The organism is Marinobacter sp., assembly GCF_040882185.1.
In the GTDB taxonomy this organism is placed as follows: Bacteria; Pseudomonadota; Gammaproteobacteria; order Pseudomonadales; family Oleiphilaceae; genus Marinobacter.
Genome location: NZ_JBBEBW010000022.1, coordinates 1 through 57,671, shown reverse-complemented (window position 1 = coordinate 57,671; position 57,671 = coordinate 1). Strand labels below are relative to the sequence as shown.

Below are 57,671 nucleotides of genomic sequence, written 5' to 3'. Positions count from 1 at the left end.
GGCCGCCACCAGCCTGAGGAAAATACAGCTTGGCCGGATGGATGAGGATCGCAATGATGCCATGACCCTCATTATGGCGACGACAGCCATTGTTATTGTTCTCGGTGTTTTGCTGTCGTGGCGCCTGACCCGGAGCATTTCTCTTCCGGTTCGAGAGGCCGTCACCGTTGCCCAAAGGGTAGCCGCAGGTGATTTGCGCAAGGATGTCAAAACCGACCGTCATGACGAGTTCGGCCAACTACTAAAAGCACTTGGGCATATGACGACCAATCTGCGGAGCCTGGTCGTGGGCATCAACGGCGGGGCCAATAACATCGCTGCAGCGGCGGAGGAACTTTCAACGGTAACCGAACAAAGCAGCCTGGGCGTTAACCAGCAACGGGATCAGACTGACCAGGTTGCGACTGCGATGAATGAGATGGTTGCTACCGTTGCCGAGGTTGCCCGCAGCGCCGAGAGCGCGTTTTCGGCTGCGGGCCAATCCAGCGAAAAGGCAAAATCCGGGGAGCAGGCCGTCGAGGGCACGTTGTCATTTGTCAATCAACTGGCCGAAGAAGTCGAAACCGCCCGAACCCAAATCGGCAAACTGCAGACGGAAACCCGCAATATTGGCTCCGTGCTCGATGTCATCAAATCCGTCGCTGAACAAACCAATCTGTTGGCTCTGAATGCTGCGATAGAAGCCGCACGTGCTGGTGAGCAGGGTCGTGGGTTTGCCGTCGTGGCGGACGAGGTTCGATCACTGGCCAAACGAACGCAAACCTCTGCTGTTGAGATCGAAGGGTTGGTCACCAGTCTGGTCAGCAGTGCCGAAGCTTCTTTCAGCACCATGGAATCCAGCAGCAAGCTCGCCAGCCACACCCTGGACAGCGCCCGTGCTACAGGTGAAACCATTCTCGCCATTGCGCAGTCTGTCGGGGCTATACGAGACCTGAACAGTCAGATCGCGACGGCGGCGGAGCAACAAACGTCGGTTGCGGACGATATCAACCGGAATATTACGGTTATTCGGGATATCGGTGACCAGTCAGCCGCTTCCGCCAATCAGGTATCTGGCTCGGCGAATCAACTGGCGCGACTGGGTGAGGAGCTTCGCACCCAGGTTGAGCAATTTAACGTCTGAACTCAAACCTATGTTCTCACCAGCTCTTCCTTCAGTCAGCCCAACCGACCCGCCTTGACCAACTGGCGCCGGATGCCAGGCACCGGTCGGATCAAGAACAGATCAGCTTTGCGCCTACGAATACCAGAAGCGGATAAAAATCACCTCCATCGGCAGAGCGCAGTGCGGTGATATAGGCCGCACGACGCTCGTTGTCGGCTTGTAGGTCAAAGCCGCTCGCCCAAACCACGGGTGAATGATCGTAAACTTCCTCTAAAAGGATATCGGTGGCGATACGGGCGTGGCGGCCATTTCCGTTTGGAAAAGGGTGTATCTGGACCATCCGGTGATGAAAGCGCGCGGCGGCCTCAAGCGGCGTAAAAACCTCGTGTTTCGACCAGTAGTGCGCATTCTCCAACAGCATGCGAAGCTGCGCTCCAATCTGGAATGGATCAATGCCGATGTTCTTTTCGGTGAGGCGATACTCGCCCGCCCAACGCCAGACATCGCCAAATAGCCGCTTGTGGAGCGTCCGAATGAAACTATCGTCGAAGATATCGCCTCCGCGCCGCCGCGATACCCACGCAAGCCCTTGCTCGATATTAGCCTGCTCCAGTTCGTCCAGCTCACCACGTGTGGTTACATGACTTAATTTTAGCCCTTGATTCTCGTCAGGATCGAGCGGCGTTGCTCCGTCGGGTTCCTCGAAAATCATTTGATCTCCCAGAAATCCGGCGGCAGGTCACGCGCCAACTCGTCGGCAAGCTCCTCGATCCGCTGTTTTGTCTGGGCGCTCGGCAAGGACTGCTTCTCAAGCGCCATGTGGGCGCTTGCGCGGCGGATACGGGCTTCGGCTTTGCGCCGCGCCTGCGTGCGAATCACCTCATCAACGCTGCCCTCGGGGACGATGGCGTAAACAAAGCGCCCGCCCATGGCTTCGGCGAGCTTCTGCATCTGGTTGATCGTGATCGCGCCGTCACGTTCGTTGCGCTCAGCCTGATAGACCGCGTTGCGGCTGACGTTCATGCGGACGGCAACCTCTGCTCCAGACATGCCGAGCGCCTTGCGCATCGTGACAAGCCATCCTTCAGACGGCATCTGGATAGACTCAAGCTGCTGCGCAGCACGATCCGCGATCCTCACATATTGCTTTCTGACCGTGCTCTTAATACTCATTACCTATCATCTCATGGGCATTAAAATAATTTTGTATATCATATGATAGTTTAAAATCATTCTATGTCAATTTATTGATGTTCAAAATGACACTAATGCCTATCAGATAATTAGCAAAAAACCTTATCACCCTATCTGATGATAGGCATAGAAAAGTTGTCCTTATGTAAACATCCCTTAAAATCGGTGCATGCGTAGTTAGAGTTCTCCGGCCTACAATGAGGCAAACGGAGGACTGGATGAAAAAATCACGGTACAGCGAGTCCCAGATCGTCAATATCCTGAAAGAGGTTGAAGGCGGCAGACTGGTCAAGGAGGTGTGTCGGGAGTACGGCATCTCCGATGCGACCTACTACAACTGGAAGTCCAAGTACGGCGGTATGGAGGCTTCTGATGTGAAACGCCTGAAGGAGCTTGAGGAAGAGAATCGGCGACTGAAGCAGATGTACGCTGCGCTGAGTCTGGATCACAAGCTGCTGAAGGATGTGATCGAAAAAAAGCTGTAAAGCCAGCCGTTCGACGAGAACTGGTGGATTACCTCAAGCAGGCTCATGGCGTCAGTACCCGCCGAGCCTGCCGAATTGCTGGCATCAGTGACTCCGTGTATCGATATAGAGCAGATGCGTCCCGAGATACACCGGTGATTGCGGCGCTTCAGACGGCTACTGAACGCTATCCAGCCTACGGCTTCAGCAAGCTGTTCAAAGTGCTGAGGCGATGGGGACATGGCTGGAATCACAAACGGGTGCACCGGCTGTACTGTGCGCTCAACTTGAATATGCGTCGAAGGGGCAAGAAGCGGCTTCCTACGAGAAATCCTGAGCCTCTGAGCGTGTCAGCGACTGCCAATAAGTGTTGGTCCATGGATTTCATGAGCGACAGCCTGTTCTGTGGTCGCCGATTCCGGACGTTTAACGTAGTGGACGACTTTAATCGGGAAGTGCTGGCCATTGAGATTGACCTGAATTTACCGGCACCGAGAGTTATTCGGGTACTGGAACGCATCATCGCCTGGCGAGGCTACCCGGCCAAACTGCGCATGGATAACGGTCCAGAGTTCATTTCAATTGCTCTGGCGGATTGGGCTGAGCAACACGGCATTGCGCTGGAATTCATCAAGCCGGGAACACCCACCCAGAACTCTTACGTTGAGCCCTTTAATCGAACTTACCGGGACGAGATTCTGAATATGTACGTCTTCCGGAACCTCACAGAAGTCCGACAACGAACAGAATCTTGGATGACGGAATACAACGATGAACGGCCCCACGATTCACTGGAAGACCTGACGCCATGGGAATATCTGGCGAAACACCAACGGGCGGAAAACTCTAATCAGCGGTGCAACTAAAACAGGGATGTTTACACTCAGGCCAGCCGCGCGATTTCTGAAGTTAAAACAGTGATAGACTAAGCCCCGCTTCATACTTCAACCGTGCCGTGACGAACACACTCGCACCGTCATGACGCGTCACAGTTTCAGAGAAATTATAGCGCTGGCGATAGCTGGCCTCAGTGTCAGTAAGCGATGTTTTCAAAGGGGTCAAAAAATTGATAGGAGAAGAAACGCAACCGGAGAGCAAGAGCGGGGGCACCTCGTGAAGGTGTTGACATAAAGGACCATATCCCGCTGTCAATGGCCATTCATTTAAACACTCCTGCAGCATTCAAATGTTAATTCCATCATAGGATAGCCCGTGATGTCGTAACGCCTTGGTCATCTTGCCTTCCAAACTGCGGCTACTCCAAGGCTTGAGCCAAGCCAGCTCGTCCTGATCCAGATCAGCTATAATTCTTCTATGACTTTGTCATAGACATATAGCTTTATTGGACTTTCCTCTCTTCCTAACTCTCGATTGCATATGCAACCGGTCTAGACCCGCGCCAATACGCGGATGGGATTATTCTGCACGTTCAAAAGAGAGGTAGGAGAGGTACGCACACTGGAGCGAGCCTTATTCAAGCGTTTAGGGCTATGAGGTACGCCGAACTAAACAGCCAGTCACGGTTGGCGATACACTTGCAATGGCTTAAGGCCGAATGGCCGAGACCGATGAGGACGGGCTCGATCCACAACGGCCCAACCTATGGTCATGTTAAAAGTAGGCAAGTATTCTAGTGATTTTGAATAGGTATGTCAGCATTCTTCCAGGTCCCCTTGCCACTATCCACTGGAATATGCGGCGCAATTTCGGCAACGGTTCGCACGTACAGCGCAGGTGGGCTTTGATTCATATCCCAGACGTGAAAAATGTAGGACTCACCGGCTTTCTCTGCCTTATTCCATTCATGGCGAGTCACAATGAAACGCATGGGCGAGAGTGTGGTGGACTTAACCTCGATTAGCTGGTTCTCAATGCCGAAGGGACCATGCTCATACGAGAGGACGTCATAGCCTGCAAAATTGTCGTCGAATCCAGGCCATTTAGGCTCCAATGCAATGCCGATATCGCTTAGTCTACGTCGTTCATGTTCTATGGTCAGCAATTCTGCCGCGCGACCCTGCTCCATTTTTTGTTGATCAGAAGCCAGCCTTGCATAACCAGAAACATCGTCCCACCACACCACGACATGCAGCGGCGTCGGATTCAATGTTAATCCTGCCGCTGCAAACACATCTTGATCATTGGCGCTAAGCCTCTTAATAAAACGGGCTCGACCCTGACGCATGAGTTTTGCCCAGATCGGCTGGTGCTTAAGCAATACTCCCTTGATGCATGCCTGATAGAATAAATGTCCGTCTAAAGGACCGTCTTTCTCTACAAGTTCAGAGAGATAAACAGAAGCCTCCATATCCAAAGAATGAGCATCAGCTTCGACGCTGTCTATGAGCGCGAGCAAATCCGATACGATTAAATCTGGATGACCGAATTTATACTTCCTGAAGAGCCTTAAGCCCTCAAGGCACGGCAAAGATAGTAGTCTCTCCGTGGAGATCAGCACGCTCATACCTCCTCCAGCGGAACATCCGCAGCGGCACCCTCCATCTCTGAGATGAGGTCGATGATATCTTTAAGCTCAACATCATAATCGATGGGGTCAGCCGCCTCTTCTTCATCGAACGCGAGCTCGTGCAGGTCGGGATCGTCCAACAACGACTGCATGTTTCGAATTTTCTCGGTCAAGCGCCGACTAACTGACATATCAATACTCCCTATCACAGGCGGAGCTTTCGAGCGATAGATGTGTATGTGGGTCTCCTGGTCAGGCCTGAGCCCTAAACGATGTATTCGGTCGATGGATTGCAGATAATGTGTGGAGACGTAACTGCGATCTGCATAAATAGCATTATGACAAACGGTATGAAGACTTATGCCTTCACCTGCAGCAGCCGGATTAGCAACGAGAACGAAGCAACCGTCATCTTCATGAAAGCGGCGAATTTTCCCTTCACGACTTTCAGGATCACTGGGCGTCCCCGACGGAACCCCTCCGTGAATAAAAACAGGGTTGAGGTCAGCCAAAGATGACACGAAACTGTTAATGGTATCTGTAAAAATTGTCCAGATAACCGATTTCTGACCCTTCTCGGCCAACGCGTATGCATGGTCCATCACAGCTCGCATTTTAGCGGAATGTCCTTCCTCTAAAACTTGATCGACTATTGCGGACTCGACCCGCACATCGTCATTAGCCATTGAGCTTAAGGCCAAAGTAGGGTTTACGGAAAGCTGCAGCAAACGCATAACTGATTTGCGGGCGCGCAAAAACTGAGCAGCGCCCATCCCCTTCGAGAGCTGCCTGGAGTGATCCCGCACAAACTCATTTCGGATTACAGAATACAACGCAAGTTGTCCAGGATCCATACTCACGTCAATAAAGTGGCGTTCAGCACGAGGGAGCCCCAACTCCCTTTTTGTAGTACGAACATAGAGGTTACCAAGTACATCGCGGGGGGACTTGCCATGGGAGATTTCGAGCCCGTAGCCATGTCCTGGCCAAAGAAAGTCGAGTTGAGACTCCATGTCTGATGCGGCTTGCGGCATAGGAGTACCGGTAAGAATGTCACGCCGGACGGGATCGTCGGCAGTCCGTAGAAAGAACGCGCCCCGTTGTGATTGCCATCCCGCTTTCATGCGATGGGACTCATCAAGTACAAGATGAGTTCGTGTGGTGGCGAAATGCGACGCTAACAAGCCTTGCTGACGAATCATCATGTCATAGGAAATAATGAAACGTCTCGCGCCGGAACTCAGGGCTTTGCGTGTCTCGTCTTCCGAACCAACTAATAAAGTGAATGGTTCAGCCCCGCTGTCTGGCGCATTTTCCTCCATGCATTCTTCTACGATGTCAATCCAAGCTTGGAAAGCTGCTTTCGGAGCAACGACAATCAAATGCTGATTTGATTGCTGAGTAAGCATATGTAGTGCGAATGTTACGGTAGTCTTTCCCGCGCCAGGTACAGAGAAGTTTGCGCCGTTATTTAAAGAGAGCAGATGAGAAAGGTCGCGAAGTTGAAAGTCCTTCAAATTCCGTTTTGTAAAACCGATCTCCTTCAGGCGTAAATCAATCTCTTCCGGGGACAGGGCGTTGCTAATCTGGTTACGCTGTTCGCGTGTCTTCCTTAACTGGGCAGAAAATGCGCTCAACTTTTCTTCGGCCACTCCTTCCGGCCTAAACCGAAAGTGAAGACTTTTCTGGTTGGACTTGCTGCCGAGTTCCCTTACAACGCCTAGTGTGTCTGGCCACGAAAGGTTTATCTCGCCCTCCGAGATAGTGTGATCTAGTCGTTTTGTACGAATGGAAAGCTTCAGGCGTGCCCAGATTGCGGTTTCTAGCGCATCGCCCTGGAGGGACAGAGTGCCGCTGTGATCTTCATTGTAGCGAATTATTACGGTGGTCGGTATTTCTCTCACACCACTTACTCCTCGTTCTCATGGCCCGAGGTTGCCTTGTTTTTACGCTCGACTATCACAGCCTCTATCTTATTTAGACCGTTACGTATCGACTCGATTTGCTTGAGCATAGCTGGCAGAGTTTTCGACCCTGCCATGCTCACGTCGATACTCGTAATTCTTGAATTAATTTGTGCAAGTGCTTTAAGCGCTGCCTCATCGTTTTGTTGACCTTTCGCCAGTTCTATAGCTGTCTCGCAAGCATCGATAAGGGTGCTAACTGCCTCATCTTTGGCGGTTTCATCACGCAGAGCTTCAATGATTGCCGTATAGTCTTCAGTCGATTCATTTGAATCAATGTCTATGGCGAAATCTTCATCGTCATCTTTTGCATCGTGGTTGCTTGGTAGCTCCAGTTGGTCTTCGAGAATTTCTAGGACTTTCGGAGCCAGTTTGCCAAATGCGGAATTAAGTCGATACACGCGGCCACTGACCCTTTCCCGGTTCTCGTAAATCGACCATGCAATGGCGCGACTTGCGTTCTGAAGGTTGGCGTCCTTCTTAGCTATGGCCTTTGGAATGTCGCCAAAAATCTGCTGACCCTCCTGGACAAGATCATACTCGCCAGGTTTATCGATCCATTCACTTAGGTACAGATCAGCTTCATCTAGCGCTTGGAGGACATTCTCAATGTCGAGCTTGCTGCGACGTAGGCGGTCTGCGACCTGCTTAGTAGATCTATTCTTGCCAACCTGCCGCCGGATAAGGCGAGCATCTCCAATCCAATCGTAGTCCAGCTTTGTCTGTGGTCTCGCCTGCAGGTCAGCTTCAATATCATCTATTTCATCTCTGGTAACATCCGACGGTAGAACAGAACAACGAACATGCGTGAAGCGCTCATCAACAGAACCATCTTTGCGTGAAAGTAGCTCGCGTATTGCACTAAGTCGGCGGTTTCCATTCACGACAGTGCCGGTACTTGTGATAAGTATCGACTCTCGTTGACCGTCCTCTTGCAGAACAGAGATGATCGGGGTGACAGAATCTGTGCCCTGATTGGCAAGTTTCGCAAGGATGTTATGCTGAGCCTGTTGCGCGGAGGTTAATTCTTGACCTTTCTCGAAAAAATCCTTTTCTCGTCCCTGCCGCGCTATCTCAGTCTGCTGGGCACTAAAGGTTCGACAGTTCTCCATTCGATAAACTGGCACATCAATCGGTAGGGAAATTACTTTTGGGGTATGACTACCGCTTCGAAATTCATAGATTGTTTCACCGAATTCGTCAGAAGCCTCAAGGCGTTTGGCTATCATGGCCTCGCGTTCTGAGCGAGGCTTTATCTTAATGCTGTAAGTCATTCAGCCCCTCACTTTTACTCGAATGCGACCACGAGGATCGGAACGGTGATCACGCGATCAAAGAGCTGGAGCTCGTTGATTACTCGTTCTGCGTTCGCAATGTTGTCTCCGATTACCTTAGCAGCTTCCTTCGTCGGCAATGCTAGCGCCGCCGCATTGATCTTCTGACTTTGAAACAAATACTGTAATTTCAAAAGGTCATATGGGGCCCTACTCATATTTCCCGTTTGAAGCTGAAATGCTAGATCGTCCTTCATCGAAAAAACCTTTATTCCTGAATCCGAATCAAGTCGGACGTCGAGCGCCCAGCCCTCATTCATAAACTCGCCTTCTACGTGCTTGCGTATATCCGAGGTACAACGGGGTTCGATCTTAACTGCAGGAGCTTCAAAAACGTCTGTAAGCCACTCTTTCAGCTCCCGACGTTCCCACTCAGTACCTGCACTATGATGGTTATCGTATGTGTATGCGAGCTTCATGGAGGCCTACTTTTCGTTTGGGTCATAGACGGGCTTGTTCATTGGACGGGTTCTCAATTTGCCGGCTCGCAGTTCATGAACGCGCTCCCAGGCAATATCGACGTATCCTTTATCTAAATCACATCCAAAGGCATGGCGACCATGTTTGAGTGCAGCAATTGCCGACGAGCCTACGCCAAGGTATGGATCTAGAACATTCTCACCTTCGTTAGTTAAAGCCAAGACAAGCCGCTCGACTAATCCCACGGGGAACTGGCATGGGTGGTCTGTCTTTTCCACGTGATTCGACTTAACATTGGGGATATCCCAAACATCAGAAGGATTCTTTCCCAGAGGGTTGCTAGAAAGCTCACCTTTGTTGGGACCCTTAAAGTGCTTCTTGTTTGGGTATTTGGATGGGATGCGAACTGGATCAAGATTGAAGGTATAATCATCAGATTTTGTGAACCACAAAATTGTCTCGTGGCGTCCAGAAAAACGTTTCTGACAATGCAAGCCGTGACCAAAAGTCCATACAATTCGGTTGCGAAGCTGTAACCCATGATTTTTAAAGAGAGGGTACAGGAGAATGTCGAGTGGGAAAACTTCACCACTATCTATGTGATTCCCAACTTGCCAGCAAATTGAGCCATTTGGAGAAAGTAAGCGCACCGCTTCCGCAATGCAGGATGCCTGGTCTTCTATGTATTGGCTTTGAGTTGCGCGCTTTTCGTATTCTTTCCCTATATTATAAGGAGGAGACGTAACAATTAGGCCCATAGATTCATCCGGAAGACGACGCATGAACCTAAGATTATTTTCGCATGATATTTCTGCATCGGTATCGCGCTGAAGTCTTTTAATTTGAGCAGAAGAGTGACTACCGTTTGCCTGAATGCTCCCTAATGATGTGCTCATGTTGCCTCTATGTTTTTTCTTTTCCTGCACCAGTTGATTTTAGCTTGTGCGTCTATCAAACATGGAAGCATTATATAATATATCTTTTTTTAGTGTGGCATAGGATGTGGTGGGCGGCAAGCGCTCTCCGCCTATCGTCTTCGCTGACAGTAGAGCGATACGGGCGATCGCCTAGCCTCAGTCGACGTTGGATACAATACCTTTGGATTACGCGGCAAACAAGGCAAGATAACGACATCAAGCCCAGCCGTGGTCCCAACAATAGTGGGCCGGAATGTTCTCTCAGGTATTCGGCGACTAACCAGGCGTGCGTGGTTCGGCGTACCAGCGATACATCACTTCAACGCCCATATTGAGTATGCTGCTCAGAGCCTCCATACGCTCCTCATTATCTCGGATCGCGCGAGCACCGAAAATAACCCCTATGCTCTCACTAACCCTTCCTTCAGCCAACCCAACCGCCCCACCCCGACCAGTTGGCGCTGAATGCCAGGCACCGGGCGGATCATGAACAGATCACCGTTGCGGGGGAATGCGAGATTACTCGCCGGCGTGGCTGATCACGACTCCGGGCCCGCCTTGCTCAAGCAGCCCTCGGACCTGGTCTGAGATGACCGTTTTCGCCATCTCGGACGGCCGGATCAGCACATAGGTTATATCCGCGTCCAGAACCGGATCGGACTCACCATAGCGGAATAATTCGAGGTGTAAGACAAACGAAGTATTGCCTATCCGACCCGGAATCAGTCGCGCTTCCAGCACATCATCAAATCTCGCCGGGGCCTTCCAGTTCATGGTCAGGCTCACCACCTGAATGTCCAGGTCCTGAGCCAGCATATTCTGATAATCCCCGAATAGGGTCCGGATGTATTCATTGACGGTAATATCCACAAAGTCCGCGTATCGGGCGTTGAAGACCACCCCCTGGGCATCACATTCGCCGTAGCGGACTCGAAAACGGAAAATAAACGGCTGGACCGAGGTTTCTGTCATCGTTTTTTGTCCTGTCAAAGTATTGATGACTCCAAGAGTAACCATCAGAGCGTTCAATAGACAAATCTCCTGCCATCCATCAGGATAACGTCCCTCTGGAAACGATCATGTCTTCACGCCTGAGCCAGGAGACTCTCTGCCATGCCTGCCCCTTTCGATTCTCCCCTGTTCTGGTTGCTGGCCGTTATCGGTGTAATCATCACCGGCATTTCAAAATCGGGGTTTGCGGGTGGTGCCGGGGTACTTGCAGTGCCTTTGATGGCGCTGGTGATTCCTTTGCCAATGGCCACAGTAATCATGCTGCCGGTACTTCTGTTCATGGATGTAAAAACCATCCAAATCTACCGCAAACACGCCTCCGTCGAGACTCTGAAACGTATTGTACCGGCCGCGCTGGTAGGCATTGTGTTGGGTGGCCTGGTGATGGGAATGTTATCCAATTCTGCGCTGGAACTGATCACCGGGGCCATTTCAATAGTGTTCGCCAGTTGGCAGCATGTGTCCGGCGCCCTGCGTCGATTTCAGCAGGCAGGTTGGTTCTGGGGAACGGTTTCCGGAATCACCAGCACTCTGATTCATGCTGGCGGACCACCCATCAATGTCTACTTTCTGGGCCGCGAACTGGCCAAGCTGCAATGGCTAGGCACGGCAGCCGTCCTGTTCGGAGTCATGAATCTGGTCAAGGTTGTGCCCTACAGCCTCAACGGCTTCTGGGAAGTCCGCCTGCTGTGGATTTCGCTCGCGATGGTACCTGCAGCATGGATCGGAGTGCAGTTGGGTCACACTATCCAGAAGCGTTTTGATGGCGAAACCTTCACCCGAATATGCCGGGTGCTTCTGGTGGTGTCCGGTACCGGGCTGGTGGTGAAAGGACTGTTTTTCTGACGCTCCAATAAGATGTCTCAGGTTTCCAACGTGTGTGCCGATAAGCAATTAACTGTTGAAAACATTTTCACTACTAATCCTCTGGTCAGTGAATCAATTTCATCCTAATTGCTTAAGGTGCTCACTATGTCAGTGAACAGGAAGTTTCTTCTGGCGGTCGCCATACTTATCGCCCTGATAGCCGTCATTGGCTCGGCCCTCACCATTTATACCCAGAAAAATGCCATCGTCGAAGCGGCCAACGATCAAGCAAATGAAGCCAGCGACAATGCTATACGCATTCTGACCGTCACCGACGAAATCATGATGGCACGGGTTCGAAGCAGCATGAAAATTCTCGTTGCGCGGGGGCTGCAAATCGGCCAACCCAGTTTGGGAAACCGGGTAGAAGTGGGAAACAAAAATGTCCCGGACCTTTATCTGGGTGGTGAGGCGCAGGCGAACAACTATGAGCTGGTTGACAGTCTCACGGCGGACATGGGGGGCACGGCCACTTTGTTTGTGTTTGACGGTAAGGATTATGTCCGGGTTTCAACCAACGTCCAAAAGGAAGGCAAGCGTGCAACCGGCACGGTGTTGAACCCGGAAGGAGGAGCCTTCAAGGCCATCAAATCGAACCAGGCGTTTTACGGGCAGGTTGATATTCTCGGCAGTCCATATCTCACTGGTTATGCACCTATCAATAACTCGGTAGGAGAAGTCATCGGTATCTGGTACGTAGGCTATTCGGCGGACATGTCGACCATAGCGGACAGCGTCAGCAATGCAGCCGTTCTTGAAAACGGGTTCACTGCCCTGGTGGACAACCTGGGGCGGATCCGTATGCATTCAGACAACCACTCTGCCGAAACCATCGAAGCGGCGCTGGCAAGTCAGGATGCCGATTGGGTAATAACCCGCAAGCCATTCGCGCCCTGGGGCTACGAGGTGGTTTCCGCGTACTCCAATGACGATGTGGCTGGCATGGTTGCTTCTGCCTCAGTGACGGTGGCGTTAATTATTGGCGGTATTGGTGTTTTAATCATTGCAGCCATAAGCGGGCTCATCGCCTCTGTTATCGCACGGCCCATGAAGGCCCTGACCAGCACCGTCAACAACATTGCTGAGGGGGAAGGTGATCTCACTGTGCGCTTTAATTCAACCAGCAAGGATGAGTTCGGCAAGATGGCGCAAGGATTCGACAAGTTGCTGGACAAGATCCAGGCGACCATCCGTGAAGTGGGGGATTCTGCAGCGGAACTGCTCTCATCTTCAAAAGAACTTTCTTCTATCGCTGAAGGCTCCAGCAAGGCCGCCAGTGCGCAGACACGGGACACCGAGCACGTGGCCTCATCTATGCACCAAATGTCTGCAACAGCTCAGAATGTCGCCGAAAGTGCCTCCATTGCAGAGGAAGCGGCCAAGAGTGCAGACACTCAGGCAAAGACCGGCCACCAGTTGTTGCAAGAAACTATCAATGTTATTGAGCAGCAATCAAAAAGTATCAGCGAGTCCGTGGCTGCCGTGACCGAGCTTGATGAGCACAGTAATAATATTAGCGGTGTGCTGGATGTAATCCACTCCATTGCGGAGCAGACCAACCTGCTCGCTCTGAATGCCGCCATTGAGGCCGCCCGCGCCGGTGAACATGGCCGAGGGTTCGCTGTGGTATCCGATGAAGTGAGGTTGCTGGCCAATCGCACCCAGAGTTCGATCGATGATATCCGGACCCAGATTGAACGTCTCCAGGCAGGTTCAAAAGATGCCTCGAGCAAAATGAAGGGTAATCAAAAACTGGCGGAAAGTATTTCGAACAAAGCGCGGGAGTCGGGCGACGCTATCAGTCGGGTGCTTGGAGCGGTAAGCAGTATATCTGAACGCAATACCGATATTGCCAGCGCAGCTGAGGAGCAAAGTCAGGTTTCCGAGGAAATCAACTCAACGCTCGACCGCATCCGCCAGAATGCAGAGGACACCTCAGTGCGGGTCGATGAAACACGAGTTTCCAGCGAAGCTCTGACAGCCCTCGCTGAACGACTGAAAACCCAGTTGGCCCACTATCGAGTTTAAGAATGCCCCGATAGAATTTTATATTCCTCAGTCTCCGATAGCCGCTTGGGCTTCTCAACGCTATTTGAGACGGGTTTTCTGCTACCAAAGGTGGCTTGGTGGCTTGTAAACCCGGTATCACCGCCCCATTTTATTACCCATCACGCTAACTGCATCATTGGTCAACCACCTCTAGGAGTTCACCATCGCCAGCCGATTGAACCGGGCTCTTGCCCTCGCCCGACACTTCATCGCACCCTATAAAAAGGCGGTCGCGGGCGCCTTGGTGGCGCTGGTTTTTACTGCTGGCGTAACTTTGTCACTCGGCCAGGGGCTGCGTATTCTGGTGGACAAGGGCCTGGCTACCAGCTCCCCGGAGATGTTGGCGCAATCAATCGGCTTATTCTTTATTCTGGTTCTGGGGCTGGCCATTGGCTCGTTTGCGCGTTTTTATCTGGTGTCCTGGATTGGCGAACGGGTAGTAGCGGACATTCGTAAGCAGGTATTCAACCATTTGATTGACCTGCATCCGGGGTTCTACGAGCAGAATCGCAGTCTGGAGATTCAGTCCCGGTTCACCGCAGATACCACGGTACTTCAATCAGTGATTGGCTCCACCGTCTCCATTGCCCTACGCAATGCCCTGATGCTGATTGGCGGTGTGATCCTGCTGTTCATCACGAACGCCAAACTGGCAGGTATTATTATCCTTGGTTTTCCGCTGGTGGTGGCACCCATCCTGATTTTCGGGCGCCGGGTGCGCAAGCTATCCCGGCTGAGTCAGGATCGTATCGCCGATGTTGGCAGCTACGTGGGCGAAAGCCTGACCCAGATAAAAACGGTACAGGCCTATAATCACCAGCCCCATGACCGGAGCCGTTTCGCAGCAGTCGCTGAAGAAGCCTTCGCCGTGGCCCGGATACGTATTCGGCAGCGGGCCTGGCTCACGACCATCGCGATCACTCTGGTGATGGGTGCAGTTGGTGTGGTGCTCTGGGTTGGCGGGCTGGATGTGATCTCCGGCCGTATCAGTGCCGGTGAGCTGGCCGCCTTCGTGTTCTACAGCCTGCTTATCGGGTTGTCGGCGGGAGCCCTGAGCGAGGTGATTGGTGAGCTGCAGCGCGCTGCCGGAGCCGCCGCCCGCATATTTGAACTGCTCCGTACCGATAATCAGATCACCCCACCGCAAGACAACCTACAGCAACTGCCGGACCGCATTGCCGGGCGTATTGAGTTACGGAACCTGCAGTTTTTCTATCCGTCCCGGCCCGATATTCCTGCGATCCAAACGTTCAGCCTGAAGATCGAACCCGGTGAAACCCTGGCGCTTGTTGGCCCCTCCGGCGCAGGTAAATCAACATTATTCGATCTGTTACTGCGGTTTTACGATCCGCAAGCGGGCTCTATCCTGATTGACGGTGTCGATAGCCGGCAGCTAGCGCCCGCAGATCTGAGGCGATGTTTTGCCTTGGTTTCCCAGAACCCGGCGCTGTTCTTCGCCAGCATCGCCGACAACATCCGCTACGGCCGGCCTGATGCATCACTCGCGGAGGTCAGGCAGGCGGCCACCGTGGCTCATGCTGATGATTTCATCCGCGCGCTGCCCCAGGGTTATGACACGCCGTTGGGTGATAATGGTCTCGGGCTGTCTGGAGGTCAAAGGCAACGGCTCGCTATTGCCCGGGCGCTGCTCGCGGATGCCCCAATCCTGTTATTGGATGAAGCCACCAGCGCTCTGGACGCCGAGAGTGAACATTTGATACAGCAAGCCATGCCGGAGTTGATGGCTGGCCGGACCACCCTGGTCATCGCCCACCGGCTGGCAACGGTGCGAGACGCGGATCGTATTGCAGTGATCAACCACGGCATATTGGAAGCGGTCGGCACCCACGATGAACTGATACGCGACAACCCGCTCTACGCTCGTCTGGCTGAGCTACAGTTCCGGGTCGTCGCCGAAGACAAGACCTTGTAAGGTCAGACCTTGAACTGTGACACCAGGTCCCGCAGGTTCTCACCCAGACGGGCAAGTTCTTCACTGGCCTCGTTGGTCTGGGTCACCCCGGTATCACTCTGATGTGCGGCTTCCACAATTCGCACCACATTCTTGTTGATTTCCTCCGCTACCTGGCCTTGCTGTTCTGCCGCAGTCGCAATCTGGGTAACCTGCTCGTGAATGGTGCCGACGGACTTTTCGATGGTCCGCAAGGCATCGCTGGCATGGTTGATACGATCAACCGTCTCACCTGAACGCTTACGCGAAGCCTGCATGCGCTCCGTCGCGGCACGACTTTCGGACACGAAGCCATCGATCATGTCCCGAATCTGGGAAGCCGATTCAGCACTGCGCCGAGCCAATTGACGTACCTCATCCGCCACTACAGCGAAACCGCGACCATGCTCGCCGGCCCGGGCCGCCTCAATAGCAGCATTCAGGGCCAGCAAATTCGTCTGATCGGTTACCGCATGGATGACATCGAGTACTTGCTGTATGTCATCGGATTTTTCCGCCAGCTTCTCAATACTGCTGGCGCTCTCGGCAATTTCACTGGACAACTCGTTGACCGAGGCCTGGGCGTTACTGATGGTCTTCCCACCCTCGCGCGCCAGCCGGTCCGCATCCGAGGCTGCGCTTTCAACGTGGTTGGCATTGCCAGCAATCTGTTGAATGGTGGCCGCCATTTCATTGATGGCAGATGCAATCTGGTCAGTCTCGGAACCCTGGGTTTGCACAGAATGCCGGGTTTCAGTGGCCACCCGGCTCAGCTCTTCGGCGGCAGAAGCTACCTGCTCCGTAGTGGTGCCCACTTCCTGGATGGTGGTCTGTATTTTCACCACAAAAGCATTAAAGCGACGCCCCAGCTCTGCCAGTTCATCTTTGCCCTCATCCGGTAAGCGCTGGCGTAAGTCTCCCTCACCATCAGCGATTTCCTGCATCATACTGCTGACTCGCTTTAACGGTACAGTCACCGTCCGACCTACCAATATCCCCAACCCGAGAGCAATCAATACCACAATAGCCGTCACCAACACGATGAAACCCAATGCTGCTGCGACCTGTTCGTCGACTTTCTCACGAGCCGCCGCCACAACCAGCTCAATATCCGTGGTATACACACCAGCACCCAGCATCCAGTCCCATTCAGGAATCAGGACAGAAAAAGAGACTTTTGGCTCCTCCTGACCGGTACCCGGGTTCGGCCAGTTGTAGCCGTAGAACCCGCCCCTGGCGGCAGAATCAAACAAGTCCCGGACCAGCTTCTGCACCGCAGGGTTCGTGGTTGGACCCTCAATGGAAGGTTTTGGGCGGTATGCCAGATTCATCAGATCGCGGTCATACAGGAAGACATAGTTGTCACTTCCAAAACTCATCGAACGAATGCGGTTTCTCGCTTCTGTCTGGGCTTCACTTTCGCTCAGCCCGGGCTTTGCCATGGCCTCCCGAACCACGGACCTTGCTACGTCCACAACGCTTTTGAGGCCCTCCTTACGAGCATCAAGAAGGTTTGCTTCCAATCGCTCCAGTTCCCTTTCCCCATTCTGTTCAACCTGAGCGAGGGCAATCCAGGCGATTGTGCCTGCCGTGATCAGTACCGGAATAATGGTCGCCAGCAATAGGCGTGTGCGAATACGGAAACGGTTCAGCAACTGCATCTCAGTGGGACTCCAGAAGAATAATAGATCGTGGCTATTATCCTGATTAATCCAGTCTGTGCAGTTCTGTTTTGTAAAGGCAGGTTGCGAGAGGAGCAATACAGTTACCTGGCAATGGCACCGATACAGTACAGATTTTAATCAATCTGTACTGACGAGATTGCAGGGCAGCTGCCTCTGTTCAGCTTGCGGGACTCGGCGCAATATTGTGCAGGCATCGAACAGAACAGTGAGGAACAAGCTATGGAATCCGTCAGCAGACACCCGAACAGGAGCATGAAAGAATTCTCAGGCAGCTTTCGCTCGATACAACATCTTGCGGGTGTCTGGTTACGTCGCTCCCGGGAGCGACGTCGTCTGCGGCAGGACGTGGGCTATGATGCGGACCGGATCCAGCGCCTGGAACTGGACATCGGACTGCCCAAAGGGTCCCTTGAGAAGGAAATGACCAAATCCTTCTGGCAGGCGTAATGGACCGGTACAGATAGAACCTTCAGGTGTTTACAACGACTTCACAGAGCACCTGGAGCCGCCCCGATTCACAGCGCGCCTCCAGGGGCGTTGAGCTGACAACTTCGCCATCGGCGGTAATGGTTTTCGGGCGTCGGGTGGTGACGCTGCAATGGCGGCCTTTGAAATGGACTATGGTGGCGTTCTTCCGGGCCTCCCGCCCGAATATTCTGACCATGACATAGGCCAGCAAAAGACGGACAAATGATCGTGGCCGCACGGCCACTACATCAAGCTGGCCGTCATTGGCCGCCGCTTGGGGAATGGGATTACCGCCCCCGTAGAAAGCGCCCGAAGCAACCGCTATGGACAACCATTTACCTTGAGCGGTATCGCCGTCACAGCGAATGGTTGCGGGAAAGCCCCGATAAGCCCACAGCCTGCTGACCAGGACCCGAGCGTAGCCGAGCTGACCCCAACGTTTTTTCACCTCACTGGTCGCACCCCGAACCGGCCAGGTACCTACGCCGACATGGCTGACATTAAGGAATAATTGCTCGTTCATCCAACCGACATCCACCGACTGCTGACTACCGCTTGCAATCAGATCACACAGCGCCTGGGGGTCGTCCGGCAAGTCGAGATTGCGGGAAAAGTCATTGGCAGTGCCAGAAGGCAACACACCCAGCACCGCCTCCTTGTTGACACAGATTTCCGCTGCCCGGCTGACAGTGCCGTCTCCGCCAGCGGCCAATACCCAGTCTCCGGGCTCGATGCGCTCGACCCAGCCATCGTTTTCAAGATCACAGGCGGTGAGTTCAGTGAGTCCCGAAACTTCCAGATGAGAGCGCCAAAACGCTTCACCCCGATCACCAGCGCCTGCTTTTGGATTTGCTATCAGCCAGATCGTCATTGGTTATCCCGTACCTGATCTATGTAGAATCCCTTCGACCTCAATACTGACTCAGTCCTTGAACTCCGACTTGTCGAGGCCGTGCTTTTTCATTTTGTCGTAAAGGGTTTTGCGGGCAAGTCCCAACTGTATCATCGTATTCTTGATGCTTCCCTGACAGGCATTTAATGCAGCGACGACTGCCGACCTCTCAAAGGCGTCCATCATTTCAGAAAGCGTCTGACGGCCGGAGATATCAGAGGATTCAGAACTGTGATCATCAGCGAGCGCCATAGGCCCCAGTAGCACATATCGTTCCGCCTGGTTACGCAATTCCCGGACGTTACCAGGCCAGCTGTGCTGGACCAGTCGAGCGGCCTGGCTGGCGGTGAGGGGAATACTCTCGCGTTCGTATCGGGCAGCTGCAATCAGTACGAAATGATGGAACAGCATGGCGATGTCCTCCTTACGCTCCCTCAAAGCCGGTATCTCCAACTGAACCACATTCAGGCGGTAATAGAGATCTGCCCGGAAGTCGCCCTTATCGCTGAGTTCCTTCAGATCCGCCTTGGTGGCCGCTATTACTCTCACGTCCACATCAATCGCGGCGTTACTACCGAGCCGCTCTACTTTGAGCTCTTCCAGTACCCGGAGCAATTTGACTTGCAGCGGTAACGGCATACTTTCTACTTCGTCGAGAAACAGGGTGCCCTGATGGGCATGCTCGAACTTGCCGATCCGGCGTTTATCGGCCCCCGTAAAAGCACCGGATTCATGACCGAAAAGTTCGCTCTCGATCAAATTCTCCGGCACGGCACCGCAGTTGATGGCGACAAAGTTGTGTTTGCCACGAGGGCTGTTTTCATGGATGTATCGGGCAATAGCATCTTTACCGGCACCCGTTTCCCCCCGCAACAAAATGTTGGCAGAGATATCCAGTAGCGGCTCAATGGTCGACATCAGGCGCTGCATGGGTGGTGATTCCCCCAACAGCCTCGGGCCCGGGCGGGCCAGTAGTCGAAGCTGTGTTTTCAGGCGGCGGTTCTCAAGAGCCAGTTGGCGCTTCTCAAGAGCACGCCGGAGCAGTTCAATTAACTCATCGTGATCAAAAGGCTTCTCGATAAAATCGTAAGCACCCTGCTGCACTGCGGTTACCGCCGTACTTATGTCGCCCTGCCCGGTCAGGATAATGACCGGAATACTGTCATCCACCTGCCGGACCGCCTGCAGCACGTCTAACCCGTCCATGCCAGGCATGTTGTAGTCAGATAGCACCACACCGCCAAAATCCGGTGAGATCGCTTTGAGACACGACGGCCCATCGGCAAAGCACTCCACCCTGATATCTTCCAGATCCATGGTCTGCGCAATGGCCTGGCGGATATCCGGATCATCATCGATAAACATCACGTCTGGTCGGCTCATTCCATTGTCCCTCGTTTGTTCAAAGTCAAAACGAACTCGGCTCCGGGGCCGTCAAAACGGTTACGACCGGTGAGGCGCCCCCCCAATGCATCAACGATCTGCCGTGAAATCGACAGGCCAAGCCCCAGTCCCTGCTTCATGGATTTGGTGGTGAAAAACGGCTCAAAAATCTGCTCTGTATCCGACGGCAGCCCCGAGCCGTTGTCCAGAACCACGCATGACCAACTTTGGCCACTGTCGGTCAGTTCGATCCTGATGATCGGGTTTTCAACCCCTTCAACGGCCTGCATGGCATTGGTAATCAGGTTCACCAGTACCTGTTCAACGCGTATCAGGTCACCATGACACATGACCGGTGCTGAAGGTCGCGACCATTTGAACTGAATTGCTTCACTGTTGTCCTGAGCGGTAATAATTTTCAACGCTGCGTCCACCGCCAGTCGAAGATCAACGCTGCTCGGTGGGCCCTCCGATTTTCGGGCGAACACCTTGAACTGCCGCGTCAGCTCGGCCATTTTGTTACACAAGCTGGTAATTTCGCCAAGGTTGGCATCCACCGTAGCGGTGTCGCCCCGTTCCAGGAAACGTCGGCTATTACGGGCATAGGCCTGAATAGCCGTCAGAGGCTGGTTCATTTCGTGGTTCAGGCCGGCAGACATCTGCCCCAACACCGCAAGTTTGGCGGCCTGTATCAGCTCCCGCTGGGTTTCCTTGAGTTCGTTCTGGGCTTTCTCACGTTGCCGGATTTCATCCACCAACTGACGGTTTGAGGCTTCAAGATCCGCCGTACGCTCAGTCACCCGGCGCTCAAGCTGCTCGCCCCGTTGCGCCAGCTCGGCTTCACGGCGGTAGCGCTCGCGCAGGTAAAGCCAGGTCTGGAAACAACCCAGAAAGATCACCAGTCCTGCGACCAGAAATCGCACCTGGGTCCAGAACACCGACCGGGTACCGATCATGACCTGCAGGCTCCAGTCGAGCTGTGGCAAGGCAGTACGGATGCTCAGGTACTCCCGGCTGACGCCCTCGTCGATAATCCGTATCCGCCTCGATTTCTCAGAGCCACCCAGGGGTTTGCCCAAATCGGTTATATCCATAGCGCTCAGCGTACGTAACGGATAGCGTTGCCGAATGCGAAGGTCGACTGGTTGTTTCCTGATCTCAGGTTCAAAATTCCGATAGAGCCAACTCTCTCTGCTGGCGAGAAAACTAATCCCATCACCGTCGAGCACCACCATTTCGGCCTCATTGAAGTTGGCAGGTCGCTGCCATTGCAACTCCAGTTCATCCACCTGAACCTTGACCGCGATCACGCCCAATACTGAATCCTTCCGACCCCTGATCGGGTGGGAGAAATACAGACCCCGAAGATCAGAGGTGGTACCCAACGCAAAGTACAGGGCGGACTCTCCGGTTTTCAGGGCGTCCTGAAAGTAAGGGCGAAAATCAAAATTGCGACCGATAAAACTGCTTTCCAGATCATAATTGCTAGCTGCAATGGTCAGTCCGGTGGCGTCCATCAGATAGACATCGGAGCTGCCAACAATCGACGCCATACTCTTCATTTCTTCGTTGGCGAGGAAGATCAGTTGATCACTGCCGGGAGATTCCAGCGTCTCCCGCATCAGCGGATGTTCCGCCATCAGTTCGGGAATCGGGCTGTAACGCTTAAGCTCGTTTGCCACCAACTGGCTGTAGCGGAAAGATTCTTCGATGCTTTCCTGCTCTACCAGACGGAATCCAGACCAACCGCCCAGTTGCCAGGACAGAAACGCCGTTATAACAAAGAGGGAGGCCGTCCAGATCCGATAGGTCATGTTGGGTTATTAGCGTTGGGCCAGCGGTTCGCGCTTACCGCGCTGTTTCTGCAGCAAGTAAGCAACAATCGCCGCAGCAATACCCGCCACGTCAGTGATCAATCCACCTTCGATCATCAAAAGCGCAGCAACCAACAGCAACACTCGGGTGATGGCGCCTGCTGGCTGATCAAAAATCCAGGCCTGCACCGCTCCCGACAATAGATACACCCCAAAGGTGGCGGTAATCAGCGCGCGAGCAATTTCCATCACCGAAGCGTCCATTAACAACGCGCTGTTGTAGAAGAACATGAACGGTACGATAAACGCAGCCAGACCGATCCGGAATGACGCCACCGAGGTTTCCATGGCGTTAGCCCCGGAAATACCCGCCGCCGCATAGGACGCCAGTGCGACCGGAGGCGTGATGGCTGACACTACCGCGAAATAGAACACGAAGAAGTGCGCTGTCAGGGGTTCGATACCCAGCTGCACCAGACCCGGCGCGACAACCGAGGCCGCCACAGCGTAGGCGGCCGTGGTCGGCATTCCCATGCCAAGCAGAATCGAGATGCACATGGCAAAGATCAGTGCCAGCAACTGACTGGTTTCCGCGACGCCCAGCAACAGCGAGGAGAATCGCGCGCCAACGCCGGTCAGCGATATAACGCCTACGATAACACCAGCACAGGCACACACGACGATAATCTGAATCGACATCACACTGGCCAGGTTCAACGCCCTGAGGATAGACATGAGACCCATCTTGTGAGGAGATAACCAACTCACCACAATCGCAGAGACGGTCGCCAGCGTACCAGCACGTATCACCGAGTAGCCCATGAACAGGGCCACGATCAGGATGATAATGGGAGCAAACAGATAAACCTGTTTGATCAGAGCTTTGAACAATGGCAGCTCATCCTTACGCATGCCGCGCATGCCGGTGCGCGCCGCCTCAAAATCCACCATGAAATAGACCGACGCGAAGTAGAGAATCGCCGGAATAATCGCCGCAATGGCAATTTCGGTGTAAGGAATGCCGGTTATTTCCGCCATGATGAAGGCGCCAGCACCCATGATCGGGGGCATGATCTGACCACCGGTAGAAGCCGCCGCTTCAACCGCCCCAGCGGATTTTTTGGTATAACCGACTTTCTTCATAAGGGGGATGGTGAGCGAACCGGTAGAAACGACATTGCCGGCACTGGTGCCGTTGATCATGCCCATCAGACCGGAGGCAAAGATCGACACTTTTGCTGGACCACCACGGGAGCGACCGGCAACTGCAAACGCAAAATTTACAAAGTAATCACCCACTTTGGACGCCTGCAGGAAAGCTGCAAAAATGATGAACAGAATAATGTACGTCGAAGACACCGCAGTAGTTGGACCCAGTACCCCTGCGTCGGTGTAAACCTGACTAAAGAAACGCTGGATCGACAGGCCCGGATACCCGAGGAAACCCGGTAGATAGGGTCCTGCAAATACGTAAATCAGGAAGATCAACGAAATGACCACAAGTGCGAGACCGGTCAGGCGCCGGGTCAGTTCCATGATCAGGGCCACGCCCGCAACAGCCGCGAACGAAATGCCCACCGGGGCAAAGGAAGTTCCGGTGCTCATACGCATAGACGTGTTATAAGCCACCAGGAAATACGCTGCCGAGGCTATGGAACATACAATCAGCACCAGGTCCGGCATGCTGAAAGCGGACCTTGCCCGCTGATGGAACCAGCTTACGACAATACCCAGACCCGTCGCAGCGATCAGTGGCCAACCAAAATGCCAGGTCTCGATATCTGTCGGAATTCGCATCGCGCCATCCAGCACCATCTGGTACATGAGGACGGTCTGCACCAATGCATACACACCGGGCACCAGCAACACCCAAGCCGCGATGGTTGTCCAGGTGCGGGGGGAGGAAGGCCCTTCAGAATCGGTAAAACGAGCACCCGCAAACAACAGAAACCCCAGAATGAGCGCACCGCAAACGTGGATAATCCGGAAAGACCAGGTCTCCAGCGGAGCAATATTCAGCGTGTAAAGGTGAAAAACTGCGTACGCAATTCCCAACACCGTCATTGCTGGCAACAACCAACCTTCGAAAAGGCGGCGGTTAGTCTCGACCGGCTCGTCGTCCACACCGTGGGCCAGCACAGGGCCGTCAGCAGGCAGGTCCGATGCCAGGCCCTTTTCCTGATTTTCAGTTGTCATGATGAACTCGAATCCCGTAAGAAAAAACGGCCAGCGGGGTGCTGGCCGCACATCAAAGGCGGGGCTGAAGAAAGCCCCGTATTGCTTACCAGACAATTATTGCCGGGTAACGGTTACTTGATCATGCTTTCTTCGATGGTGTACCCGTTCTCGTTGAACCAACGAGCCGCACCCGGATGCCAGGGAATAAACGTGTTCTTGTCGTAGTTTTTCGGAATGCTGGTGGTGGCAGCTTTATGAATGGACACCATCTTATCGTTGTTTTCCATGGTCAGCTTGGTCATCTCGTAGACAAAGCTTTCTGATACATCGCAGTTTGCAATGGCAAAGTTCCACATGGAGACAGCGCGGGCATCTTCCGTAAGGGTACTGTACGTGCTGGCTGGAATAGTGAACTCAGAGACCGGGAACGCCTCGGTGATCGTGTTCATTTCTTCTTCAGTGAACTCGATGATGTTCACGTCAGTCTGCACCTCCAACTGGCTCACCGCTGGGATCGGGATACCTGCTGCAAACGCAACTACGTCAATCAAGCCATCCTGGAGCTGGCCGCCAAGATCAGACCAACTGCCGTTACGGCGCTCATAGTTGACACCGAGGGTATCCATCATTTTCGGGAAATAGGTGTCAGAGGTAGAGCCCGCCGGTCCAAACCCGATGCTTGCCCCATCAGGAATATCAGAGATGGACTCAATGCCGGAGTCGGACAGCACGGTAACGGAAAACGGTGTCTCGTACATCGGGAACAGCGCACAGACGTTATCCATCTTCATGCCAGGAGCCAGGGAGCTATTGCCATCCATGGATTCCCGGGCCGGGCCCATGGTGGTCAGACCGAAGTTGATATCTCCGGTGTGAACGAGGGCCATATTCTGCATAGGACCACCGGTGATTTCAGCTCCACCGGACACGCCGAGGTTTTCTGCAACAAAGTTGGCCCAGCCTGCGCCATAAGCGAAGTAAGTTCCGCCCTGGCTGGCCGTGCCTACTGTAAAGTTGGAGGGCCAGTCGGATTTATCCTGCGCGACAGCGGTGCCGGATACCATAATGGCGGCTGCCAGGGCAGCTAAAGAAAAGGATTTTGTCATCTTCATTATAAACTCCACAGTCGTTATCTTTATTGTGATGGTTGTCTAGTGCCCCGTCTGGCTAATTCGTTGACCTACTGCGTGACGCTGGGGTTTCTGGCCAAGGCGCCTGACCGAAGATATGGTGGTTCCATATCAAGGGCAGGCAACACTGGCCAGAAGCCCCAGCGTCACGCCCTTCGGGAGCCGCTGAGGGCATTGAGAGCCGCGTTGCAACGTCTCGATTTGGAACCACCAAACCTTCGCCACTGCGCCTAGCTCTCAATGCCCTCAGTGGCTCAGTAGGTTAACGAATTAACCAGACGGGACACTGACACCCACTTGAAACATCTCAGACTTCCGTGCCTGTGCACGCACAGATGCAATGGGTGGGCCAGTTGCTCGAAATACTTCAGGTAGTATTGCAGAAAACACTGTTGAGCAGCCTTGGAACCACCATTGAAGTACGTTGAAAAACTGGCCTGCACCGGGAAGACGATTAAATTTGGGTGGGAAGCTACCCATTCAGGGTAGCAGAGGGTGAATTTACCCCCACCCTATTTAGCAGAATTATCAAGCGACAGGGCACTTCAGATGCCGGATTCTGCCTCTTCAACGACCACTCCGCCGATACGCCATCCCTTATCGGTCTCAGTCAAAGTATATGCGCTATCCCAGAAACGGCCATTCGGTCCTTTAATTCTCAGCATCTGAACCATGAAACCGGGATGGGGGACCAGAGAGAGAAATTCAATCGAGCCCGCACGATAGACTGCAGGATAGCGAGCGCGCACCATCGCCATGAACGCATCGGGTGACACGAATTGCTGCTGGATATCTTCGCTGGCGTACTGCCATGCCGCCTCGGCGTCGTCAGAGGCAAACGCAACGATCTGCGAAATGATGACTGCCCGAATATCAGGCCCTGGGGTTTGATCGGGGCTATCGGCCCAGCTCAAACCCGCGCCAGCGATGAAGCTGAAGGTAATCCAGGCCAACACCAAGTACCGCCGAAGTTTCATGTCGTTCTCCAATCGCTTTGGACTAACTTACGTCATGGAAACAACGGCGGATCGGGTCGCCTTTTCTCCCTTCAGGAAACGAGGGTAATACTCACTCCCCGCCAGGAGAAATGCTATTCAGATACGCCTTATCGGAAATATTCGTCCAGGGCCGGATCGCCTTGATGTAATCGGCCTGGGACTGAATGATTTCCTGGGCGAGCGGATCGCTTTCGGCCGCTTCTGCCAACAACTTATCCGTCGCTTCGCGCAATGCATCAATCACCTCGGGCGGGAAAACCCGGGCCTCCACATTGGGATAGTTTTCCTGCATCGTACTCCAGCTCTGACCATTCATGTGCATGCTCTGAGCATACATGTCATAGGCGGCAGTACGCATGGCAACCCGAAGGATTTCCTGCAAGTCTTCTGGCAGGCTATTCCAGGTCTTGTCGTTAATCAGGAACTGAACTTCAGCACCTGGCTCCTGCCAACCGGAATAGTAGTAATTGGCGATCTGGTGAAAGCCCATCGGCAAATCCAGTGCTGGCCCCACCCACTCAAGCGCATCGAGAGTGCCACGATCAAGAGCGGTGAACAGCTCTCCTGGCGGCACATTGGTAACCGCAACACCCAGTTCGGCCATCACTTCGCCAGCAAAGCCCGGCGTACGCATCTTCAGCCCTTTTAAATCTTCAAGGGACTTGATTTCCTTGCGAAACCAGCCACCCATCTGATTACCGGTGTTACCACCCGGAAAGGACAATAACCCATGGGGTTCATACACTTTGCGCATCAGCTCCATGCCTTCACCGTAGTAGAACCAGGCGTATTGTTCAGGCGCAATCATCCCGAACGGCACGGTCGTAAAATACATGGCGTTGGGGATTTTACCTTTGTAATAATACGAGGCGGTGTGGCCCATATCGTACTGGCCAGCTTTAACCATATCGAAGATACCGAAAGGCGCCTTGTGTTTGTTACCGGAGTCGATGCGGATCTTGAGGCGACCGTTGGACATTTTTTCTGCCATCGCGGCCATGCTGCGAGTGGCATCTCCCAGAATGGGGTAGTTCGGACCCCAGGTTTCTGCGAGGCGAAGCGTGAAGGTTTTGTCCTCAGTCTGTGCCTGAGCACTGGCAAAGGTTAATAGCATAAAAGCGGCAAGTACTGCCGGCAGAAGGCGAAGTTTCATAATAGGCGATCCATTAACGGTTTTATTGTTTGATTCTCCATAACTCTAACATGATAGCTGGCAAAAATGCTCAGGCAAGCACACCGGTAACAGTTAGCAGCCAGGGCAGAAAAACCGAGTACAGGAAAGCCGAGAGTGCCATCGCCAGACCAGAGAATGCGCCCATTTGTGCACTCACCTGAAAAGCCCTGGCGGTGCCAATACCATGGGATGTCATGCCGATGGCAATACCTTTCACACTGTCGTCCCGAATACCTATCAGATCAAACAGTTTAGAGCCAATCACCGCACCAATAATACCGGTGACCACCACGAGAGCGGCGGTCAGCGAGGGTAGGCCTCCGATCTGTTCTGAGATTGCCATCCCCACTGGCGCCGTAACGGATTTGGGAGCGAGCGATAGCTGGGTTTCAAGGCTGGCACCCAGCAAGCGGGCAATTGCCACCGAACTGAACGCCCCGATAACCACGCCGACCACCAGGGCAACCGTGACAGGCAGCCACACCTGTTTCAGCTTATTGAATTGCTGATACAGGGGGATAGCGAGCGCCACCGTAGCAGGCCCCAACAGGAAGTGGACGAACTGGGCGCCATCAAAATAATCAGCGTAAGAGGTGTCGGTGGCCAGCAGAAACAGGATGAGCGCCGTAACCGACGTGACCACGGGGTTAAGCAAAGGGGTGGAGCCAGCACGGAGATAGAGCTTATGCGCGAGGCTGTAGGCAACCAACGTCATTGTGAGTCCCAGCAGGGGCGATGTCGACAGATACACCCAAATCCGGGTCAGATCCGGTTCAATCATGGTTCGGCTCCCGCCTCACGGTGCGCCGACTTACCCACTGCATCACCCATGCTGTGACGGCCATGGTGATAATAGTGCTGAGCAAGAGGGTGACGCCTATCGGCAACCACTCATTACCAAGGCGACTGAAATGGACCATCAGTCCCACTCCGGCAGGCACAAATAATAACGAAAGATGACTCAGGAGGGCGCTCGATGCCGGCTCAACCGATTTGACCAACCGGCCCCGAATCATCAGTGTCAGAAACAGCATCACCATGCCCATCACCGGCCCAGGCACAGGCAGCTCCAGCAAGCGCACACTGACCTCGCCTACCAGTTGGTAAATCAGTAACAGGGTCATTCCATTAATTAACGGCATTGGTTTGCATCCAGAAATAGCAGGGATTTAGCGAAGAGAATGTGGCGCGATGGAAGACCTGATCAGGCCATGCTCTTTTTGTTCAATGGTTCTGAGCGCGTCGCTCACGTGCGCTACGTGAGCCATAGCCGCTTTCTGAGCCCATTTGGCCTGCCGGCTAATGACCGAGTGATAGATCTGGCGGTGATGTTTGTCCATCTGTCGCTTGAATTCATCCCGGTGACTGAGATTGGCAACCGAGGCCTGTACCGAATTCAACATCAAATCCTTCAGACTGTTCAGGACATGAACCAGCACCGGGTTGTGGCAGGCGTTCACAATGGCCCGATGGAAGGCATGGTCAAGCTCCGCGTTAGTGAGCGGGTCCGCTCGCTCCATCGCTTCGAAGGCCTTGGTAATCTGGTACTGATCCTGTTCTGTCGCTCGCTCAGCCGCCAGGTAAGCTGCCTTTCCTTCCAGTTCCTGCCGCACTTCGAACAAGTCATAAAGTGTACGGGAGTGTTCCAGGAACATCTGCATCAGGGGGCCGTTATCCGAGGGCTCGGGCACCATGTGTGACACAAACGAGCCTTTGCCATGCTGGGTCCGGATAACGCCCCGGCCCTGCAATTCATGAAGTGCCTCCCGGACGATAGCACGGGAAACCCCTAAACGGCTTGCCAGCTGCCGTTCCGAAGGAATCATTTGCTCAGGCGCGAGACTGCCGTCGAGAATAAGTTGCTCGAGACGATGGGCGACTGCCCGGGACATAGGTAATGGCTTTTCCTGCATCGCTAAAACCACTGGTCAGACCAGCTCTCCATTAAAAGATTGTTATATTTGGCGAGCGCACTCTCCACAAGAATATGGCTCACCCCTCTTCATCTGTCTATAAAAACTGGTCTGACCAGCAGGCAAAACGCTGGACTTACGAGGGGATCCGAACCAAAACTTACGTTGATTGTCACTTTCAGGTGCACCGGACTTTCGCTCATAGCGACGGAAAAGTGCACGACTAAGTGGTTCCAACAACAACAAAGCACTGGATCTGGAGTTTCTGCGATGATTGATAACAACCAAAAGATTGAGCACCGAGGCGCGGCCCCCCGTCGCGGCTTATTCAAAACCCTTGCTGTCTCTGCCGCCATTGGTGCAACCTTGCTCGCAAGCAGTGTTCATGCGGCCACCACCTGGAAAATACAGTCGGTATGGGACGCTGGCACCGTTGGTTTCGACCTGTTCGAGGAATGGTGTAACGGCATTGAGGAGAAAAGCGACGGCGAACTCAAGTTCACCTGTTTTCCTGCCAAAGCGGTTGCGGCCGACAACAACGGCCTGTTTGATGCAGTGCGCAATGGCGTACTCCAGGGCATGAATCCATTCACTCTGTACTGGTCAGGAAAAATTCCGGCCTCGGTTTTTCTATCGTCTTACCCGGCCGGTCCTGACCAGCCTCACCAGTGGGACACCATGTTCTACGCTCTGGGCATGCTGGAAAAAACCCGCGAAATCTACGAAAAATTCGGTCTGTTCTATGTCGGCCCGATCCAGCACGACGCTAACATCATTCACTCCAAAGAGCCTGTTGACGGTCTTGAGGACCTCAAGGGTCTGAAAATGCGCCTTCCCGGTGGCATGGTGGCAGAAGTGTTCGCTGAATTCGGTGTATCAGCCGTCAGCCTGCCCGGTTCCGACATCTTCCCGGCCCTGGAAAAAGGCACCATTGATGCAGCCGACTACGTCGGTCCTGCTGTTAACTGGGAGCTGGGCTTTTCCCAGGTTACCAATCATATCCTGATGGGCCCTCCGGGCGTCATGTCGGTCTACCAGCCGGTGGACCTGATGGACCTGACCATCAACCTTCGTGCCTGGAATGCGCTAGATCCAAAACTCCAGCAACTGGTTGAAGACGAAGTGCGCAACTACTCCCAGAAGCACTACCTCGCGATTCAGGCCCGCAACATCGAAGCTATGGCGAAGTTCAAAGAAGCTGGCACCAGCGTGTCCCGTCTGAGCCAGGAAGACCTGCAGGAATTCCGTCGTGCGGCAATTCCGGTCTGGTATCGCTGGGCCAACAAGGATGAAGATGCCAAAGCGATCTTCGACATTCAGCTTGAATACATGATGAATGACACCGTTGGCTACATTAACGAAGAAGACATCAAGGGCATGAAGTAACAAGTTCCCCGTAACCAGGGGAGGGCGCCCGCTCTCCCCTTTTCCAATACAAACATCTGGTCACAACCAGAGGTAGTTCATCATGTCTGATCTGGAAGGCTTTGGCTTTGTAATGCCCCACTGGCTCTACTGGGGCTGGCTTGCGGTTATGCCGCTGATCATGATTGCACTGGATCGTTGGCGCAGTGCCGATCCGCAACCGGACACAGAAACCGAGATCCCGGTCGGGGGCGAACTTCAGGAAGAGCCATCTGCCCTTGCCTACCGGCGCTCGGACGAAAACCTGTTTACTCGGGGAGTAGACTGGCTGAGTGACAAAAGCGGTCTGTTCATCTCGTTCTGGACCGTTAACGCGGTGTGTTTCTATTTCTTCGAAGTCATCATGCGTTACATCTTCAATACGCCAACCATCTGGGTGCATGAGGCCAGCTACCTGTTACTGGGTATGCAATACCTGCTAGCCGGCGGTTTCGCACTGCTGCACGGCTCTCATGTTCGAGTAGACGTGGTCTATAACTATCTGCCTGAGCGCGGCCGCGTCGGCATGGATATTTTCACGTCGATGTTCTTCTTTATGTTTGCGTTGGTGTTGGTACTGACCTCCTGGACCTATTTCGTCAATTCCTACTCTATGGGCGAAACCACCGTTGAAACCTGGGGCATTCAACACTGGCCGGTCAAGGCTGTGATGGTGCTGGGCTCGGTGCTGATCCTGCTCGCCGGTATTTCAAAACTGCTGAAAGACATTTCAGTTTTTATTCGTCTTGGCCGGGAGGCATCTGAATGACCACTCAAACTGCCAACGCCAACCCTGCCCCGAAGAATCCGCTTATTGGTAAGCTGGGCACCTGGCTGATGATCCTGGCGACGGTCGGGCTCGCCTTTGTTATCTGTGTTGAAATGATCAACATCCTGTTTTTCGACCCTTACAGTGATGAATATTTTCTGTTCCGGTCTGCCGGAAGCCTGTCCGGTGTTGAAATCGGACCACTGACCTATCTGATGTTCGGCTCTCTCATGGTCGCCTTGATGATGGGCCTGCCACTGGCGTTCGTGACCGGCGGTCTTGGGGTAATGTTCGTCTATCTGGTCGGCGACACCGCGATGCTGAACATCGTGCCAAGTCGCATCTTCCCGATGATGACCAACTCCGATCTGGCGGCGATTCCGCTGTTTATTTTCATGGCCTCGATGCTGGAACGGGCGGGGCTGATCGAGGAAATGTTCAGTGTGGTCTACAAATGGATGGGTGGCCTCAGTGGTGGCCTGGCGGTAGCCACTATTCTGGCTTCCACCATTCTGGCTGCGATGGTCGGCGTTATCGGGGCTGCGGTGGTTACCATGGGCATCATTGCCCTGCCTGCCATGCTCAAACGCGGTTATGACCACCAGATTGCACTTGGCTCAATCATGGCCGGCGGCACTCTTGGCATTCTGATCCCGCCCTCGATTCTGGCGATTCTTTACGCCGTGGTTGCCCAGCAATCCGTAGGTGAGCTGTATCTCGGCTCCATCATTCCTGGTCTGATGCTATCTGTTACCTACGTTTCTTACGTGCTGATAAGAAGCTGGATCAATCCTAAACTGGGACCACCGGTACCGCTGGAAGAACGAGTCTCCATGCGGGAGAAACTGCGGCTTCTGAAAAGCCTGATCGCGCCTCTGATTCTGGTGTTTCTGGTATTGGGCCTGCTGTTCGGCGGCGTTGCTACACCGGTGGAAGCAGCGGGTATCGGGTCATTTGGTGCCATGCTGGTAGCCTGGAAACACGGCGCACTCTCCATTGCGGCGCTGCGGGATGCCTCTGTTACTACCACAAAAGCCTCTGCTATGGTGCTGTGGATCATGTTTGGCGCCTCGGTGTTTGTGGGCTTCTACATCCTGCAAGGTGGCCAGGCCTTCATTACCGAAACCATCCTGGGCATCGGTTTGTCGCCATATGCGGTGTTATTCCTGCTAATGCTGCTGCTGGTGGTTCTGGGTATGTTCCTTGACTGGGTGGGTATCCTGCTGCTGGCAGTGCCGATCTTTATTCCGATTGTTGAGGCATTGAACTTTGATGGCCTGTTCGGCTTCCCCGGTATTGAAACTGCTGACGTAGTGCTGTGGTTCGGGGTGTTGTATCTGGTCAATATGCAGATGTCGTTCCTCAGCCCTCCATTCGGCTATGCACTGTTCTACATTCGTGGGGTTTGCCCGCCGGAAATCTCCATGGCGACCATTTTCCGGTCGGCACTGGTATTTCTGGGTTTGCAGGCATTCGGCCTGTTCCTGTGCATTGTCTTCCCGGCCATCGTCACCTATCTGCCCAACCTCGTATATGGCTGATAGCTTGTAGCGCCCGGGGCGTCTTCTCAGGATGGCCCGGGCGCGGTTTTCACAAACTGTGAGAAACAGATGAACTCTCGAATCACGATCAACGGACTGAAGGTTGCGCGATCGCTCTACGAGCTGGTGGCAAACGAGGCAGCCCCGGGCACAGGTATTGAGCCAGCCGACTTCTGGGTTGCCTTTGAGGCGCTGGTGGCGGACCTGGCCCCTACGAACAGGGCCCTGCTGAAAAAGCGTGATGAGCTTCAAACCCAACTGGACCAATGGCATGATGCCCATAGAGGCGAAACCATCGCCAGGGACCAATACCAGAGCTTCCTCCGGGATATCGGCTATCTGGCTCCCGAAGGTGAGCCTTTCAGGATTTCAACGACCAGCGTCGATGATGAAATTGCCCATATTGCCGGGCCCCAACTGGTGGTACCGGTTAACAATGCCCGCTTCGCACTGAATGCCGCCAACGCCCGCTGGGGCAGCCTGTACGATGCGCTCTACGGCAGCGATGTGATCCCGGAGACAGACGGGTGCGCAAAAACCGCAGACTATAACCCGGCCCGCGGCGCGCAGGTTATCCGCTGGGCGGCGGACTTCCTTGATCAGGCTGCCCCCCTCGTATCGGGCCCGCACCGCGATGTGGTGGAGTACCGCCTGGAGCCGATGAACGGAACCATCGTATTTGAGGTGACGCTGGCCAACGGCGACACCTCCTCGCTCAGGCACCCGGAACAGTTTGTCGGCTTTCGCCGCGAGCACCACGAGCTTACGATACTGCTTTGCCACCATAGCCTGCATATGGAACTGGTGATTGACCGCGAACACCCGATTGGCTCAATGACCTCTTCCGGGGTACGGGATCTGGTGCTCGAATCGGCGGTCAGCACGATCATGGACTGTGAAGATTCTGTAGCGGCGGTCGATGCCGAAGACAAAACCAGTGTCTATCGGCACTGGCTGGGTTTGATGAAAGGCACACTGACCGACACCTTCCTCAAACATGGGCGAAAAGTGACCAGGCAACTCAATAAGGATCGTCAATATGACACTCCTACCGGCAGCGCTCTGACCCTGCCCGGACGTAGCCTGCTGTTATTGCGAAACGTCGGGCACCTGATGACGACTGATGCAGTTCTGGATGACCGTGACCAGCCAGTTCCCGAAGGCTTGCTGGATGCCATGGTCACCGTGCTATGCGCGATGCATGATCTGAACGGTCAGGGGCTGTTTCGTAACAGTCGTGCTGGCAGTATCTACATTGTTAAGCCAAAAATGCATGGGCCGGAAGAAGCGGCTTTTACCAACGAGGTGTTTGTGCGTGTGGAAAAGGCCCTTGGCCTCGCTCCTAACACCATAAAAGTGGGGGTAATGGACGAGGAACGCCGGACCTCCGCCAACCTCAAAGAATGCATTCGCGCTGTTCAAACGCGACTGGCATTCATTAATACCGGCTTCCTCGACCGGACCGGCGATGAGATCCATACCTGCATGGCAGGTGGCCCGGTGATGACCAAGGACGAGATCAAGGCGCAACCGTGGATCAACGCCTATGAGAACCGCAACGTCGATATCGGTCTGGAATGTGGGCTGGGCGGAGTAGCCCAGATCGGTAAAGGTATGTGGCCGATGCCGGACGAGATGCGTAAAATGCTAGAGGCCAAACGCGCTCACCCGGAAGCTGGCGCGAGTTGCGCCTGGGTGCCATCGCCGACCGCTGCGACCCTGCACGCAATTCATTATCACCAGATAGATGTCCGTGCCCGACAGCAAGCACTGAGTCATCGTCCGCGCGCCAGTCTCGATGACCTGCTGACGCCGCCGTTACTGGGGAACGTCCGGCTGACCCCGGAACGTATCCAGTCAGAAATCGATAATGCTGTTCAGGGCATTCTCGGTTATGTGGTGCGCTGGGTCGATCAGGGCGTCGGTTGCTCCAAAGTACCGGACATCAGCCATGTCGGCTTGATGGAAGACCGCGCGACCTTGCGTATCTCGAGTCAGTTGTTGGCAAACTGGCTATGCCACGGCATTTGTACCGACGACCAGGTGCTCGATACCCTGGAGTTCATGGCCGTTGTCGTTGACAGCCAGAACGCGACAGACCCGGCGTATCGCAAAATGGCCAGGGAATTTGACAAAAGCCTGGCCTTTCGGGCCGCCCATGATCTTATTTTCAAGGGCTGTGAGCAGCCGAACGGTTACACCGAACCGCTACTTCACGATTATCGTCGCCAAGCCAAGGCGCTGGCCCATATTCAAGCACACCATGGCCATTAATGGTCAATTCACCCGTTTCAAGGAGCACACATCATGATGACACTGAAAAGACTGGACCAGGAAGACGCCCGCCTGCTTATCGAAGGCGCCGCCGCCAAGGCTCGGGAAATCGGCATTCCGATGTGCATTGCCATCACCGACGAGTCCGGTAACCTGATTGCCTTCGAGCGCATGGACGGTGGCAAGATTACCAGCATTACGGTCGCCCAGGACAAGGCCTACACTGCAGCCGCAGCACGCAAGGCCACCCACGACTATAACGCAGCCTGCGTACCCGGCAATCTGGTGTTCGGCATCCACACCTCTCAGGGTGGCCGGTTGTGCGTGGTCGGCGGTGGCCTGCCCATCATTGTTGATGGGGAAGTGGTCGGCGGCATCGGTCTCAGTTCCGGCACCCCGCAACAGGATATGGATTGCGCCGAGGCTGGCATTGATTTTTTCAATCTTGATCGTGGATAAAACTGCCCCGTAACGGGCCGGAGTCGCGTTATGAACACTGACAGCAAACCGGTCAACACCGCCGTGAGCAAGCCTGGCAAAGCCGAGCTAGCAGACATGTTCCGGCAGTTTATTGATCCACAGTTCGTCATTACTGATGAAGAGACGCTCAAGCCCTATGAGTGTGATGGTCTGTCGATGTACTGCGTCATGCCTTTGCTAGTGGTACTGCCGGAAACTGTGGAGCAGGTGCAGCAGGTGATGCGTGTGTGTCACCGCTACCGGGTTCCAGTGGTCGCCCGGGGTGCAGGCACCGGCCTGAGTGCTGGCGCTATGCCCGACGCAGGCGGTGTAGTGCTGTCGCTGGCTAAGTTCAACCGTATCCTCGATATTGATCCGGTGGCGCGCTCGGCCCGTCTTCAATCCGGCGTGCGCAATCTGGCGATCAGTGAGGCCGCTGCAGATTACGGCCTCTACTACGGCCCGGATCCTTCATCACAGATCGCCTGCACCATTGGCGGCAACGTGGGAGAAAATTCCGGCGGTGTGCATTGCCTCAAATACGGGCTCACCACCCACAACATTCTCAGCGTCGAGATGATCACCGTGGAAGGTGAGCGGGTGGTGATTGGCAGTGATGGTCTGGACAGCTGCGGCATGGATCTGCTGGCGTTAATTACCGGGTCTGAGGGCTTGCTGGGCGTGATCACCGAAGTACAGGTCAAACTGCTGCCGACCCCGGAGATTGCGCGGGTCATCATGGCTGGCTTCGGCACCGTCGATGACGCTGGCGATGCCGTTGGCGGCATCATTGCCCAGGGCATTATTCCGGCGGGGCTGGAAATGATGGACAGTCATGCAATCGTAGCAGTGGAGGCCTTTACGGGCGCGGGCTACCCGGTGGAGGCCGCCGCCCTGCTGCTGTGTGAGGTCGATGGCACCGAGGAAGAGGTCCAGGAACATATCGAGAAAGCCGAAGCCCTGTTCCGGGATTTTGGCGCCACATCGGTCCGCACCTCGAAGGATGATGTCGAACGGGCATTACTGTGGAAAGGCCGTAAGAGTGCCTTTCCGGCCATGGGGCGGATTTCTCCCGATTATTATTGCATGGACGGCACCATTCCCCGCGCTCACCTGGCGCGGGTGCTGAATGAGATGCAGGACATGTCCAAAAGGTTTGGCTTACGGGTCGCTAACGTATTCCATGCTGGTGATGGCAACCTGCACCCGCTGATCCTGTTCGATGCCAACAAAGAGGGTGAACTGGAGAAGGCCGAAGCCTTCGGCAGCGATATCCTCAAACTCTGTGTCGAGGTAGGCGGCTGCATCACCGGCGAGCACGGGGTTGGTGTGGAGAAAATCCGGCAGATGCCCATGCAGTTTACCGATTCCGAAATCGAACAACTCAATGCCGTCAAAAACGCCTTTGATCCCCAGGGTACATTGAACCCCGGCAAGGGCGTGCCCACCCTGCGCAATTGTCAGGAGTATCGAGCCATTCACCTCCAGCCACAGGCCCCGGAAGTAAACCATGCCTGACATCACCGAGCAGCTTCAGCAGCAAATCAATGAGGTCCGCAGCAAGGGTCGTAAACTGGCCATCGTCGGCGGTGGCAGCAAGCAGTTCATGGGCCGCGACATCAGCGCCGATCGGTTGGAGGTTGGCGGGCATAGCGGCATCGTCAATTACCAGCCGGTAGAACTGGTGATGACGGTCCGCGCCGGTACGCTTTTGAGCGAAATCGAAGCAGCGCTGGCGGAGAAAAACCAGATGCTGTCGTTCGAGCCACCCCGCTTTGGCGACAGCTCCACCATCGGCGGCACCCTGGCCTGCAACCAGTCCGGCCCCGGGCGGCCCTGGTGGAACTCGGTGCGGGACCAGGTGCTGGGCGTCAACCTGATCAACGGCAAGGGTGAAAAACTACGTTTTGGCGGCCAGGTGATGAAAAACGTGGCAGGCTATGACGTCTCCCGTACCCAGGCCGGTGCCATGGGCAGCCTGGGCCTGCTGACAGAAATCAGTCTCAAGGTGCTGCCAAAACCTTCAACCACTATGACCCTGGCCAGAGAAATGGAGCACGCCGAAGCCATCCGTTTCATGAACGCCCGGGCCGCCGAACCCAAACCGTTGTCCGGCGCCTGCTGGCTCGACGGCACTCTATACCTGAGGCTTTCCGGCGCACAGTCCGCCGTGGAAGCCACCGCCAAGCACTGGGACATTCCGGTACTGCAGGAAGGCGAGCTTTTCTGGCAACAGTTGCGGGATCAACAGTTGGAATTCTTCGCTGGCGAGCAGCCACTGTGGCGTTTCTCCATCAACTCCTCTGCACCGACCCCGGCCTTGAAGGGGCATTGGCTGTTGGACTGGGCCGGCTCCCAACGCTGGTATCGCGGTGAAGGCGAGATGGCCGCCATGGAAGCCCATGCCGAAAAAGCCGGGGGACAAGTCAGCCTCTATCGCGGCGGCGACCGGACCGGCGAGGTGATGCATCGGCAACAGCCCGCTCTGCAGGCGATCCAGAAACGCCTGAAACATTCATTTGATCCAGATGCCCTGTTTAATCCCGGGCGACTCTATAGCTGGCTGTAACCTAACGGGTGCTCCATGAAGACCAATCTTGTTGCCGAATTCCAGAACACTGCGGAAGGCCAGGAGGCCGAAGAAATACTGCGGGCATGCGTCCACTGCGGTTTTTGCACCGCCACCTGCCCGACTTATCAGGAGCTCAATGACGAACGTGACGGCCCGAGAGGTCGCATTTATCTGATCAAGGAAATGTTGGAAGGCGCCGAAGTCACCAGCAAGACCCGGGACCACCTGGACCGCTGTCTGACCTGCCGCGCTTGCGAAACCACCTGCCCCTCAGGAGTCGAGTACGGCCGTCTGGTGGACATTGGCCGTGGCGTGATAGAGCAGAAGCTGGAACGGCCCCGCCAGCAGCGTCTGATGCGTCTGGCGTTGCGTAAAATACTACCTTACAGCGAACGTTTTGGGCCGCTGCTGTATCTCGGCCAGTTCTTCAAACCGCTATTACCCGGCGCGCTGAAAACCAAGGTGCCCCCCCGCCGCCGAGCCTCACCGTGGCCCACCACCAGCCATTCCCGTGTGATGATGGCACTTGCTGGCTGTGCGCAGTCCTCCGCCGCCCCCACCACCAACGCCGCTACAGCGCGGGTACTGGATAAACTCGGTATTACATTGGTGGAAGCTCCGGAAGCGGGCTGCTGCGGTGCGGTGAGCTATCACCTGTCTGCTCATGAGGAAGGCCTCAACTTCATGCGCCGCAACATCGACGCCTGGTGGCCTGCCATCGAAGCCGGTGCCGAAGCCATCGTCATGACCGCCTCCGGCTGTGGCGCCATGGTGCAGGACTATGGTCACCTGCTGCGCCATGACCCGGTTTATGCCAACAAGGCACAAAGGGTCAGTGAACTGACGAAAGACATCAGCGACGTGCTGCTGGCAGAAGATTTATCAAAACTGGAATTGAAGAACAATCCGGAGAAAGTCGCCTTTCATTGCCCCTGCACCCTGCAACACGCGATGCAGAAAAGCGGCCTGGTAGAGCAGGTGTTGACCCGGGCTGGCGTTAACCTCACTAAAACCAAAGACAAACATCTGTGCTGCGGCTCCGCTGGCACCTATTCCATCATGCAACCGGAAATGAGCCAGCGACTGCTGAAAAACAAACTCGAAGCCCTCACCATCGAGCAACCCGACCGCATCGTCACCGCCAACATCGGGTGCCAGTTACACCTGGAAACCAAGGCTCAAGTGCCAGTGCAGCATTGGGTCGAGTTGCTGGATCGGTAGAGCAGTACAAAACTCATTTTTTATTGACGCTCCCATTCAGAACGAGGTAGCTGACGTATCCGATAACCACTCCCCAGAACGCGGAGGACAAGCCGAACAGGGACATCCCGGAGGCCGTCACAATAAAGGTGATGAGTGCGGCCTCTCGATGGCTGACGTCCTCCAGCGCAGCGGCCAGATTACCGCCAATAGCTCCCAGTAAGGCAAGGCCTGCCAGCACGGCAATGAAAGCGGCTGGCAATGCGGTGAACAAGCTGACAATGGTACCCGCGAACAGACCACCAATCAGATAGAAAACCCCGTTGAAGACGCCGGCAATGTAACGCCTGTCGGGGTCTTCGTGGGCGTCCTTGCTGGTACAGATAGCGGCAGTGATGGCCGCAACAACCGTGGTAATACCACCAAACAAAGCCATCGGCAAAGAAACCAGGCTTGTAACTCCGATGATTGGCTTCGCTTTTACGTCATAACCCGCGCCTTGAATAATCGCCATACCCGGCAGAAACTGCCCCGTGAGACTGACTAAAACCAGTGGGATCGCCAAGCTGAGAGTTGAACCAATAGTCCATTCCGGCTGGATGAAGTGGGGAACAGCCATGCTCCAGCGCACACCGGCCAGGGAGGCGTTTTCAAGTACCACAGCCAGTACAACACCCGCCATCAACAACAGAACCAACGTGTACTTCGGAAAGAATCGCCGAAATACGACATAAGAAACCAGCATGCCAATGGCCAGCGCGGGAGTGGTTTCAATCGCCGTAAACGCGCCCACACCAAACTGGAACAGGATACCCGCCATCATGCCAGCGGCAATGCCCTTGGGAATGGCACGCACAAAGGCATCGAAGGTGCCGGACACGCCGATGATAAAGATAATAATCGCGGCGGTAATGTAGGCACCGATGGCTTCATTCAGGGACAACTCCGGGAACAGCGTAACCAGCAGCGCAGTACCCGGCGCGGACCAGGCGGTAACCACGGGTGCCTTTAACCAGATAGACAGGATGATGCCGGAGATCGCCGCACCCATGGAAATGGCCCAAACCCAGGAGGTCATCATCTCGGTGGAGATACCCGCGCTCGCCCCTGCCTGGAAAAAAATGGCCAGCGGACCCGAATAGGACACCAGCACAGCCAGAAAGCCGGCCACAATCGCCGGCAGGGAAAGGTCTTTCAGAAATCTCGACATAAGCGTGAATCCGTTAGAATTTGTTATAGATTCAACCTCACCCCAGATCGCCTCCTGCAACGGGAATGACCGTCCCGGTAATATAACTGGCGGCATCCGATGCCAGGAACAGGATCGGTTCAGCCTGCTCGTCCAGGGTTCCATAACGATTCATCAAACTGTTGTCCGTGGTCTGGTCAATCAGCGCCTGATACCACGCCTTTTCCTGTTCGCTCTGCTTATTGGCATTGCGCGGGGTCAAGCGCGGCGGGGCCTCGGTACCGCCAGGTGCCGCAGCATTCACACGGATATTGTGCGGTGCGTACTCATACGCCATATTCACCGTCAGTGCGTTCACGCCGCCTTTGGCCGCGCCATAGGGCACTCTCATCAACCCGCGCGTTGCCACCGATGAGACGTTCACGATCACACCGCCTTCTTGCTCCAGCATGTAAGGCAGTACCGCGCGACAGCACCACAGCGTAGTGAACAGCGAACGCTGGATTTCTTTTTCAATCTGCGCGGGCGTGTAATGCTCGAACGGCTGGGCCCAAATGGTGCCACCAACGTTGTTGATCAGGATATCGATGCGGCCGAACTGTTTTTTCGCTTCTGCCATAATGGTTTCAGCGCCGTCCCAGGTTTCCAGATCGGCCTGAACCGCGACGGCCTCGGCGCCCTGGTCACGCAACTCTGCGGCGAACCCCTGGACATAATCCGCAATATCGACGAGCAGTAGCCGGGCACCTTCTGCGGCGGCCAGCTCGGCTACACGCTTGCCGATACCCTGGGCAGCACCGGTAATCACCATGACCTTCTGAGTGAAACGGGCTTTCATGCGACCTTCTCCTTGGTTGCTGGCGCACTGGGTGCGAATTTCTCATAGTGAAACGAGTTGGGCTTGATGTTCTTCTCGCGGAAGAAGCCCAGCACAGAATCCACCATCGGGGGCGGTCCACACAGATAAACGTCCACATCGCCCTCGTTCAGCGGCGCTTCGTCCATGTGATGAATAACATAGCCCTTGCGTGGATGGTTGCTGTCGTCGCCGGACACACAGGTGACGTAGCTAAAGTTCTCCAGCTCTTCGGTGAAGCGGTCAAGTATGTCCAGGCACACCAGGTCCTCCTCACTGCTGACGCCGTACACCAGATGGGTCGGAAGGTCACAGCCGGTGGCCTTCATGTGCTCCAACTTTGCCAGGAACGGTGCCAGGCCAGTGCCGCCGGCCAGCATCAGCACCGGACGCTCGATCGGCCGCAGGTAAAAGCTGCCCATGGGGCCAGTCAGTTTGACTCTGTCGCCGGTACGCGCCTTGCCCACCAGCCAGGAGCTCATCAGACCACCCGGCACGTTGCGGATCAGGAAGCTCAGATCCCGGCTGCCAGGCTTCGAGCTGAACGAATAGGAGCGGGTTTCCGCACTCTCCGGCACCTCGATGTTGACGTACTGGCCCGGCAGGAACGCCAGGTCGTCGTCTGCAGTGATCTTCAGCTCGATGGACGTCGGTGAAATCAGATTGACCTCGGCGACAGTACCACTGACTTCGGCGTTCCCGGTCTTGCACATGGAGGAAGCGACCGGTACTTCCACCACACAGTCACCGGACGGCACCATCTGGCAGGTGAGCACCATGCCTTGCTCCAGTTCTTCATCGGACAGGGCCTCTTCCAGGTACTCGTCTCCCAGGTCGAATTCCCCCTGGTGACAGGCACCCTTACAGGTGCCACACACGCCATCGGAGCAATCCATGGGCAGGTTGATCTTTGCACGATAGGCAGCATCCAGAACCGTTTCGCCTTCGTTGCAGGACACAAAACGGGTAACGCCGTCTTCGAAATTAAGCGCAATGTTGTAACTCATGATGATGCTCTCCCCATCAATTACAGGTGGTAAACGTCCAATACCTGATTGATGCAATCGTTGTTCAGAACCAGCCGTTTCTCCCGAATCAGCGGTTGCTTGCCGGTGATGTCCAGGGTGTAAAAGGAGGTTCCGAAGAATTCGGCCATCTTTTTGTAACGGTAGGCCTTGGTCAGCCAGTTGAACCGCAGCTTCACTTCACTGTCGTCCTGGGACAGGATCTCCAGATTGCTGATGAAGTGCGTGGTCCGTGGCTCTGGCATGGAGCTGGCACCGGACCGCTCGGTCTTGATCCGATAGATGCGATCCTCCAGGCCCTCCTTATTGGGGTAATAGATGAGTGAAATCTCGCTTTGCGGATCTTCAGTCAACTCATCGTTGTCGTCCCAGGCGGGCATCCAGTAAGTGGCGTCATCGTGGTAACACTCCAGCCATCTGTCCCAATCACGGTCATCCAGAAAACGCGCTTCGCGGATGATAAATTGCTCGATATCGTGGTAACTCAGGCTCATGACGAAGTCTCCTCTGAAGTCACAGGAATGAAACGGGCACGCTCTGCCTCAATGGCGCGTGTCATCTCGACTTGCCAGTGCTGATGGTGATTCACATACAAGCCTTCATCGTCTGGCCGCGCCCCACTCATAATCGGCTTCATGTCGATCTGGTTGGCATGCTCGTCCGGGCCATCGATCCAATGCGTTGCACCACGGCTCATGTCATTCCAACGCATGTCGCTGGCTTCGTAACCGTTCTGGCAGGCGCGGAACTCTTCCAGGTCATCCGGAGTACCCATGCCCGTCACGTTGAAGAAATCCTCATACTGGCGGATACGCTTGGTGCGCAATTCTGCCGGCTCGTTCTTCGGACCAAAGGCATAGATGGTCACTTCCGTCTTGTTGACGCCGATGGGACGAGTCACACGAATTTGTGTTGAAAACTGGTCCATCAGATAAACGTTAGGGTACAGGCACAGATTCTTGGTGGTACGGACAATGGAGTCCGCTCGAGCCTCACCGTAGGTTTCCTTGAGGCGTTCAAGCTGGCTGAAGATCGGGCGTACTTCCGGATTCAATAGCCGGGTCCAAAGCATCATGTGACCGTTTTCAAAGGAATAGAAACCACCGTCCGCGGACCAGCTCTTGGCGTCGACCGCTTCGGTGCCTCCTTTCTCATAGTTACGTTGACCCATGGTGGACAGATAGTTCCAGTGCACGGAGCCCACGTGGTAGCCATCCGCACCGTTTTCAGCCGTCAGCTTCCAGTTGCCCTCGTAGGTGTAGGTCGAGCTGCCGCGGAGAATTTCCAGGCCGTCTTCCGACTGGTCCACGATGTTGTCGATGATCTTGGTGGTTTCACCCAGGTGTTCCTCGAGGGGAACCACATCGGCACTCAGGCTTCCAAACAGAAAACCGCGGTAGTTGCCAAACTTTGGCATCTGCTTCAGGTTGTGGGAGCCGTCGGTGTTGAACTGTTCCGGGTAACCGCCCGTCTTCTGGTCCTTTGCCTTCAGAAGCTGGCCATCATTGCGGAAAGTCCAGCCATGGAAAGGACAGGTGAAGGAGGTCTTGTTACCACGCTTCTTGCGACACAGGGTCGCACCGCGGTGAGAGCAAGTATTCAGAATCGCCTTGAGCTCACCGTCTTTGGTCCGGGTAATGACCACCGGCTGACGTCCAACTGTCACGGTGAAGTAATCGCCCGGCTCGGGGATTTGCTCTTCGTGGGCCAGGTAAACCCAATTGCCCTCGAAGATATACTTCATTTCCAGGTCAAATAGTTCACGGTCCGTGAAGATACCGCGGTCACACTGGTAGCGACCGGTCTCCGGGTCTGCAACAACGGCATTGCGGACCTTTTCAGCAAGTTTTTCGAGTTTTATGGTCATGTCATCTGACTCCTCTTGTTCTTGGGCAGCGCTCAGGCAGCGTCTGTTTCCAGCGCGCGTTGACGTGCATGGCGTTCCTGAAGCTCGGGCTTGTCGGTGGCGACCAGGGTCACGTTGAACTCAACCTCGGTAACCGGACCGGTGACCCCGTGCTGCGCACCGACTTCGGACTGATCCACTTTATTGGCGACCACCACCAGTTCTTCGCGGGTGGCGAAGGCAAAATCGCTGTAGGTGTATTCGTCGCCGGCAATGTTGATCTGGGTGGTCAGGTGCTTGTGGCCGGGTTTGGACACGAAATAATGGATATGTGCAGGGCGCTGGCCGTGGCGACCAAGCTGGTCAAGCAACTGCTGTGTGGAACCCTCCGGCGGGCAGCCGTAGCCAGACGGCATGATGCTCTGGGCAGCGTAACGACCCTCGCCATCGGTCTTGATGCGACGGCGCAGGTTGTACTCGCTCTGGGACTGGTCGAAGTAGGAGTAAGCACCGTTGGTGTCGGCGTGCCAGATGTCGACAATGGCGTTGGCCAATGGCTCGCCGTTCTCGTCGGTAACCTGACCTTTGATCAGAATCACTTCCGCGTCGTTGTCGGAGCCATCGTCCATACGGGCAAAACCATCGCTGATGGGCGCACCGGCAACGTACAGCGGGCCCTCGATGGTGCGGGGCGTGCCGCCGGTCAGTCCGGCCTGTTCGTCTTCGGCATCCTGACGGATGTCCAGGTAACGGTCCATGCCCAGGCCTGGAGCCAGCAGGGCCGCTTCACCGTTGGCACCCAGCTCGCCTACGTAGTAAACGGCGCTCCAGAATTCTTCAGGGGTGACGTCGAAATCCTCAACAATCTGGAAGATATCGTGCATCACGCGGTGAACAATCTTCTTCATTCGCTGGTTACCACCGTCCTGATCAAATCCGGCTACTTTTTCCAGCAGCTCCTTCACATCAGCGGTTTGCATGGTTTTAACGGTCATTGTTGGTCTCCTCGGTCTTTTGTTTTTGTTGCTCAAGACATCCCATCAGTTGGCAACAACGTGCTCTTCGGTCGTCGGTAGTGACGAATACGGGGTTAACGATCATCCTCATGAATCGAGGACGGATGACGGCATAGCGGCGCCACGGTAATGTCCATATAGGGGAACAGCGGAAGGTTGCTGACCAGATCCTGTAATTCAGTGTTATCTTCCACATCAAAGATGCTGACGTTGGCGTAGCTGCCTGCCACCCGCCAAAGGTGACGCCACTTCCCTTGCTCTTGCAGAGCCTGGGCGTACGCCTTTTCCCGAGCCTTGATGTCAGCCACAACGTCAGCTGGCATGTCGTGCGGGATGTTCACCTTCATTTCAACTTTGAACAGCATGTGCGTTTCTCCGTTTATTGGTCTTTGCGGCGATAGAAAGCGAGTTTGTCTTCGTCAATGTCGATGCCCAGGCCCGGGCCTTTGGGCAGGTCCACGCCGTTGTTATGGAAGTTCAGCGGCTTGACCACGATGTCGTCTTTCATCAGCAGCGGGCCGAACATTTCGGTGCCCCAGCGCAGGGTTTCCAGAGTGGACCAGGCGTGCAGGGCGGCAACCGTGCCGATCGTGCCCTCCAACAGGGTGCCGCCATAGAGGCCGATACCCGCCGCTTGCGCAACGGCCGCCTGTTCCAGGGCCCGCACCGGGCCACCGGCCTTGGCGATCTTGAGGGCGACGGCACCGGAAAAACCGGCGGCGGCAAGGCTGTACATTTCGCTGGCATCGGCAACCGCCTCGTCGGCCAGAATGGGGAGATGAAACTTCTGAGCCAGACGTACCAACGCGGCATAATCTTTCATCGGTGTGGGCTGCTCCACCAGATCAATGCCTGCAGCCTGTAATTCCGCCATGCCCCTGGCGGCGGTGGCTTCATCCCACGCCTGGTTCACATCAACACGGACACTGGCGGTTTCACCAACGGCGGCCTTGATCGCAGCCACATGCCGAACGTCGTCCATCAGCGCTCGTGAGCCGATCTTGAGTTTGAAATCACAGTGGCGCCCGGTTTCGATCAGGCCGAGAGCTTCTTCGATATCTTTTTCCGTGTCACCACTGGCCAGGGTCCAAAGCACTGGAATGTGCCCATGCACGGCACCGCCAAATAGATCGGACACCGAACAGTTCAGCCGCTTGCCCTGAAAATCCAGCAGCGCGGTTTCAATCGCGGACTTGGCCAGGTTGTTGCCACGGGTTGAGCGGTTTAACATTACCCTCAGGGTATTGATGTTATCCGAGGGCTGCCCGATCAGTTGCGGTTTGAAATAGGTGTCAATGGTAAGCTTCACGCTTTCGGGGCTTTCCGGGCCGTAGGCCAGGCCGCCGATGGTGGTGGCCTCACCCAACCCCTCGATGCCGTCGGAATCCCTCAGGCGCACAATAACCATGGTTTGAACGCCCATGGTTGTCATCGAAAGCTTGTGTGGCCGGATGGTCGGGATATCAACCAGAATGGCTTCGATGGACTGAATGGTGGCGGACATGGGCTCTCCGAATCGCAAGTTAAAATGCCTGTAATTCGAACAGTACGAAGTTTCAACGATATGAACCAATATTGATTAAGTACTAACCGATACCCTGGAGGTATGGATGGAGCTAAGACACCTGCGGTACCTCGTGGCAGTGGCCGAAGAGCTCAATCTGACCCGGGCGGCGGAAAAACTGTTTATCGCGCAACCTCCCCTGACCCGCGCCATTAAACAGCTTGAAGAAGAAGTGGGTGTGGAACTGTTTTTGCGAAAACCCAGAGGGCTGGAGTTGACGTCCGGGGGAGAATACTTTCTCGAACAGGCACGCCAAATCCTGCACAAGGTCGAGGCCACCGTCGAAGACACTCGCCGGATAGCCCAACATCGCAAAACCGTCTTCTCCATCGGTTTTGTGCCGTCCGTGTTTTATGGCCAGCTACCCTTGATGGTCCGCCGTCTGCGCCGCAACCGGAATCTGGAAATCATTCTCCATGAACTGAAAACCCGGGAGCAGGTGGATGCTTTGAAAAATGGCAAGATCGATATCGGCTTCGGCCGGGTTCGGATCGAGGACCCGGCTGTCGACCAGGAACTGCTGTTCGATGAGCCACTGATTGCTGCACTGCCCTCCGGTCACCCGCTGACCCAGCACCCGCCGTCCATGACGGAACTCGCCAGGTACCCGATGGTCACGTTTCCGTCCGGACCGGGCCCGAATTTCGCCGACATCACTCTGGGCCTGTTTCACCGCAGGGGCTTGCGGGTCCATGTGATCCAACAGGTGAATGACGTGCAGACCGCGCTCTCACTGGTAGCTTCAGATATGGGCTTCACGCTGGTACCAGAACAGGTCAGACGCTTGCACCGGGAAGGAATTGATTACATGCCACTGGAAGACGATAACATCTCCACACCGGTGATTGCGTCCCGGCGTCGGGGCGAGAACCCCAACGCGGTGATGCGGCTGGCGAATACCATTCTGGATGAGCTGGTGGAGAATCGGTTGAGCGGGAGGTATCCGTAAGGGGTGCGCTGAATCAGTCGCGCCCGTAATCCGGCATAATCAGCGCGTCGTTTCCCGGATATTCCCAACTGCGCTTTGCAGGCGTGACAAATACTCTCCGGTCAGGGTTTCCATATCCACCCGCGCAGCGTTGGTACTGATATTGATCGCCCCCAGCAATTCACCGTTACCGGAAAACACCGGCACCGCCACGGAACGCAAGCCCGAATCCAGCTCCTGATCCACAATAGAATAGCCCTGCTCTCGGATCTTGATGATTTTATCCTTCAAAACACTATTGCTGGTCACCGATGAAGCTGTAAACGCTTCAAGTTTCACCCGGGCCAGGAAAGCATCCAGCTCGGCTTCCGGCAACTGCGCCAACAGCACCCGCCCCATGGAGGTATAGGCTGCTGGCAGGCGGGTCCCCACCGACAGGGTAATGGCCATCAGCCGGTGCCGGGCCGCCGAGCGCACCACATAGACCACCTCGTCGCCGTCCAGCACTGCCAGTGAGGAGGACTCCCCCAGCTCAGCGGTAATGTCTTCCAGGTGTTGCTGGATCACCGCGCGGTACTGGTTCGAAGCCTGATAGGCATAACCCAACTGCAATACCCGGGGAGTCAGCTCGAACTGACGGCCACTGCGCTTGACGAATCCGAGGGCATGAAGCGTCAGCAAAAACCGCCGCGCCTTGGCCCGGTCCATATCGGTCCGGACCGCTACTTCACTCAGGGTCATGCGGAGATGTTCGGCATCGAAAGCCTGCAGCACCTCCAGCCCCGAGGCCAGGGCGCCCACGTAATCCCGGTCCCCCGGCTTAAGAATCTGTTCGTCCATTCGGGCTCCTTCAGCACCTTCGGAAATCAGTATCCACGCATGGTAACAGTTGGTTCGCACTCCGAACATCGATGCATTTTTGCCAACTGGTGAAAATTTGTACTTGACGACACCAAAATAATCACGCCATTATGTTCGCATATTAAACATTGGTTCGTATAGCGAACTTATCTAGCAGAGCATGATGGAGACACTTAAATGGCTGAATTTCTCTCCCTTCAGGAAGCCGTGAGCCGCCACATCAACAATGGCGACACGATCTGCATGGAAGGCTTCACGCACCTGATTCCGTTCGCGGCAGGTCATGAGATCATTCGTCAGGAAAAGCGGGATCTTACCCTGATCCGCATGACCCCGGACCTGGTGTACGACCAGATGATCGGCGCTGGCTGCGCCAAAAAACTGATCTTCTCCTGGGGTGGCAACCCCGGTGTCGGCTCCCTGCACCGCCTGCGAGACGCGGTCGAGAAAGGCTGGCCCAACAAGTTGGAGATTCTTGAGCACAGCCACGCCGCCATGGCCTGTGCCTACGAGGCCGGTGCTGCCGGACTGCCGTTCGCAGTTCTGCGCGGTTACATAGGCAGCGACCTGCCGAAAGTGAATGACCAGATCAAATTCATCGACTGCCCGTTCACAGGTGAGCGCCTGGCTGCAGTGCCGTCCGTGCGCCCGGATGTCGCCGTGATTCACGCCCAGCGCGCCGACCGTAAGGGCAACGTGCTGATAGAAGGCATCGTCGGCATCCAGAAGGAAGTGGTGCTGGCCGCCAAACGCAGCATTGTAACGGTAGAAGAAATTGTCGACGACCTGGGCGCCAGTGTGAACGCTTGCGTTTTGCCGTCCTGGGCCATTACCGCCATCGCCGAGGCGCCCAAAGGTGCCAGCCCGTCCTATGCCCTGGGCTATTACGACCGAGACAACGCCTTCTACAAAGAGTGGGACGGCATCGCCCGGGATCGGGAAACCTTTCAAACCTGGCTGAAAGACAACGTATTCGACAAAGGAGCTGCGTAATGAGCCTTGAATTTACCTCTTCGGAAATGATGAGCGTTACTGCCGCCCGGGCGTTGACCAGCGATATGACCTGCTTCGTCGGCATCGGCCTGCCCAGTGAGGCAGCCAACCTGGCGCGCCTCACTCACGCACCTGATGTTACCCTGATTTACGAGTCCGGCACCCTGCAGACCAAGCCGGACGTACTGCCGCTGTCTATAGGCGACGGCGAGCTGTGTGAATCCGCCCTGACGACGGTCGCCGTGCCGGAAATGTTCCGTTACTGGCTCCAGGGTGGGCATATCAGCATCGGTTTCCTGGGCACCGCCCAGATCGACCGCTATGCCAATCTCAATACCACGCTGATCGGCGACTACCGGGAGCCGAAAGTCCGCTTGCCCGGTGGCGGCGGCGCTCCGGAGATTGCCACCAATGCGAAAGAGGTGTTTATTACCGTCAAGCACTCCAAGCGCACCTTCGTGAAGGATGTGGACTTCGTAACCACCGTCGGCTTCGGCCGTGACGGTAAGGCGCGGGACAACGTGCCCAACATCGGCCGGGGGCCCACCGTGGTGATCACCGACCTGTGCATTCTGAGACCGGATCCCGAGACCAAAGAGCTGGTCGTGACTTCGCTGCACCCGAATGTGTCACGGGAACAGGTGATTGAGGCTACCGGCTGGGACATCCGTTTCGCGGACCAGCTGGACACTACGCCGGAGCCAACCGCTAAAGAACTGGAAGTACTGCGGGACCTGAAAGCCCGTACCAGCGCCCATCATGAAGGCCAACAATGAGGTCCACTATGACTGACGTTTATCTTTGCCATCCCCGCCGTTCGGCCATTGGCCGTTTCGGCGGCACCCTGGCCGGTGTTCGCCCGGACGACCTGGCCGCACATGTCTTCAAGGCGGTGCTCGAACAGGCGCCGGAGCTCGACCCCGCTGCCATCGACGAGGTGATGATGGGCTGCGCCAATCAGGCCGGTGAGGACAACCGTAATGTGGCTCGCATGTCAGCTTTGCTCGCTGGCTTGCCCACCTCGATACCTGGAACCACCCTCAATCGACTCTGCGGCTCCGGCATGGACGCGGTCGGCAGCGCCTTCCGCGCTATTCGCGCCGGTGAAATGGAGCTGGTGCTGGCCGGCGGCGTGGAGTCCATGTCCCGCGCGCCCTATGTCATGGGCAAGGCCGATTCCGCGTTTTCCCGTGGCCAGGAGATTGAAGACACCACCATTGGCTGGCGCTTCGTGAACCCGCTGATGAAAAAACAGTACGGCACCGATTCCATGCCCGAAACGGCGGAAAATGTCGCCGAGCAGTATCAGGTATCGCGGCAAGATCAGGATCTGTTCGCGCTGCGCTCCCAGGAGAAGACCGCCCGGGCGCAACAGGCGGGTACCTTCGCTGAAGAAATCGTGCCAGTCAGTATTCCACGCCGCAAGCAGGAGCCGCTGGTGTTCAATATCGACGAACACCCTCGCAGCATCACCCTCGAAAAGCTCGCCGCCCTGCCCACGCCTTTCCGCGACAACGGCAGTGTGACCGCCGGTAATGCTTCCGGTGTCAACGACGGTGCGGCTGCCATGTTGGTGGCCAGCGAAAGCGCCGTAAAAACCCACGGTCTGAAACCGATGGCGAAAATCCTCGGTATGGCCACCGCCGGTGTCGAGCCGCGGGTGATGGGCATGGGTCCGGTTCCCGCTGTGCGTAAACTGCTGGAGAAACAGGGCATCGGCATCGATGATATTGACGTGATCGAGCTTAACGAAGCCTTTGCCGCACAGGGCCTGGCGGTTCTGCGTGAGCTGGGCATCGCCGACGACGATCCCCGGGTGAACCCCAACGGCGGCGCCATCGCGCTGGGCCATCCGCTGGGCATGTCCGGGGCACGATTGCTGCAGACCGCCGCCCATCAGCTACAACGTAGCGGCGGCCGCTACGCGCTGTGTACCATGTGCGTGGGCGTCGGCCAGGGTATTGCTACACTCATCGAACGGGTCTGAACCGAGGAGCCAATATGGCGTTTCTTAAACACAATGGCCGCACCCTCTGCTACCGCCTGCTGGGTGACGGCGACAAACCACTGTTGGTATTGGCCCATCCCCTGGGCATGACCCAAGGGGTATGGGACAACATGATTCCAGCGTTGCTGGGCAAATTCCGGGTAATGACCTGGGACCTGCCAGGGCACGGAGCAAGTGCAGCCTGGCCAGACCAGTCCGATGAGATCACGCCGGAAGACCTGGCCGAGGAAACACTGGCACTCGTTGCAGTGGCCGGCGCAGAAAAATTCCACTTTGTCGGCACATCGATTGGTGGTGCAATCGGCCAGCAACTCATCAGCCAGCATCCTGGCCGGTTGATTTCCGCCACACTCACCAATACCGGCGCCGTCATCGGCACCCCCGAGGCCTGGAATACCCGCTCTGCCAACGTATTGGAGCTCGGTCTCAGTACCATGGCAGTGGATATCGTACCGCGCTGGTTCGGCCCGACCGCCTGCGACCAACAACCGGCCCTGGTGGAAGGGTGGCGCGTGATCATGGGGCGCGGGGATGATCGCAGTTACGCCCTGTTATGCGAAATGCTGGGGCGGGTCGACTACCGAAAGAGACTCGGCGAGCACCGTGTGCCACTCCAGTTGATTGGTGGTTCCGACGACGTTGCCACGCCGCCGGAAACCCTGAAGACACTGGCCCATTGCAGTGGCGCGCAGGAACCGATCATTCTGGAGCGGGTTGGCCACGTCCCCTCAGTTGAATGCCCGGACCAATTCAGCGAAATCCTGATCAATAACCTGGGCTGAGCGCCACCCCTGAAACCAGGCCCGGTAGCATCCAGGCCTGGTTCCTTCCACTCCTTCCCAAGCCACTTTTCAGAATTCGGACAAAGCTCTGCATTGTGCGGATAGGCTCAGCCGCATATATGACTTAGCGTTTCTGCCCCATGCGAACCCATTCCTAGCGGAAACAGCACCATGAACAACACCCACATCTCCGAACAAGAAACCTCTGAAGCCGGATCGTCCAAGGCGCCGGTTTACGGAACGCTGATCCTCGCGATCGGCGGCACCGCTGCCCTTGCCATCATGGCAGACGGAACAGTACAGACCACGCTTGCGACCATCACTGCCGGCGTAGTTGCTACCTCGCTTGCGTTCTGCGCCAGGCTGCAACCGACCATTGTCACCATCCGGGAAAAACCCCCAGGGCCAAAAGTAGAAGCAGAGGCAGTACCAGAACCGGTGCCCGACATCCCTGTTCCGCAAACTTCAACAGAAACCCCCAACCCAGAACTGATTACTCACCTGGATGATCTGCGCAGCAATGTGGACGTGATTCTTGAAGAAATGAACGAGGCTGGCAAACTCGCCAAAGCCTCCGGCGCCAAGGTGGCCCAAAGCGCGAACTGCATTTCCGGGTCCGAGGCGTCTATTCGGGAACTGGTGGCCTACATGAACAGCATCAATGACGTCTTCACCCAATTGGGTAAACAGTCCGAGGAAATCGGCAGCATCGTCGGTAACATCCAGGACATCGCCAAACAGACCAACCTACTGGCATTGAATGCCTCTATTGAAGCCGCCCGTGCCGGGGAACATGGTCGTGGCTTTGCGGTGGTCGCCGACGAGGTGCGACACCTGGCGGTACGCGCCAACGAATCCAGCGAAGGCATTCGCGCCATCGCCAACAGCCTGAACACCACTTCAGTGGAGGCGGGCAACGGCATGGATAATATCCGCGAGTCATGTAACCAGTGCCTCGACCAGTCCGGCGAGGCGTTACAGGCAATGAAGGATATCCAGGACGGGGCCCTGGCGCGGATGGAAGTCGTCCAGGGTATTACTGACAGGTTGCTGGTTCAGCGGGAGCTCACCCAACAGTTGTACGGCGACCTCAGCACGGAGGACTGACGTGCTGTAACCGAATTACTGGTTCGCCCTCATTTTTTTAACAGCCAACTGACTGAATTTCAACGTTCCGTTATTGCCTCTGCAATTAGAGGACACCCCTGTGCAGAAAACGGATATTTTCGCCGCATCTTCACGCCTCTAATGACAGAACCCACAACAACAATCTGAGGTGTGAAAATGAGCAGGATCAAATCCCTTGCCGGTGCTGTACTGGCAACCACCCTGACCGCCGGGCTTTCAACCTCTGTCCTGGCGGCCGCCGGAGACCCGGTAAAAATCGGTATCATGCTGCCGTTTAGCGGCATTTACGCACAACTGGGCGAAGCGGGCCGGGATGGCCTGAAATTGGCGCTGAAACAGCAGGCCGAACAGTTGCACGGCTCCGAGGTCGAGTACATTGAGCTGGACACCGAAGCCAAACCTTCCCGTGCGCCGGAGCTGGCCTCTTCCCTGCTGAATCAGCACGAAGCGGACTTTGTGATTGGCCCGGTTCACTCCGGTGTTGCCATGGGCATGATCAAGATGCTGCGCGGCAAGGACACCATCATGATTATCCCCAACGCCGGAGCTGCAGCCGCCACCGGCCCCCTGTGCGCACCGAATATCTTCCGGACCTCGTTTTCATCCTGGCAGCCTTCCTACCCCATGGGGCAGGTCGCCTTGGATAAGGGCTACCAGAAGGTATACGCGATCAGTTGGAACTACGGCATGGGCCGCGAGAGCCTGGACGCATTCGAGGAATCGTTTACCGCCGGTGGTGGCGAGATTGTCGAGAAGGTTCTTCTGCCGTTCCCGTCCACCAACTTCCAGCCCCATATCAGTGATATCGCAGCCACCAACCCGGACGCGGTGTTCACCTTCTTTGCCGGTGGCGGCGCCATCAAGTTCGTGAAGGACTACGACGCCATGGGCCTGCGTGGAAAAATTCCGCTGCTGGGTTCCGGCTTTCTCACTGAAGGCACTCTCCAGGCTCAAGGCGATGCCGCCGAAGGCGTGATGACCGGCCTGCACTACGCCGAGCAATTGGATGTTCCCAAAAACCAGGAATTCCGCGAGGCCTTTAATACCGAATACGGCCACTATCCGGACATATACGCGGTCCAGGGCTATGACGCTGGGCAGGCCATTGCCAGCACCATCAACCAGCTCGAGGGTAACATTTCGGACAAGCAGGCTGTCATCAACACCATGGAGAAGCTGACCATCGACAGCCCAAGGGGAGAGTTCACTTTCTCCAAGGCCCACAACCCGATCCAGAACATCTATCTGCGGGAAGTAAAAGATGGCGTGAACGTGGTGCAAAGCGTGGCTGCCGAGGCGCTGGAAGACCCCGCCCGTGGCTGCAAACTCTGAGATCGGGCCCGTTGGCTCCCGGCAACCGCCGGGAGCTTTCCCCGAAACTACCTGCCTGCACCTGAACTGATTTCTCCGTAAAACCGTTGGGTATCCCTATGTCTACCGAACTTTTCTTCGTGCAACTCATAAATGGTATTCAGTATGGGTTGCTTCTGTTTCTGATCGCCTCCGGCCTAACCCTGGTCTTCGGCGTTATGGGCATTCTGAATCTGGCCCATGGTTCCATGTATATGGTAGGCGCCTATCTGGTGTGGTACTTCGTCGCTGTCACCGGCAGTTTTACGGTCGCCGCCATGCTCTCGGCGGTGGTCGCACTGGGCCTGGGCATACTGATTGAACGGCTGTTGATTCAACGGCTGTATAACCGTAACCACTTGGATCAGGTGCTGCTGACCATTGGCATGATCTTCGTATTCAACTCCCTGCAAAGCATTCTCTGGGGCAATGATCCTTACGGCGTGGCTGTTCCGGATGCGCTGAGCGGAGCCGTGCCTTTCACTGACAACTCCAGCTACCCGATCTATCGGATTTTCGCAGCGCTTATCTGCATCGCCATTGCCGTTGCCCTGTATTTCGTGGTGAGTAAAACCCGTCTGGGCATGCTGATACGTGCAGGTGAATCCAACCGGGAAATGGTGGAAGCCCTGGGTGTCAATATCAAAAGCCTCTACACCATTGTGTTCGCCATCGGCGTCATGCTGGCCGCCGTTTCGGGCATCATCGCCGCGCCCATGCGCTCCATTGTTCCCGGCATGGGGGAAAGCGTGCTGATCACCTGTTTTGTGGTGGTGGTGATCGGAGGTATGGGCTCCATCAAGGGTGCCTTCGTGGGTGCGCTGCTGGTCGGCATTATCAGCACCTTTGCGGCCGTCCTGATGCCGACCATGTCGAACATGATTATCTACATCTTTATGATCCTGGTGCTGTTGGTGAAGCCCCAGGGCCTGTTCGCCAAGTAAGCGGAGCCGAACATGATTTTTGAAAAGCGCACTGAACGCATTTTCCTGACGATCTTCTTCCTGATCGCTCTATGCATTCCCCTGTTCCTTGAAGAGAACTCCTTCTTCGTGGGGAAAATCACCACCGTCCTGATCCTGGCCGTATTTGTGATGTCGCTGGATTTTCTGGTCGGGCGGGTGGGCCTGGTAACCCTGGGGCACGCCCTCTTCTACGGACTGGGTGGCTACTTGTTCGTTATCCTTACGCCCGAGTATGAAGCGGTCAACTTCTGGATCTACGCTTTCTACGTCCTGGGAATCAGCGCCCTGGTCGCCCTGATCGTTGGTGTTGTCGTACTCCGCACCTCGGGCATTTACTTCATTATGATTACCCTGGCGATCTCACAGATGGCCTACTACTTCTTCTTCGACTCTTTGGAGTTCGGTGGTAACGACGGTCTGTTCATTTTCATGAAGCCGGAAACCAGCATTCTTGGCGTGAACTTCCTGAATCTGGATAACCCTTCGCACTTCTACTATCTGGCGCTGCTGGCCGTGCTAATTACCCTGCTCGTCATCAAGATCATACTGCGCTCGCGCTTTGGTCGCATTGTGGAGGCCAGCCGTCTGAATCCGGAGCGTACCGAGGCGCTGGGTTACAACATCTTCGCCTTCCGCCTGATCAGCTATGTCATCGGTAGCACCCTGGCGGCCTATGCCGGGCTGCTGTTTGCCTTGCAGTACGGTTACGTGAACCCGCAGTTCATGACCTGGGAGGTTTCCGGTACGGCGTTGGTGATGGCGATCCTTGGCGGTATGGGGACGATCTACGGGGCCATTCTGGGCACCATCACTTACGAAGGCCTGCTGTATCTCTTCGAACATATGAGCGAAGACTGGATGCTGTTTATGGGCGGCGCCATCATCCTCATGGTCCTGCTACTGCGCAAAGGCCTGGCCGGTTATCTTGAAAAGCTGCTGGAGAAATGATCATGGCCGACAACATCATTCTGGAAACGGAATCCCTCAGTAAACACTGGGGTGGCATAAAAGCACTCGATGATATTTCGCTGCAGTTTCACGACCGGCAACTGCACGGAGTGGTAGGTCCAAACGGGGCTGGCAAAAGCACGTTGCTTAACATGCTGTGTGGAACGTTAAAGCCCACAAGCGGTTGCATCCTGCATAAGGGCGAACGAATCGAGGGCATCAAACCCTGGAAATTCGTGCGCCGTGGTATCGGCCGCAGCTTTCAGAAAACCAACATCTATATCGATGTTACCTGCCTCGAAAACTGTGCGGTCGCAGCACAGCGACGGTTTGCGGGCAGCTTTAACCTGTTCGCCTCACGCCACACCAACAAACTGGTTCGGGAAGCTGCGGAAAAAGCTCTTCATCAGGTTGGCCTCGCTGACCGCATCAATACGATTGCGGCGGAAATCTCTTACGGTGAACAACGGCAACTCGAGTTAGCCATGGTACTGGCAACCGATCCTTGCATCCTGCTACTGGACGAACCCATGGCCGGTATGGGTCACGAGGAATCCCAACGCATCATCGAGCTGCTGGGCGAGCTCAAGCAAACCTACTGCATTGTGCTGGTGG

Annotated in this window: 52 protein-coding genes (1 of these 52 running past the window's edge); 24 read left to right on the top strand and 28 right to left on the bottom strand. The window is 55.3% G+C overall.

Annotated features, from left to right (window positions below; all coding sequences use genetic code 11):
* On the top strand, window positions 1-1,123 hold the 3' portion of the coding sequence (locus WEB64_RS12820) for a methyl-accepting chemotaxis protein (RefSeq protein WP_368059843.1). The gene continues 734 nt to the left of window position 1, outside the view; only the last 1,123 of its 1,857 coding nucleotides appear in the window; its start codon lies beyond the left edge, outside the window; the stop codon is at window positions 1,121-1,123.
* Between the two features lie 91 nt (window positions 1,124-1,214).
* On the opposite strand, the gene WEB64_RS12815 is transcribed toward WEB64_RS12820, so the two are convergent.
* The gene (locus WEB64_RS12815) at window positions 1,215-1,817 is read right to left on the bottom strand and encodes a mobile mystery protein B (RefSeq protein WP_368059841.1); all 603 of its coding nucleotides are present in this window, start codon (window positions 1,815-1,817) and stop codon (window positions 1,215-1,217) included.
* Entirely contained in the window at window positions 1,814-2,278 is a 465-nt protein-coding gene (locus WEB64_RS12810) for a mobile mystery protein A (RefSeq protein ID WP_368059839.1), read from the bottom strand. The genes WEB64_RS12815 and WEB64_RS12810 overlap by 4 nt, the downstream gene beginning before the upstream one ends.
* A gap of 239 nt (window positions 2,279-2,517) precedes the next feature.
* Here WEB64_RS12810 and WEB64_RS12805 point away from each other — a divergent pair.
* Window positions 2,518-3,629 (top strand): IS3 family transposase gene (locus WEB64_RS12805; RefSeq protein WP_368059837.1). Its coding sequence is split into 2 segments (ribosomal slippage): window positions 2,518-2,779 and window positions 2,779-3,629, totalling 1,113 coding nucleotides; the frame shifts between segments, so codons are not numbered across the junction.
* Window positions 3,630-4,393: 764 nt separating this feature from the next.
* Here WEB64_RS12805 and WEB64_RS12800 read toward each other — a convergent pair.
* From WEB64_RS12800 to WEB64_RS12775, 6 genes are all read right to left on the bottom strand, one after another.
* A complete protein-coding gene (locus WEB64_RS12800) occupies window positions 4,394-5,227 on the bottom strand; it encodes a DUF3883 domain-containing protein (RefSeq protein WP_368059835.1) in 834 nt (277 codons plus the stop codon).
* Window positions 5,224-7,134 (bottom strand): SNF2-related protein, encoded by a 1,911-nt coding sequence (locus WEB64_RS12795; RefSeq protein WP_368059833.1) that lies wholly within the window; start codon window positions 7,132-7,134, stop codon window positions 5,224-5,226. The genes WEB64_RS12800 and WEB64_RS12795 overlap by 4 nt, the downstream gene beginning before the upstream one ends.
* 5 nt (window positions 7,135-7,139) lie before the next feature.
* Window positions 7,140-8,468 (bottom strand): hypothetical protein, encoded by a 1,329-nt coding sequence (locus tag WEB64_RS12790; RefSeq protein WP_368059831.1) that lies wholly within the window; start codon window positions 8,466-8,468, stop codon window positions 7,140-7,142.
* Window positions 8,469-8,482: 14 nt separating this feature from the next.
* Window positions 8,483-8,947 carry a BglII/BstYI family type II restriction endonuclease gene (locus tag WEB64_RS12785; protein ID WP_368059829.1) on the bottom strand — a complete coding sequence of 155 codons (465 nt, stop codon included), beginning with the start codon at window positions 8,945-8,947 and terminating at the stop codon, window positions 8,483-8,485.
* A 6-nt stretch (window positions 8,948-8,953) separates the two neighbouring features.
* On the bottom strand, window positions 8,954-9,844 hold the full coding sequence (locus WEB64_RS12780; RefSeq protein ID WP_368059827.1) for a site-specific DNA-methyltransferase: 891 nt from the start codon (window positions 9,842-9,844) through the stop codon (window positions 8,954-8,956).
* 540 nt (window positions 9,845-10,384) lie between these two features.
* Window positions 10,385-10,837 carry an acyl-CoA thioesterase gene (locus WEB64_RS12775; protein ID WP_368059825.1) on the bottom strand — a complete coding sequence of 151 codons (453 nt, stop codon included), beginning with the start codon at window positions 10,835-10,837 and terminating at the stop codon, window positions 10,385-10,387.
* Between the two features lie 141 nt (window positions 10,838-10,978).
* Here WEB64_RS12775 and WEB64_RS12770 point away from each other — a divergent pair, with 141 nt between their 5' ends.
* The 3 genes from WEB64_RS12770 (at window position 10,979) to WEB64_RS12760 (ending at window position 15,725) form a co-directional block, all read left to right on the top strand.
* Entirely contained in the window at window positions 10,979-11,722 is a 744-nt protein-coding gene (locus tag WEB64_RS12770; protein ID WP_368059823.1) for a sulfite exporter TauE/SafE family protein, read from the top strand.
* A 126-nt stretch (window positions 11,723-11,848) separates the two neighbouring features.
* Complete coding sequence (locus WEB64_RS12765; protein ID WP_368059821.1) at window positions 11,849-13,771, top strand: methyl-accepting chemotaxis protein; 1,923 nt, start codon at window positions 11,849-11,851, stop codon at window positions 13,769-13,771.
* A gap of 196 nt (window positions 13,772-13,967) precedes the next feature.
* The gene (locus WEB64_RS12760; RefSeq protein WP_368059819.1) at window positions 13,968-15,725 is read left to right on the top strand and encodes an ABC transporter transmembrane domain-containing protein; all 1,758 of its coding nucleotides are present in this window, start codon (window positions 13,968-13,970) and stop codon (window positions 15,723-15,725) included.
* Between the two features lie 2 nt (window positions 15,726-15,727).
* Here WEB64_RS12760 and WEB64_RS12755 read toward each other — a convergent pair whose 3' ends face one another.
* The gene (locus WEB64_RS12755) at window positions 15,728-17,404 is read right to left on the bottom strand and encodes a methyl-accepting chemotaxis protein (protein ID WP_368059817.1); all 1,677 of its coding nucleotides are present in this window, start codon (window positions 17,402-17,404) and stop codon (window positions 15,728-15,730) included.
* Between the two features lie 243 nt (window positions 17,405-17,647).
* Between WEB64_RS12755 and WEB64_RS12750 the strand changes: the two genes are divergently transcribed.
* Entirely contained in the window at window positions 17,648-17,875 is a 228-nt protein-coding gene (locus WEB64_RS12750) for a hypothetical protein (protein WP_368059815.1), read from the top strand.
* 22 nt (window positions 17,876-17,897) lie between these two features.
* On the opposite strand, the gene WEB64_RS12745 is transcribed toward WEB64_RS12750, so the two are convergent.
* From WEB64_RS12745 to WEB64_RS12700, 10 genes are all read right to left on the bottom strand, one after another.
* A complete protein-coding gene (locus WEB64_RS12745) occupies window positions 17,898-18,767 on the bottom strand; it encodes a diacylglycerol kinase family protein (RefSeq protein ID WP_368065646.1) in 870 nt (289 codons plus the stop codon).
* A 51-nt stretch (window positions 18,768-18,818) separates the two neighbouring features.
* Window positions 18,819-20,171, bottom strand: a complete 1,353-nt coding sequence (locus WEB64_RS12740) for a sigma-54-dependent transcriptional regulator (protein WP_368059156.1) — start codon at window positions 20,169-20,171, stop codon at window positions 18,819-18,821.
* Window positions 20,168-21,985 (bottom strand): ATP-binding protein, encoded by a 1,818-nt coding sequence (locus WEB64_RS12735; RefSeq protein ID WP_368059154.1) that lies wholly within the window; start codon window positions 21,983-21,985, stop codon window positions 20,168-20,170. Before WEB64_RS12735 ends, WEB64_RS12740 begins: the two co-directional genes overlap by 4 nt.
* Before the next feature lie 9 nt (window positions 21,986-21,994).
* Window positions 21,995-24,181: a TRAP transporter permease gene (locus WEB64_RS12730; RefSeq protein ID WP_368059152.1), complete on the bottom strand. Its 2,187-nt coding sequence runs from the start codon at window positions 24,179-24,181 to the stop codon at window positions 21,995-21,997.
* A 113-nt stretch (window positions 24,182-24,294) separates the two neighbouring features.
* Window positions 24,295-25,269: a TAXI family TRAP transporter solute-binding subunit gene (locus WEB64_RS12725; protein WP_368059176.1), complete on the bottom strand. Its 975-nt coding sequence runs from the start codon at window positions 25,267-25,269 to the stop codon at window positions 24,295-24,297.
* A gap of 569 nt (window positions 25,270-25,838) precedes the next feature.
* Window positions 25,839-26,270, bottom strand: a complete 432-nt coding sequence (locus WEB64_RS12720; RefSeq protein ID WP_368059150.1) for a DUF4864 domain-containing protein — start codon at window positions 26,268-26,270, stop codon at window positions 25,839-25,841.
* Between the two features lie 91 nt (window positions 26,271-26,361).
* Window positions 26,362-27,444 (bottom strand): TRAP transporter substrate-binding protein, encoded by a 1,083-nt coding sequence (locus tag WEB64_RS12715; RefSeq protein WP_368059148.1) that lies wholly within the window; start codon window positions 27,442-27,444, stop codon window positions 26,362-26,364.
* A 70-nt stretch (window positions 27,445-27,514) separates the two neighbouring features.
* On the bottom strand, window positions 27,515-28,246 hold the full coding sequence (locus WEB64_RS12710) for an LrgB family protein (RefSeq protein ID WP_368059146.1): 732 nt from the start codon (window positions 28,244-28,246) through the stop codon (window positions 27,515-27,517).
* Entirely contained in the window at window positions 28,239-28,607 is a 369-nt protein-coding gene (locus WEB64_RS12705; protein WP_368059144.1) for a CidA/LrgA family protein, read from the bottom strand. The genes WEB64_RS12710 and WEB64_RS12705 overlap by 8 nt, the downstream gene beginning before the upstream one ends.
* Before the next feature lie 27 nt (window positions 28,608-28,634).
* A complete protein-coding gene (locus tag WEB64_RS12700) occupies window positions 28,635-29,357 on the bottom strand; it encodes an FCD domain-containing protein (RefSeq protein WP_368059142.1) in 723 nt (240 codons plus the stop codon).
* Between the two features lie 291 nt (window positions 29,358-29,648).
* On the opposite strand from WEB64_RS12700, the gene dctP reads away from it, so the two are divergent.
* The 8 genes from dctP (at window position 29,649) to glcF (ending at window position 39,618) form a co-directional block, all read left to right on the top strand.
* The gene (gene dctP / locus WEB64_RS12695) at window positions 29,649-30,764 is read left to right on the top strand and encodes a TRAP transporter substrate-binding protein DctP (protein ID WP_368059140.1); all 1,116 of its coding nucleotides are present in this window, start codon (window positions 29,649-29,651) and stop codon (window positions 30,762-30,764) included.
* Window positions 30,765-30,846: 82 nt separating this feature from the next.
* Complete coding sequence (locus WEB64_RS12690; RefSeq protein ID WP_368059138.1) at window positions 30,847-31,551, top strand: TRAP transporter small permease subunit; 705 nt, start codon at window positions 30,847-30,849, stop codon at window positions 31,549-31,551.
* Window positions 31,548-33,092, top strand: a complete 1,545-nt coding sequence (locus tag WEB64_RS12685; protein WP_368059136.1) for a TRAP transporter large permease subunit — start codon at window positions 31,548-31,550, stop codon at window positions 33,090-33,092. Before WEB64_RS12690 ends, WEB64_RS12685 begins: the two co-directional genes overlap by 4 nt.
* Before the next feature lie 69 nt (window positions 33,093-33,161).
* Window positions 33,162-35,366 carry a malate synthase G gene (locus WEB64_RS12680; RefSeq protein ID WP_368059134.1) on the top strand — a complete coding sequence of 735 codons (2,205 nt, stop codon included), beginning with the start codon at window positions 33,162-33,164 and terminating at the stop codon, window positions 35,364-35,366.
* A gap of 33 nt (window positions 35,367-35,399) precedes the next feature.
* Entirely contained in the window at window positions 35,400-35,825 is a 426-nt protein-coding gene (locus tag WEB64_RS12675; RefSeq protein ID WP_368059132.1) for a heme-binding protein, read from the top strand.
* Window positions 35,826-35,921: 96 nt separating this feature from the next.
* Window positions 35,922-37,343, top strand: coding sequence for an FAD-linked oxidase C-terminal domain-containing protein (locus WEB64_RS12670; RefSeq protein WP_368059174.1), 1,422 nt, complete (start codon window positions 35,922-35,924; stop codon window positions 37,341-37,343).
* Window positions 37,336-38,394 carry a glycolate oxidase subunit GlcE gene (gene glcE, locus WEB64_RS12665; RefSeq protein WP_368059130.1) on the top strand — a complete coding sequence of 353 codons (1,059 nt, stop codon included), beginning with the start codon at window positions 37,336-37,338 and terminating at the stop codon, window positions 38,392-38,394. The genes WEB64_RS12670 and glcE overlap by 8 nt, the downstream gene beginning before the upstream one ends.
* A gap of 15 nt (window positions 38,395-38,409) precedes the next feature.
* Window positions 38,410-39,618 carry a glycolate oxidase subunit GlcF gene (glcF, locus tag WEB64_RS12660; RefSeq protein WP_368059128.1) on the top strand — a complete coding sequence of 403 codons (1,209 nt, stop codon included), beginning with the start codon at window positions 38,410-38,412 and terminating at the stop codon, window positions 39,616-39,618.
* A gap of 13 nt (window positions 39,619-39,631) precedes the next feature.
* Here the strand turns inward: glcF and WEB64_RS12655 are convergent, their stop codons facing one another.
* From WEB64_RS12655 to WEB64_RS12620, 8 genes are all read right to left on the bottom strand, one after another.
* Window positions 39,632-40,807 (bottom strand): benzoate/H(+) symporter BenE family transporter, encoded by a 1,176-nt coding sequence (locus tag WEB64_RS12655; RefSeq protein ID WP_368059126.1) that lies wholly within the window; start codon window positions 40,805-40,807, stop codon window positions 39,632-39,634.
* A gap of 37 nt (window positions 40,808-40,844) precedes the next feature.
* The gene (benD, locus tag WEB64_RS12650; RefSeq protein ID WP_368059124.1) at window positions 40,845-41,624 is read right to left on the bottom strand and encodes a benzoate diol dehydrogenase BenD; all 780 of its coding nucleotides are present in this window, start codon (window positions 41,622-41,624) and stop codon (window positions 40,845-40,847) included.
* Window positions 41,621-42,649: a benzoate 1,2-dioxygenase electron transfer component BenC gene (benC, locus tag WEB64_RS12645; protein WP_368059122.1), complete on the bottom strand. Its 1,029-nt coding sequence runs from the start codon at window positions 42,647-42,649 to the stop codon at window positions 41,621-41,623. The genes benD and benC overlap by 4 nt, the downstream gene beginning before the upstream one ends.
* A 20-nt stretch (window positions 42,650-42,669) precedes the next feature.
* On the bottom strand, window positions 42,670-43,161 hold the full coding sequence (benB, locus tag WEB64_RS12640; protein ID WP_368059120.1) for a benzoate 1,2-dioxygenase small subunit: 492 nt from the start codon (window positions 43,159-43,161) through the stop codon (window positions 42,670-42,672).
* Window positions 43,158-44,534, bottom strand: coding sequence for a Rieske 2Fe-2S domain-containing protein (locus tag WEB64_RS12635; RefSeq protein ID WP_368059118.1), 1,377 nt, complete (start codon window positions 44,532-44,534; stop codon window positions 43,158-43,160). Before WEB64_RS12635 ends, benB begins: the two co-directional genes overlap by 4 nt.
* Window positions 44,535-44,566: 32 nt before the next feature.
* Window positions 44,567-45,508: a catechol 1,2-dioxygenase gene (gene catA / locus WEB64_RS12630; RefSeq protein ID WP_368059116.1), complete on the bottom strand. Its 942-nt coding sequence runs from the start codon at window positions 45,506-45,508 to the stop codon at window positions 44,567-44,569.
* Between the two features lie 95 nt (window positions 45,509-45,603).
* Window positions 45,604-45,894 (bottom strand): muconolactone Delta-isomerase, encoded by a 291-nt coding sequence (gene catC / locus WEB64_RS12625; RefSeq protein WP_368059114.1) that lies wholly within the window; start codon window positions 45,892-45,894, stop codon window positions 45,604-45,606.
* A 14-nt stretch (window positions 45,895-45,908) separates the two neighbouring features.
* A complete protein-coding gene (locus WEB64_RS12620; protein ID WP_368059112.1) occupies window positions 45,909-47,033 on the bottom strand; it encodes a muconate/chloromuconate family cycloisomerase in 1,125 nt (374 codons plus the stop codon).
* 106 nt (window positions 47,034-47,139) lie between these two features.
* Between WEB64_RS12620 and WEB64_RS12615 the strand changes: the two genes are divergently transcribed.
* Complete coding sequence (locus tag WEB64_RS12615) at window positions 47,140-48,042, top strand: LysR family transcriptional regulator (protein WP_368059110.1); 903 nt, start codon at window positions 47,140-47,142, stop codon at window positions 48,040-48,042.
* 39 nt (window positions 48,043-48,081) lie between these two features.
* Here the strand turns inward: WEB64_RS12615 and WEB64_RS12610 are convergent, their stop codons facing one another.
* Complete coding sequence (locus tag WEB64_RS12610; RefSeq protein ID WP_368059108.1) at window positions 48,082-48,861, bottom strand: IclR family transcriptional regulator C-terminal domain-containing protein; 780 nt, start codon at window positions 48,859-48,861, stop codon at window positions 48,082-48,084.
* 198 nt (window positions 48,862-49,059) lie between these two features.
* Between WEB64_RS12610 and WEB64_RS12605 the strand changes: the two genes are divergently transcribed.
* From WEB64_RS12605 to WEB64_RS12565, 9 genes are all read left to right on the top strand, one after another.
* Window positions 49,060-49,875 carry a CoA transferase subunit A gene (locus WEB64_RS12605; protein ID WP_368059106.1) on the top strand — a complete coding sequence of 272 codons (816 nt, stop codon included), beginning with the start codon at window positions 49,060-49,062 and terminating at the stop codon, window positions 49,873-49,875.
* Window positions 49,875-50,651 carry a CoA-transferase subunit beta gene (locus WEB64_RS12600; RefSeq protein ID WP_368059104.1) on the top strand — a complete coding sequence of 259 codons (777 nt, stop codon included), beginning with the start codon at window positions 49,875-49,877 and terminating at the stop codon, window positions 50,649-50,651. Before WEB64_RS12605 ends, WEB64_RS12600 begins: the two co-directional genes overlap by 1 nt.
* 8 nt (window positions 50,652-50,659) lie before the next feature.
* Window positions 50,660-51,862 carry a 3-oxoadipyl-CoA thiolase gene (gene pcaF / locus WEB64_RS12595; protein ID WP_368059172.1) on the top strand — a complete coding sequence of 401 codons (1,203 nt, stop codon included), beginning with the start codon at window positions 50,660-50,662 and terminating at the stop codon, window positions 51,860-51,862.
* A gap of 14 nt (window positions 51,863-51,876) precedes the next feature.
* On the top strand, window positions 51,877-52,665 hold the full coding sequence (locus tag WEB64_RS12590) for an alpha/beta fold hydrolase (protein WP_368059102.1): 789 nt from the start codon (window positions 51,877-51,879) through the stop codon (window positions 52,663-52,665).
* Window positions 52,666-52,836: 171 nt separating this feature from the next.
* Window positions 52,837-53,772: a methyl-accepting chemotaxis protein gene (locus WEB64_RS12585; RefSeq protein ID WP_368059100.1), complete on the top strand. Its 936-nt coding sequence runs from the start codon at window positions 52,837-52,839 to the stop codon at window positions 53,770-53,772.
* A 177-nt stretch (window positions 53,773-53,949) separates the two neighbouring features.
* Window positions 53,950-55,125, top strand: coding sequence for an ABC transporter substrate-binding protein (locus WEB64_RS12580; protein ID WP_368059098.1), 1,176 nt, complete (start codon window positions 53,950-53,952; stop codon window positions 55,123-55,125).
* A 98-nt stretch (window positions 55,126-55,223) separates the two neighbouring features.
* Entirely contained in the window at window positions 55,224-56,087 is an 864-nt protein-coding gene (locus tag WEB64_RS12575) for a branched-chain amino acid ABC transporter permease (protein ID WP_368059096.1), read from the top strand.
* Between the two features lie 12 nt (window positions 56,088-56,099).
* The gene (locus tag WEB64_RS12570) at window positions 56,100-57,056 is read left to right on the top strand and encodes a branched-chain amino acid ABC transporter permease (RefSeq protein ID WP_368059094.1); all 957 of its coding nucleotides are present in this window, start codon (window positions 56,100-56,102) and stop codon (window positions 57,054-57,056) included.
* A gap of 2 nt (window positions 57,057-57,058) precedes the next feature.
* A partial coding sequence (locus tag WEB64_RS12565) for an ABC transporter ATP-binding protein (RefSeq protein ID WP_368065645.1) occupies window positions 57,059-57,671 on the top strand: 613 nt, incomplete at its 3' end.

What these genes read in the sequence shown, in the direction of transcription:
- pcaF (WP_368059172.1), top strand. Translation starts at nt 50,660, where the DNA reads ATGACTGACGTTTATCTTTGCCATCCCCGCCGTTCGGCCATTGGCCGT.
- WEB64_RS12570 (WP_368059094.1), top strand. Translation starts at nt 56,100, where the DNA reads ATGATTTTTGAAAAGCGCACTGAACGCATTTTCCTGACGATCTTCTTC.
- WEB64_RS12690 (WP_368059138.1), top strand. Translation starts at nt 30,847, where the DNA reads ATGTCTGATCTGGAAGGCTTTGGCTTTGTAATGCCCCACTGGCTCTAC.
- WEB64_RS12755 (WP_368059817.1), bottom strand. Translation starts at nt 17,404, where the DNA reads ATGCAGTTGCTGAACCGTTTCCGTATTCGCACACGCCTATTGCTGGCG.
- WEB64_RS12575 (WP_368059096.1), top strand. Translation starts at nt 55,224, where the DNA reads ATGTCTACCGAACTTTTCTTCGTGCAACTCATAAATGGTATTCAGTAT.
- WEB64_RS12675 (WP_368059132.1), top strand. Translation starts at nt 35,400, where the DNA reads ATGATGACACTGAAAAGACTGGACCAGGAAGACGCCCGCCTGCTTATC.
- WEB64_RS12715 (WP_368059148.1), bottom strand. Translation starts at nt 27,444, where the DNA reads ATGAAACTTCGCCTTCTGCCGGCAGTACTTGCCGCTTTTATGCTATTA.
- benC (WP_368059122.1), bottom strand. Translation starts at nt 42,649, where the DNA reads ATGAGTTACAACATTGCGCTTAATTTCGAAGACGGCGTTACCCGTTTT.
- WEB64_RS12615 (WP_368059110.1), top strand. Translation starts at nt 47,140, where the DNA reads ATGGAGCTAAGACACCTGCGGTACCTCGTGGCAGTGGCCGAAGAGCTC.
- WEB64_RS12735 (WP_368059154.1), bottom strand. Translation starts at nt 21,985, where the DNA reads ATGACCTATCGGATCTGGACGGCCTCCCTCTTTGTTATAACGGCGTTT.
- WEB64_RS12745 (WP_368065646.1), bottom strand. Translation starts at nt 18,767, where the DNA reads ATGACGATCTGGCTGATAGCAAATCCAAAAGCAGGCGCTGGTGATCGG.
- WEB64_RS12620 (WP_368059112.1), bottom strand. Translation starts at nt 47,033, where the DNA reads ATGTCCGCCACCATTCAGTCCATCGAAGCCATTCTGGTTGATATCCCG.
- benD (WP_368059124.1), bottom strand. Translation starts at nt 41,624, where the DNA reads ATGAAAGCCCGTTTCACTCAGAAGGTCATGGTGATTACCGGTGCTGCC.
- WEB64_RS12655 (WP_368059126.1), bottom strand. Translation starts at nt 40,807, where the DNA reads ATGTCGAGATTTCTGAAAGACCTTTCCCTGCCGGCGATTGTGGCCGGC.
- WEB64_RS12775 (WP_368059825.1), bottom strand. Translation starts at nt 10,837, where the DNA reads ATGACAGAAACCTCGGTCCAGCCGTTTATTTTCCGTTTTCGAGTCCGC.
- WEB64_RS12740 (WP_368059156.1), bottom strand. Translation starts at nt 20,171, where the DNA reads ATGAGCCGACCAGACGTGATGTTTATCGATGATGATCCGGATATCCGC.
- WEB64_RS12680 (WP_368059134.1), top strand. Translation starts at nt 33,162, where the DNA reads ATGAACTCTCGAATCACGATCAACGGACTGAAGGTTGCGCGATCGCTC.
- WEB64_RS12635 (WP_368059118.1), bottom strand. Translation starts at nt 44,534, where the DNA reads ATGACCATAAAACTCGAAAAACTTGCTGAAAAGGTCCGCAATGCCGTT.
- WEB64_RS12770 (WP_368059823.1), top strand. Translation starts at nt 10,979, where the DNA reads ATGCCTGCCCCTTTCGATTCTCCCCTGTTCTGGTTGCTGGCCGTTATC.
- WEB64_RS12610 (WP_368059108.1), bottom strand. Translation starts at nt 48,861, where the DNA reads ATGGACGAACAGATTCTTAAGCCGGGGGACCGGGATTACGTGGGCGCC.
- WEB64_RS12780 (WP_368059827.1), bottom strand. Translation starts at nt 9,844, where the DNA reads ATGAGCACATCATTAGGGAGCATTCAGGCAAACGGTAGTCACTCTTCT.
- WEB64_RS12580 (WP_368059098.1), top strand. Translation starts at nt 53,950, where the DNA reads ATGAGCAGGATCAAATCCCTTGCCGGTGCTGTACTGGCAACCACCCTG.
- WEB64_RS12585 (WP_368059100.1), top strand. Translation starts at nt 52,837, where the DNA reads ATGAACAACACCCACATCTCCGAACAAGAAACCTCTGAAGCCGGATCG.
- WEB64_RS12705 (WP_368059144.1), bottom strand. Translation starts at nt 28,607, where the DNA reads ATGCCGTTAATTAATGGAATGACCCTGTTACTGATTTACCAACTGGTA.
- benB (WP_368059120.1), bottom strand. Translation starts at nt 43,161, where the DNA reads ATGAGCCTGAGTTACCACGATATCGAGCAATTTATCATCCGCGAAGCG.
- WEB64_RS12590 (WP_368059102.1), top strand. Translation starts at nt 51,877, where the DNA reads ATGGCGTTTCTTAAACACAATGGCCGCACCCTCTGCTACCGCCTGCTG.
- catA (WP_368059116.1), bottom strand. Translation starts at nt 45,508, where the DNA reads ATGACCGTTAAAACCATGCAAACCGCTGATGTGAAGGAGCTGCTGGAA.
- catC (WP_368059114.1), bottom strand. Translation starts at nt 45,894, where the DNA reads ATGCTGTTCAAAGTTGAAATGAAGGTGAACATCCCGCACGACATGCCA.
- glcF (WP_368059128.1), top strand. Translation starts at nt 38,410, where the DNA reads ATGAAGACCAATCTTGTTGCCGAATTCCAGAACACTGCGGAAGGCCAG.
- WEB64_RS12600 (WP_368059104.1), top strand. Translation starts at nt 49,875, where the DNA reads ATGAGCCTTGAATTTACCTCTTCGGAAATGATGAGCGTTACTGCCGCC.
- WEB64_RS12685 (WP_368059136.1), top strand. Translation starts at nt 31,548, where the DNA reads ATGACCACTCAAACTGCCAACGCCAACCCTGCCCCGAAGAATCCGCTT.
- WEB64_RS12765 (WP_368059821.1), top strand. Translation starts at nt 11,849, where the DNA reads ATGTCAGTGAACAGGAAGTTTCTTCTGGCGGTCGCCATACTTATCGCC.
- WEB64_RS12790 (WP_368059831.1), bottom strand. Translation starts at nt 8,468, where the DNA reads ATGACTTACAGCATTAAGATAAAGCCTCGCTCAGAACGCGAGGCCATG.
- WEB64_RS12720 (WP_368059150.1), bottom strand. Translation starts at nt 26,270, where the DNA reads ATGAAACTTCGGCGGTACTTGGTGTTGGCCTGGATTACCTTCAGCTTC.
- WEB64_RS12815 (WP_368059841.1), bottom strand. Translation starts at nt 1,817, where the DNA reads ATGATTTTCGAGGAACCCGACGGAGCAACGCCGCTCGATCCTGACGAG.
- WEB64_RS12800 (WP_368059835.1), bottom strand. Translation starts at nt 5,227, where the DNA reads ATGAGCGTGCTGATCTCCACGGAGAGACTACTATCTTTGCCGTGCCTT.
- WEB64_RS12785 (WP_368059829.1), bottom strand. Translation starts at nt 8,947, where the DNA reads ATGAAGCTCGCATACACATACGATAACCATCATAGTGCAGGTACTGAG.
- glcE (WP_368059130.1), top strand. Translation starts at nt 37,336, where the DNA reads ATGCCTGACATCACCGAGCAGCTTCAGCAGCAAATCAATGAGGTCCGC.
- WEB64_RS12605 (WP_368059106.1), top strand. Translation starts at nt 49,060, where the DNA reads ATGGCTGAATTTCTCTCCCTTCAGGAAGCCGTGAGCCGCCACATCAAC.
- dctP (WP_368059140.1), top strand. Translation starts at nt 29,649, where the DNA reads ATGATTGATAACAACCAAAAGATTGAGCACCGAGGCGCGGCCCCCCGT.
- WEB64_RS12710 (WP_368059146.1), bottom strand. Translation starts at nt 28,246, where the DNA reads ATGATTGAACCGGATCTGACCCGGATTTGGGTGTATCTGTCGACATCG.
- WEB64_RS12750 (WP_368059815.1), top strand. Translation starts at nt 17,648, where the DNA reads ATGGAATCCGTCAGCAGACACCCGAACAGGAGCATGAAAGAATTCTCA.
- WEB64_RS12810 (WP_368059839.1), bottom strand. Translation starts at nt 2,278, where the DNA reads ATGAGTATTAAGAGCACGGTCAGAAAGCAATATGTGAGGATCGCGGAT.
- WEB64_RS12725 (WP_368059176.1), bottom strand. Translation starts at nt 25,269, where the DNA reads ATGACAAAATCCTTTTCTTTAGCTGCCCTGGCAGCCGCCATTATGGTA.
- WEB64_RS12670 (WP_368059174.1), top strand. Translation starts at nt 35,922, where the DNA reads ATGTTCCGGCAGTTTATTGATCCACAGTTCGTCATTACTGATGAAGAG.
- WEB64_RS12730 (WP_368059152.1), bottom strand. Translation starts at nt 24,181, where the DNA reads ATGACAACTGAAAATCAGGAAAAGGGCCTGGCATCGGACCTGCCTGCT.
- WEB64_RS12700 (WP_368059142.1), bottom strand. Translation starts at nt 29,357, where the DNA reads ATGTCCCGGGCAGTCGCCCATCGTCTCGAGCAACTTATTCTCGACGGC.